The organism is Pseudoalteromonas nanhaiensis (assembly GCF_051235485.1).
GTDB lineage: Bacteria > Pseudomonadota > Gammaproteobacteria > Enterobacterales > Alteromonadaceae > Pseudoalteromonas > Pseudoalteromonas lipolytica_C.
The window spans coordinates 57,887-115,557 of the sequence record NZ_JBPNYQ010000013.1 but is presented as its reverse complement, the minus strand read 5'-3'; the positions used below and the strand labels follow the sequence as shown (position 1 = coordinate 115,557).

Genomic DNA, 57,671 nt, shown 5'->3' with positions numbered 1-57,671 from the left:
TTTCTTAACTATTTTTTACAGCCATCTATTGGTTTTTACAGTCATCTATTGGCACGCAATATAAAGCTAGAGATTAGAAGTTAAAACTCAGCTGTAAACCCGCAATGATGGCATTCTCTTCATCGCGATCACCATTTGGATGAATAATGAATTGAACACTTGGCATCAACTCAATCGCAGGCGTAATTGCATAATTGTAGTTAAGCTCAATCGGGTATTCATGACTACGCACATTAAAATCACTATTTATATGATTTACATTATATTTATGCTGTGCATCAGTTAACTCTTTACTGACGCTGTTTCGCCCAATAGCTAATCCAATACGGTCATTAGGGCGACTAGCATATGGCGCTGTAATAAACCCTCCTATCGCGATCACTTCACCCACTGCGCTAATACTACTATCTGCATGAATCATACTCGCAAATACCCGTAATCCACCACCTGATGGGTTGCGTGTTATTTGCTGTTCAAGGTTAAAATAAAATGCGTTATCCGTATCTTCAATCGCAACAGCATCAATAGTCGAACCGGCCGGAAAGCCTGCTTCATTTACAAGCTTGGCTTTATCTAAGCTGCTACGCACGACACCAACTCGGTAATCCCCTTGCAAGCCATGCCCATAGTTCACTTTATATTCTAACTCTCCCACCACGGTGGTGCCGTCAATACCACCTGATGTATACAGCTTCAACCCTTGGTTCAACGACATTACTTGTGGGTTTGCATCGTAGCTACCTATTTTAAATAATAAGTTATCCGATAACTTATACGTTAATTGCGCCCCTAAAGTACTCAATGGATCACCATACCAACTACTACTCAAATAATTAGATGAACCACCACTGCAAAATGTTAAATGTTGAAAAGCGCAGCTCATAGCAAAAAAATCAGAGCTTGGATAAATTCGACCAACTTTAATACTGAGCTGATCATCGAACAGCTGTTGAGTTAATGAAAATTGTGTGAGACGAGTTACATTTCCTCGACCATAAATTTGCTGTGATTGAAGTAATGATGGAATACCTGCCTTGTTGTTTATTAGCTCACCATTTCGATTTGTAATTTCAACTTTAAACTCAGCTCCAGACCAACCAAAAAGCTTTTCAAGATCAATATATCCACCAACAAAAAATTGGTCAGCATAAGCCACCTCATTATCAAGACCGCCTTTCAAATTATGAGCAACCTGATTGAAATAGCCTAAACGAAAATCCATACCTCGCTGCGACAATTCAGATCGCGCCCCGCTCCAGTCACCTGTTATATATTTTTGTGCATCAAACGTTTCAGCCCCATGACTTGTAAAGGAACTTAAAACCAAAATCGCTGACATTGAAGGAATTAAACGTCGCTTTTTCACTGAACAACGAAAAAACAACATTTTTGATTTCTGTGTTACTGCAATCGATTGATTGTTATCCATGTATGTGTTCTCCATTTTAATTACGCTCGAGTGCTCTAAACTCATCGCCAAATTTTTACTACCACCTTTTACTTTGAGCAAACAAACACTAATTGAGCATATTCCCAACACATATAATATTTGTCAATAAAAACAGCAAGAGCTTGCCAAACATCGAAATGACTAATAACAGTATAAAATCACTAAAAAACAACATTAAGTCAGTTAAATATCACTAGAGTTATGATGAATGATGAACCTCCCTCTTTATCCACTCATTAACTTATTATTGACAAAACAATACACCAGTAGGATTATGCCCAAAGGCAACAACAATGCCCAAACAAATTATTTACCATGGAGTAGGTAATTTATTACAGTTGAATTAGACGCGTTGATCCATAACACACACCTTGTTTGAGTCGAGGTTTTCATATTTTTAGGAAGTTTTAATAAAAAAGAATCCCTTTAAAGAACATTAAAGAGCAGCACGTCATATGACTAACAGGGACAAGTACTTATGAAAAGTAATCAGGTCGATTTAAAAGGATTAGAAGAGGAACAATTACCGATTGCACAACACAAACTCAAAGGATGGAAGCACTTTTTAGGTCTATATGCAGGTGAACACGTAGCTGCAACGGAGTTTGTATTTGGTGCAACATTTGTCGCACTTGGCGCAACCATGACAGATATCCTCCTTGGATTACTGATCGGTAATATTCTTGCTGTATTGAGTTGGACGCTCATAACAACCCCCATAGCTGTAGAAACACGTTTAAGTTTATATACCTACCTACAAAAAATTGCTGGTGACTCAATGACCCGGCTATACAACTGGGCGAATGTAATTATATTTACTGTTATTTCTGCAGCCATGATTACAGTTTCTGCGACCGCAGTCCGCTTTGCTTTAAATATTCCGGCTCAACTTAACTGGTATCCAACTAACTCTTTATTTGTCATGGTTGTACTGGCTGTAGGGATCATTGTTGTACTTGTTGCCATGTATGGTTTTAACGCCGTATCACGCTTTTCAGGTATTTGCGCTCCTTGGTTGTTCGTGATGTTTATAAGTGGTCCATTAGTGCTTATGCCAGAGCTTGCAAATGCTGTTATTGGCCAAACAGTCGTCTCTAGCTGGGGAGACTTTATGCATATTGGCAGCATCTCTGTTTGGACGGGTCTTGATGCAAATGGTGAGCCCGGAATTGGTTTACTCGAAGTTATAGGCTTTTCTTGGGCTGCAAATACAATTACCCATTTTGGCTTAATAGACATGGCTCTTCTGCGCTATGCAAAGAAAAAAAGTTATGGGCTATGTACCTCTGCAGGCATGTTATTTGGGCACTATATAGCTTGGATCTCTGCAGGTATTATGGGCGCGGGGACTGCAGTTTTAGTGAAGAAGTCTATTGTTGAATTGGATCCCGGCGATGTTGCTTTTCACGCACTAGGCTTATCTGGGTTAGTGATCGTTATTGTCGCAGGATGGACAACTGCAAATGCCAACTTATATCGTGCAGGCCTTGCTGCTCAAGCTATTTTTAGTAATCAATCTCGAACTAGAACCACATTTTTAGTAGGTATAGTTACAGTCATCATTGCATGTTTTCCGTTTGTATTTACCAAACTATTGCCATTATTAACCTATGCAGGTCTCTTAGTTGTACCTGTGGGCGCTATTGTATTTGCTGAGCACTTCTTATTTCCAAAACTTGGGTTAACTCGCTATTGGGTAACATACAAACAGCTTCAGCACAGCTCTGCGGCTGTTTTATCATGGGCTCTGGGACTCGTCTTTGGCTTTACGTTGAATGCGATAGACATTATGCCTTTTTACTACTTATTCATCCCAACATGGATATTTAGCATCATCGTTTATATCCAGTTAGCTAAAAGATACGGAGCTGCTGATTCATACCCAGAACAAGAAGCTGAACTTGCTGCGTTTGATACACGTGTAAAAGAATTTCATGCCGAGCAAGCAGCTAAAGAGCCTCATTTCGCCATTGATCAGCGTGGATTTACCAAACTATTGTCAACACTTGCGTGGTTAAGCTTAGGTGTAACGATAGCACTGGCTACCAATACCATGTTCTTTTCACCTGATATCAGTTCATACGAGGCTAACCGAACATTATTTTTTAACATTGGATTTGCCTGCACAATTATCTATTTTGCTACAGCTTACTGGGCGATGCATCGTAGAAACCATTTTCAGCCAGCAAGTTTAAGGAGCTAAGATATGGACGTAATTTCACTACAGCAATCTACGTTGAGCTCATTACCCACCACAGTGGCAGTCCCAGAATATGACCGCCAAGCATTGCAATCAGGTATCGTTCACGTAGGGGTGGGTGGATTTCATCGCTCACACCAAGCTTTCTACACTGATAACTATATTAACCTTAGTGATGATTTACGCTGGGGTATATGTGGTGTTGGTTTACGTGAAGCAGACCGCTTAGTAAAACAACATCTAGAATCACAAGACTACCTTTACTCAATTTTGACGAAGCACCCTGATGGACATACGCAAGTGCAAGTTATTGGCTGCATGACGGATTTTCTAATGGCCCCTGACGACCCTGAAGCAGTCATTAGTAAAATGGCTGCTGACGAAACGTATATTGTATCATTAACAATTACCGAGGGAGGATATAACTACGATCCATCTAGCGGTGAATTTGACTTTACTAATCCTGATATTCAGCATGATTTAGCTAACCCAGATAAACCTAAGCTTATCTTTGGTTATTTGGCTGCTGCATTAGCACGTCGACGAAAAACCGATAGGCCGCCATTTACCATTCAGTCATGCGACAATATCCAACACAACGGCGACATTACTCGAAAAATGCTTGTTACTTATATTCGAGCATTCGATCACGGACTTGCCGATTGGGTCGAAAGCCATGTTTGTTTCCCCAATGCCATGGTAGATAGAATAACTCCAGCAACGGATCAAAGCGACTTAGCACTTGCTAAGAATTTGGGCATTATTGATAAATGGCCTGTTACTTGTGAACCATTTCATCAATGGGTGATTGAAGACAAGTTTAGTCAACAACGCCCAGCATGGGAACTTGTTGGTGCCCAGATTGTAGATGATGTAACACCTTACGAAACGATGAAGATTCGTCTACTTAATGCTAGCCATTCAGTGCTTGGCATTTTAGGTTCTTTACGCGGCTATCAAACTATTGAACAAGCAATCTGCGATCCTTTGTTCACTAAGCTTATAACCGAGTTTATGGATAAAGAGGTCACACCTATTTTAGATGCCGTACCGGGTATTGACCTTAGTGACTATAAAAAAACACTAATTGCCCGTTTTGCAAATCCAAATATCAAAGATAGCCTTACAAGAATTTGCTCACAAAGCGCAGCCAAAGTATCTACTTTTTTGGTACCAACAATTATGGAAAACCTCAAAAGCAACGGTAATACTGCTATTGCGAGTTTAGTTATTGCTGGATGGTGTTTATACAGTGATACGCATTTAACCCAAAAAGGAGAGCCTTTAGAGATCATCGATGATATGGCTGAAACATTACAACAGGCAGCTCATGCATCGCGAATTTCCCCGCTCGCTTTTCTGGAGCAACCGAGCATTTTTGGCGCACTTGTTGAAAACACGTCATTTTGTAATGAATATAAATCTTACATTAGTAAGCTCTATGCAGGTGTGGCTATTGAGCACATTATAGTATCACTATTAGATCAGGCTCAGGCGAAGCAAGTTTATAATTAGACGATAAAACGTGATTAGTGACTAGTTTTGTCACTTGAATGATTAAATATCATTGCCAGTGTATATAAAAACAAAAAACCGCCCTAAATTTAGGGCGGTTTTACTTTTTAACACTCAGTTAAGGCATAGGATCGAGATCCGCACCTTCTTTTTCAATTACTTCTGGAATTAAGTCTTCTTTACTTACACCCATTGCAATTGCTACAGCTGAAGCAACATACACAGATGAATAAGTACCGATGAATACACCAAATAGTAATGCAGTTGCGAAACCGTGGATCGTTTGACCACCCCAGCCAAATAATGCAATCAATACTAAGATAGTTGTGATTGATGTTACTAAGGTACGGTTTAACGTTTGCGTTAATGAAATATCGATAATTTCAATGGTGTCATCAATACGCACTTTACGGAAGTTTTCACGGATACGGTCAGAAACAACGATGGTATCGTTAAGTGAGTAACCTATTACCGCCAAGATTGCCGCAAGAATCGTTAAGTCAAACTCAAGACCTAGTATTGAGAATAAGCCTAATGTAATGATAACGTCGTGTAATAGTGCTGATACCGCACCTACTGCAAAACGCCATTCAAAACGAAACGCAACGTAAATTAAGATACAGATAAGTGCAGTTAACATGGCAAGGCCACCCTGCTCTTTTAGATCTTCACCAACACTTGGGCCAACAAACTCGATACGACGCATTTCTACTGTCGGCTCAACTTTTTGTAATGCCGTAATGATTTGGTTACCAATCACTTCTGCTTTTACGCCAGCACCTTGTGGAGCAAGACGGACTAGAATCTCTTTACTTGAGCCAAACAGCTGCACCGAGAAATCTTCAAAGCCGCTTTCTGTGATTGCATCACGTACTTCCTTAAGATCAGGTGCTTGAGTAAAGCCCACTTCAACAGCAGTACCGCCTGTGAAGTCGAGGCCGAAATTTAAGCCTTTAGTAAAAAACGATACGAAAGAAGCCAAAATCAACAAAGTTGATAATGTCATGGCAAACTTTCTTAACTTCATAAACGGGAGTGTTTTACCACCGAGTTTTAAAATTTGCATGCTGACTCCTAAATCGACAACTTATCAATACGCTTACCGCCAATGAATAAGTTGATTACCGCACGGGTACCAACAATGGCTGTAAACATAGAGGTGATAATACCAATCGCAAGTGTTACTGCGAAACCAGCAATAGGACCAGTGCCCACTGCAAATAGGATCACTGCTGCGATAAGCGTTGTGATATTAGCATCGAAAATGGTGCTAAATGCGCTGTCGTAACCAAAATGAACCGCTTGTTGCGGACTACGACCATCTTCAAGCTCTTCACGGATACGTTCAAAGATAAGTACGTTAGCATCAACCGCCATACCTACAGTTAATACGATACCTGCGATACCTGGTAACGTTAACGCAGCTCCTGGAATAAGCGACATTACACCGACAATTAATACTAAGTTAGCACCCAGAGCGATGTTTGCCACCATGCCGAAACCTTTGTAATAAAAAAGCATAAATACAAGCACAAACACGAAACCTAGCACAACCGCAGTCATACCCGCTTCAATGTTTTCTTGACCTAAGCTTGGACCTACCGTGCGTTCTTCAACGATTTGAATCGGCGCAACAAGTGCACCGGCACGAAGTAATAAGCTCAGGTTATGTGCTTCAGCTGGATTATCGATACCAGTAATACGGAATGAACGGTCAAGACGGGCTTGAATCGTCGCCACGTTAATCACTTCTTCAACTTTAATAGGTGGAAGTGCTTTACCGTTTTCATCTGTTTTACCTGATGGCTTATATTCAATAAATACTGTGGCCATGCGTTTGCCGATAGCACGTTTAGTGAACGCATTCATTTTTGCGCCACCTTTGCTGTCTAGCGTAATACTAACCTGTGGGCGCTGATACTCATCCATACCAGATTGCGCACCAGTAATGTGGCTACCTTCAAGGATGATGCGTTGCTTAAGTACCACTGGGTATCCATCACGTGCCATGATCACTTCAGTACCTGGCGGTACACGACCTTGTAAAGCGGCACCTGCATCGGCATTTTCGTCAACTTCACGGAATTCAAGCGTTGCTGTTGCACCTAAGATTTCTTTAGCGCGTGCAGTATCTTGTACACCCGGAAGTTGCACAATAATACGCTCAGCACCTTGGCGCTGTACGTTAGGCTCTGCAACACCGATTTGGTTAATACGGTTACGAATAATAGTTTCGTTTTGTTTGATAGCATAATCGCGAATTTCTTTTAGCTTTTGCTCGCTCATGCTGGCAAAAAAAGCGTTATCACTGCTGCTATCATCAATGTATACGTTTAACGGGTAACGAGTAGATAAGAAGCGCTCTGCGGCATCTTTGTCTTCTTCGTTACGCATCTCAACACGTAGACGCTCACTACCTGCTACTCTACGAATAGTGCGATAACGTAGCTTTTCTTCACGTAAGTCACTTTTGAAATCTTGTTCCATTTGCTCAAGCTGAGTATCAACCGCCGTCGCCATGTCGATTTCCATAGTAAAGTGAACACCACCGCTTAAATCTAGGCCTAGCTTCATCGGGTTACCACCCAATGCTTTTAACCACTCAGGTTGAGCCGGAGCCATATTGATTGCAGAGATGTAATCTTCACTAAGGGAATCACGCAGTATATCTTGCGCTTTTAGTTGCTCTTCAACATTCTTAAAACGAACCAGGATTTGTCCGTCTTCAAGTTTGCTTGATTTAACAGTAACGTTATGTTCTTTGAGGGTCGCATTTACTTTATCGAGTACGCTGAGGTCAGCATCAGTACCTTTAGTGCCCGATACTTGTATGGCCGGGTCGCGGCCATACAAGTTAGGTGAGGCATACAGAATACCAACGACTAACACAACAAGAACAAGTAAATACTTCCATAATGGAAACTTGTTTAACACGTGTGAGTCCTTATTTTTATTGTTATAGCGACTTCATAGTGCCTTTTGGCAATACTGCAGAAACAGCTGATTTTTGTACTGTTACTTCTGCTTGGTCGTTTAATGAAATCACGATGAAGTCTTTGTCATCAGCGATTTTAGCGATCTTACCTACTAAACCACCTTGCGTTAGTACTTCGTCGCCTTTTGCCATTGCGCTCATCAGGGCTTTATGCTCTTTTACACGTTTGGCTTGAGGGCGGTAAATTAAGAAATAAAATACCAAACCGAAAATACCCAACATGATTAGCATTTCCATGCCACCACCTGCTGGTGCTGCACCTGCCGCACTTGCGTGGGCGTTTGAGATGAATAAACTCATTTCACTTCCTCTTTAATTTTTCTAAAAATTTAATCTGATGTATCTGCAAGCTCTGGCACTTCTTGGCCGCGGCGTGCATAAAAATCTGCAACAAATTCGTCTAGTTTGCCATTACTGATGGCATTACGTAAGCCTTCCATCACGCGTTGATAATAACGTAAGTTATGAATCGTGTTTAGACGTGCGCCTAAGATTTCATTACATTTATCAAGATGATGCAAGTATGCACGTGAATAGTTTTTACACGTATGACAATCACACTCAGGATCCAGTGGGCCCGTGTCTGTTTTATGTACTGCATTACGGATTTTAACAATGCCACCCGTTACAAATAAGTGACCATTACGGGCATTACGTGTAGGCATTACACAGTCAAACATATCGATACCACGGCGAACCGCTTCAACTAAGTCTTCTGGTTTACCAACCCCCATTAAGTAACGAGGCTTGTCTTCCGGCATTTTGTAAGCACAGTGATCAAGGATATTGATCATCTCGTTTTTCGGCTCACCCACCGATAAACCACCTAATGCATAACCATCAAAGCCAATTTCTTCTAGGCCTTTTTGTGATTGTGCACGAAGCTCAGGGTACATGCCACCTTGGATAATACCAAATAGCGCTGCAGGGTTATCGCCATGACCTTCTTTTGAGCGTTTAGCCCAACGAAGTGATAACTCCATAGAATCTTTTGCTTCTTTTTCAGTCGCTGGGTATGGCGTACATTCGTCAAAAATCATCACGATGTCAGAGCCTAAATCGCGCTGAACTTGCATCGCTTTTTCTGGTGAAAGCATGATCTTTTCACCATTAACTGGTGAGCTGAACATCACGCCTTCTTCAGTGATTTTACGCATTGCGCCTAAGCTGAATACTTGGAAACCGCCTGAGTCAGTAAGAATTGGGCGATCCCAATTCATAAAGTCGTGTAAGTCACCGTGTTGCTTAATGATTTCTGTACCAGGGCGCAGCATTAAGTGAAAAGTATTACCTAGGCAAATTTGCGCGCCAGTATCTTTCACTTCGTCCGGCGTCATACCTTTAACGGTGCCGTATGTGCCTACAGGCATAAATGCTGGCGTTTCTACAACACCACGTTCAAAAATCAAGCGGCCACGGCGCGCTTTACCGTCAGTGCGGTCTAATTCAAATTTCATATTATCCTCAGTGTCGGAAAAACAGTCCAACAAGCTATAATTTAACCGCTCGATTCTACCCTGTTTGCAGCTTTATTACTATTAATTGGGCTAAATTCGAAAATAAAAAGCCCAGTTAAAAAACTGGGCTTTTTAAAATCTAAACTGTCGTTATTTTCGTGTTAAGAACATGGCATCGCCATAACTAAAGAAACGATATTTTTGCTCTATTGCGGTATGGTAGGCACCCATGATGTTTTCTTGGCCAGCAAACGCACTGACTAACATGATCAAGGTTGATTCTGGTAAGTGGAAATTTGTCACCATAGCATCAACCACGTTGAACTGATAACCCGGGTAGATGAAGATATCGGTATCACCAAAGTAGGTATCAAGTTTGCCGCCGTGCACTTTAGCAGCAGATTCTAACGAGCGAACTGAGGTAGTCCCTACGGCTATTACGCGACCACCTTTTGCTTTCGTTTCGGCTACCGCTTTAACCACATCATCAGGTACTTCGATGTACTCTGAGTGCATGACATGCTCATCAACTGAGTCAACACGCACAGGCTGAAATGTCCCCGCACCTACATGCAAAGTCACAAACGCCATGTTTATACCTTTGTCTTTTAATGCCATCATTAACTTGTCATCAAAGTGCAGGCCTGCCGTTGGCGCTGCAACAGCACCTGGTTTTTCACCATAAACAGTTTGGTAGCGCTCGCGGTCTGCTTCGTTATCAGGACGGTCAATGTAAGGTGGCAAAGGCATGTGACCAATGTCATTTAAGATATCTAATACATTTTCGTCTTTGGCAAATTCAAGCTCAAAAAGCTCGCCATGACGTGCAACCATGATAGCTTCGGCTTTACCTTCAAGAATAATTTTTGAGCCAGGTTTTGGTGATTTACTTGCTCGAACATGGGCAAGTACCCGATGTTCGTCAAGCACACGCTCAACTAATACTTCAAGTTTGCCACCCGACTCTTTTTGCCCGAACATACGTGCAGGAATTACTTTAGTATTGTTGAAAACGAGTAAATCATTTTCATTAACAAGTGATAAAATATCACTAAACACTTTATGTTCCACTTTCCCTGATGGGCCATCAAGGGTCAGCAAACGGCTGCTAGTTCGATCTGCTTTAGGAAAACGAGCAATTAATTCATCTGGAAGGTCAAAGCTAAAATCAGCTACGCGCATGGAGCATATCTCTCATTAATAAAAACGCGCCAAGTTTACTCTGATACGCCCACTACCTCAAGCAAAGGCCAAATAACCGCTTTTAGGTAAAGTTTGCTTGTAGATTAGGCAAAATGTCATTATTCTAGCTTATTCACTAAACATGGGTTCGTTAAGAGGTAGTAGCGCCATGGCAAAGCAGTTAAAACTGCTAATTTTGAACGCTAGCGTTGCAGAACGTGAGACGGTAAAGTCTACGCTCAATAAACTAAATGTATTTCAGTTTATCGAAGCAAGCGACTCTCAGGACGCGTTAAAAATACTCAAAAGTCACCCGGTGGACATTATTATTACTGGCCTTGAGGTTGGTAAAATTGATGGCTGGCGCTTTTCACGTATGATCCGCTCTGGATTGTTAAAAACACCTAAAAACACGCCTATCTTATTAACACCTCCTATATACTGCGAACGCATTGCCGAAACCACTGCGCGAAGCTACGGTATTGATGCCGTATTGCCATTCGAACGCCAAGATATGTTACCGCAAGTACTTGCCAATGTACTTTCAACCCATTTAGAAAAAAGTAGTCGCCTAAATTTACTGCTACTCGAAACAGACAGCCGCAAAGCACAAGATATAAGCAAACAACTAAAACTTAGCTTTGCGGTAACGCATACCACCTCAACTAAAGCGACGCTTGCAACATACTTACAGCATAAGTTTGCGATTGTTTTGATTGATGCCACTGAGTCACATTCTGATACTGCAGCTGGACTCATCAGCGAAATTTTGCAACATAATCCAAAACAAGCAATCGTAACCATTATTGATAATAATGATGCTGACTACGCTGAACAGTTATTATTATCGGGTGTGACTGACTTTATCCGTGCACCTTATGATCAATCACTGTTAAGTAAGGTGTGCGATCATGCTGCCCGACGCGAAGATTTTATGGTTAGCTATGCTGAGTTTGCGCAAAAGGTCGAACAGCTAAGCCAAAGCCAAAGTCGCTACAAAGAACTGTTTTCAGCGCACCAACGAATTTTATTGCACCTTAATACGGTTGTTCTTGAATTTGATCAGCACGGAAATATTCGCTTCATTAATCCTGCTTGGGAAAGTCTTACTGGTTATGGCATAAAATCAAGCTTATCAAAGTCACTCACAGATTTCTGTCTTCCAGAGTGTCAAACCAAGTTACAAAGTACAATTCAAAGTATTTTGCATGGTGGCGAGCAACAACAACAAGTTGAAATACAACTTAAACACAAAAATGGCAATGCAATTTGGGTCGAGTGCCGCTTACAACTGATTAAAAATAGTCAAAACTCGGCTACGATCACTGCAACCATTGATAATATTCATGAACGAAAACAAGCTGAACTTCAGCTTCGCCATTTAGCTTTACACGATACACTCACAGAGCTGCACAATCGTTATTACTTTGACCAACAATTACAGCGTATTTGCCAAGAGAAATACACTAATGACGATATTGAGCACGCACTTATTTATATCGATTTAGACCACTTTAAGATTATTAACGACAGTAAAGGCCATCAACAAGGCGATATTGTCTTAAAAGAGGTTGCCCAGCTATTTACCGCTAACATAAGCGAAGAGCATTTGATTTGTCGTATTGGCGGTGATGAATTTGCTGTTATCTTAAAAAATACCAACTTACTTGATGCACACTTAGTTGCTGAGAGCATTTGCGTTGCTATTGAAAAACACCAATTTCACTCTGAAGGGCAAATATACTCAATTAGCTGCTCTATTGGTTTGACACAAATTACAGCACAGAATAATGATCCCAGCGAATGCTTAAAACAAGCAGATATCGCGCTTTATGTGGCAAAAAGTTTGGGCCGAAACTTAGTTCATTGTTATTCCAAAGAAGACAGTAACCACAATAGCCTACAAGTTGGTTTAGAGTGGGGACATAGTATTCGTCAGGCTCTTCAGCAAAATGCCATCGAGCTTCATTATCAGCCAATCTGGGATTTTAAACGTAATCATGTTGCTTACTTTGAAACATTACTGCGCTTGAAATTAAATGATGAGCTAATTTACCCGAACCAGTTTATCCCTGCATTAGAGTTATTAAATGACACATTTTTGATGGACCAATGTGTTATTCGAAATGCTATTCAAAGTGTTGCAAAGCATCCAGAGCTTAATCAAATTGCTATCAATTTATCGGCGCAATCATTCTTAGATGAGCGTTTGCTTCCGCATATTGAATCAAGCTTAGAAGAGTATGAAGTGGCACCGAGCCGCATAATTTTTGAAATAACTGAGTCGGCAAGCATCAAAAACCTGACAGCAACCCGTGCGATGATAGAGCGTTTAAACGGCTTGGGCTGTCACTTTTCGATTGATGATTTTGGCACTGGATTTAGCACGTTCAATTATCTAAAACAATTACCAGCACAACATGTGAAGATCGATGGTTCATTCGTTCGCGACATGCTAAATGATCCTATCGATCTTGCTTTAGTTAAAGCCATTAACGATATTAGTCGTTCGCTTGATAAGCGTTCTGTTGCTGAGTATGTTGAAAATAAAGAAATATTTTTAGCATTAAAAGAAATTGGAATTGATTACGGACAAGGCTTCTTTATCGCCCGCCCAGTACCGGTTGAAAAAATTTCTGCTGAACTAAAAAAAATATCTGAAAATAATTTATTTAACTAACAATTAGCTAGCATTATAAAGTGAAAAAAAACGGCATTTTTGCTACTTTTTACCTATTTTTAGTACTTCCAAAGTCACGATACTCATCTATACTTAAATCCACAGCAGGAACTAATGTCGTATTTTTATAGTGATTACTTAAAAAATACATGACATTACCAATTACATTATACATACTGAAAATAACTTAATATTAATAAGTTCATGTATTAACGGTATAAAGGAGAAAAGTGATGACACAACTAATCGTTTTGTTGCTGTTCGTAAATTTAGGGATAGCGTATCAATGTTACCGTAATGCAACCTTCAAGGGGTATCCGGTAAAGATATTTACAGGCTTAGGTCTCGTGCCGTATTTTAATTTAGTCGTATGGGTTTATTTATTGTTTTTACCCGACTTGAAACCTTTTTCAATGAATGAAAAGCAGCCTCTCTAGGCTGCTTTTTAGTTGGGGAGCTAGCCAAGCTAAAAATTATAGCTTGATGCCTTTTCAAGCAGTTGCGTGGCTTTTATATCACCTTGCACACACTTTTTAATATCTGACTTTTTAAACACCTTAACCTGTTCACTTTTATCTTCGCTAATACCACGAATGACAAAACTAACATGCTCATCGTTTGGTAAGTTTCTTAAGCCACTACCATAATCACATAAGGTAAGCGATAAGCTGTTATTTACCTTTTGTACAAGCTCAGCTAATTGTTGCTGCTGCTCTTTCACCCGTGCTTGTTTTTTTTCAGCTAACTCTTTACGCATTACTTGTTGTTTTTGCGATAATTTTTGCTGCTGCTTTTCAAGTTCTTTGATTGCTGCTTGTAGCTCTTTTTTACGTTGTTCGAGCTCTTGATCTTTGGCGTCTTTGTCGTGACGACGGTCAAACTCCAAATCACGTTTTTCACGTTCAAGATCACGAATTTCACGGCTTATATCTCGCTCTTGTTCAGCAACATCACGCACTCGCTCAGCACTTTCACGCATCACTTCCATTGCTTGCTGGTAGGCTTCTTGCGTTTTCACTACCACGGCATCGCTTATTACTTGCACATGATCACCTAACACCTCAATTTCAGCCAGTTCTTCAAAGTCGATATCTGGCAATGGTGGAAGAGGCGCATCAGGTACAGACGCAAACACCGAAGACCACCGTGAACTACCTCGTACATCAAAGCTAAATACCACGCCTTGGTGTTGTAGATAGCTTGAAGTTACATTTCTTACCTTGTTATCGGTATCTTGTTTTAAAGCTGCGGTGAGGATTTTTTCCATGATCCCGACTTCTCGCTGAATTTTATCTAATTCATCGTTTGCTTGTGCTTGCACGCTTACGGCTGAGCAAAGCAATAAGGCAGCTGAGGTTAATGTGTATTTTGACATCTTAATACTCCAAGTTGTTGGCAACGGTTGGCATAGATCGGCCGTCCACTTGCTCTGCTAAATCATTTAACTGCATACGTAAGTACGCTTGGTCTTGAGCGCGCTGCGTTTTGATATAGGCAAGCACGCTAGCAATATCTTCTTGACGCTCTACTCGCCCAGTTTTAATCGCTTCTTTAGCCAGCTGGTACATCTGCTGCTGTTGCACTTCATTTTGTGCTGTAAGAATGTTTTGCAGCTGATCAATTTGCTTTTGTTGTGACTCTAATAAGTTGGTTTGTTTAGCGACTTGCTCAAGTAATTGCTGGTTTTGTTGCTGCGGATTACTAACAAAAAGCCACGCACAAAACGCAATTGATGCCGCCATTGCCCACATACCAGAGCCAAAAAATACGTTAGCTTTTTGCACTTTCGGCATACTTGATTCTCTGTCCCAGTTTGGTACTGGCACCGTTTCATAGTCTTTACTTTGTTGTTGCCACTGCATCGCATTGTTCATCATTAATGCATACTCAGCATTAGCTTGCAGCAAGGCTATTTGCTCATCAGTTAAGCTCTCACCTTCTAACCATGCGGTAAATAATGAATCTAAATTAGCCATCTACGGCCTCCAAATGCACTTTTAATTTGCCAAGCGCACTGTATAGTCTTGATTTAGCTGTATTGGTCGAAATGCCTAATTGCTCAGCTATCTCTTCAAATGTACAGTGCTGAAAAAACTTTAACTCCACCACTAAACGCTGCTCCCAGGGTAAATTATTCATCATTTCTTTTAGTTCATGATGCTGCTCAGATTGCAGTTGATTCGTTTCTAACTCGCTACGCTCACAGCTTTCTTCTGGCGCAGAATCCAAACTTTGATGCAATTTACGGCGACGATAATATTCGACACTACGCCGATGCACTATTTGATAGAGCCAAGTATTAAAGCTCGATTCACCACGAAAGCTCGGTAAGCTTTTATACACAGAAATAAACACTTCTTGCATCAAATCCATTGCATCATCGGGATGGCTTAACATCCTTAGGCAATAGTTATATACCTGTGTTTCGTGCTGCTTGACTAATTTCAACCACGCCCGTTTATTGCCCTGTTGCGCTTTGGCAATTAATGTTTCAAGTGATTGAAAAAACACGCTAGCCTCGTCATCTGATCTGCCTTTAATGGTTTTGTTATTATGTTAGTCGAGGGAAGGAAAAAAATAGTTTGTTTAAATAACAAAAAACCCCAAATTTTTTATTTGGGGTTTTTTATTTGCGGTTTTTTATTATTCGTCACACTGACCATCTAAGCTACATTGCCTATTAAGAAACAGCTCTAACTGCTGACTAAACAGCCTAAAGTCTCTGATCCGGCCTGTGGTTTTACGCCATACAATACCAATATCACGGTACGCATCGCTCTGGGATGGCGTAGCAACCATTTCTTTCTTGTCTAAAATGCCGGCATTAATAGCCATTTGCGGTAAGAAAGTCACACCTAGCTGGTGCTCAACCATACTTAACAAAGTATGTAAGCTTGCCGCTTCAAATGGATTAATACAACTTGAACGATTCAAGTGGCAGGCACTTAGCGCATGGCCAGTCATACAATGCTCACGCTCTAGTAAAAACACGCTGGCATCCGGTAGTAGATTAAAATCTTCCACCCCAGCTGCAGGCGTATAGTCTTTGTGATGCACCAAACTAAAGTGATCTTTTGCAAGCACTTGAGTATGGAATTTGTCAGTATCATACGGCAATGCAAGCAATGCCATATCAATTTGGCCATGCTCTAATTTATCGAGTAGCTTATCACTGGTATCTTCAACCAAGACTAACTCTAACTCAGTAAAAGTTTGTTTGCAGAAATGATATAAAGGCGCGGCAATGAAGCTGGCAATCGTTGGGATCACGCCAAGGGTGAGCGTGCCGCTTAACGGTGTCAAAAAGCTTTTTGTTAGCTCTTTTAGGCTTAAGGTATCGTCTATAATTTTACGAGCTTTCTCTACGACTTCTTCACCGATAGCTGTAAACATTAAACTGCGATTTTCACGCTCAATAAGCTGACAACCTAACGTTTCTTCTAAGTTTTGAATTGCACTACTTAATGTAGATTGGCCAATAAAACAGGCGCTGGCTGCGCGGCCAAAGTGTTGATGCTGATGGACTGCTAATAAATACTGTAGCTGTTTTATACTTGGTAAGTTATTCATATTCTGTTTTTATACCAAATCGCTTAATTAAGTGATCTATTTTGAGGCAATAAAACCTCGTTAATAACAAGGCAAAAATTTCGCTATTAAGTTGCTCTTAATGAGAAATCTTTAACGCAGATAGCGACAGGTTTATCCTTCAAAATGATTAAATATTATTGCGGATTGATATTACTACCTGCAAATAAAAAGACCCCAATACCTAAGGCATTGAGATCTTTTCAAGCTAAAAGTCTGTTAGTACTTTTTTAAACCCCGAAGGCAGTTCTCAGTACGTAGAAAATAACAATAGCAAGGGCTGCGCCAACTGGCAATGTAATTACCCAAGAAACTACAATGTTTCTTACTACACCCATGTTAAGTGCCGCAATACCACGTGCCATACCTACACCTAATACTGCACCCACAAGTGTTTGTGTAGTAGAGATAGGTAAGCCAGTACCTGATGCGATAACAACAGTAGAAGCAGCTGCAAGCTCAGCAGCAAAACCGCGGCTAGGTGTTAAGTGTGTGATACCTTCACCGATTGTTTTGATTACTTTCTTACCTAAAATAGCAAGACCAGCAACAATACCGAAACCACCCAGTGGTAAAATCCACCATGCGATAGCCGCTTTCTTAGCGATTTCACCGTTGTGCTCAACAATGTTTACAACAGCAGCTAGTGGACCAATTGCGTTAGCAACGTCGTTTGAACCATGTGCGAATGCCATACAACATGCTGTTAGTACCATTAGTACTGCGAACACTTTCTCAACGTTGTTGAATTGCATTTTTTTGTCAGCTTTAGGGTCAATTTTAAGGCGTGAAATTGCGAATTTACCAATGATTGCAACAACCACTGCAATTGCGATAGAAAGCGCATAACCTTCAACAGCACCTAAGTTAATACCAATGTGCTTCAAGCCTTTCTTGATGGTTACAAGCGACATGATGAAGCCAGCTAGACCCATGTATACAGGTACGAAACGCTTAGCATTTTTAAGTGGTGCATCAGTGTCAAAAATTAGCTTTTGCGCACTCATGAAAATCAAATAAGCAATAAAACCTGAAATAGCAGGGGTAACAATCCAGCTACCTACAATGCCCATTACCTTGTTCCATTGAATTGCTTCGCTACCTACTGCAACCAATGCGAAACCAATGATGGCACCGATGATTGAGTGAGTCGTAGATACTGGCCAGCCCAAGAAAGAGGCAATTAATAACCAGCTACCAGCAGCGAATAGTGCGGCAATCATACCAAGTATCATAAGTTCTGGTATGTCCGTAAATGGCGCGGCATCTATAATCCCTTTACGAATTGTAGATGTAACCTCACCACCGGCAAGGTATGCACCAGCGAATTCAAACACCATCGCAATGATGATTGCTTGTTTAATTGTAAGTGCTTTTGAGCCTACAGATGTACCCATCGCATTGGCAACGTCATTTGCACCAATACCATAAGCCATGAAGAAACCGACTGCGGCGGCAGTTAAAACGAGTAACGTGCCGTAATTTGCAATGATATCCATTGTGTGAACCTTTAATTTTTCGAATTTGAACTGATTTTTAATTAACGAGCTAACATCAGCTCAAGACGAGAACCTACGCGCTCAGCAATATCAGCCAGCTCGCCAACCCATTCAATGATCTTGTATAAGAACATTACGTCGATTGGGTTAAGTTCATTTTCTATAGCGCGCAATTGACGGCGTATTTTGATTTGCATGTCATCCGTGTCTTGCTCAATTGCGTCCAATTCAACGAGCATCTTTTCAACTAAAGTCACTTCGCGACCTTTGAAGCCCGTTTCAAGAAGCTCATCTAGCTCGTTGATTGCTTTTGATGCTTGTTTAGTTGCATCAACACAACGAGTTACATAAGCAAGGAAATCTTCTTGAATTTCTGCAGGAATAGTCATCTCACGACCAACTACACGACCTGCAATATCTTTTGCTTTGTTAGCAATCTTGTCTTGTTGAGTAACAAGTTCAAGCAAATCGGTACGCTCAACAGGCATGAATAAGCCACGAGGTAGTTGAAGGCGGATGTTACGTTTCATTTCATCAGCTTCACGCTCTAAATTACGAATGTTTAGGCGGATTTCTTCCGCTTCTTGCCATTCTTCTTTAAACACGTGATTAAAGAAAGGGATCAACGCTTTACTTGCTTGATGTGCTTTCTTGATGTGATCTTCCATAGGCTTAATAGGTGATTTAGCAAAAACCCCTAAAAATGCATTTGTAGGCATAACTGACCCTTTATAAATTAGTATGCTTTGGCAGCTGCGAATTTTACAGCATTGTGTTCGATTGTGAACGCTTTTTCTGCCTTACATCACCAATAATAGACAAAGCGGCCAAAGGCCGCTCGGTTTAATAATGAAAAGTAGCGGTTAAAATTACAGCGACTTTTCTATATCTGCTTGAGATGTATGACGAATATCTTTACCGTTTACAAAGTAGATAATGTATTCAGCAATATTTTGGCAACGGTCGCCAATACGCTCTAATGAGCGTACTGACCACACTAAATCCATAATTTTCGGGATTGAGCGTGGATCTTCCATCATATAAGTCATGATTTGACGTGTAATTGCTTCGTATTCACGATCAACTTTGGCATCTTCTTTGTGCACTTCAAACGCACATTGCACGTCCATACGTGCAAAAGCGTCGAGTACATCATGAAGCATTTTCGATACTTGACGACCCATATTTTCAATATTCACCAAAAGATCTTGCTGATCTTTTGTGAACGAATCCAATGCTACTTTAGCAATGCGCTCAGCTTCATCACCAATACGCTCTAAATCAGCAATTGTTTTAGCGATTGCAATCACAAGGCGTAAGTCACTGGCAGCAGGCTGACGACGAGCAATAATGCGTGTGCACTCTTCGTCGATATTTACTTCCATTGCATTTACTTTATAGTCGTTTTCACGAACTTTTTGTGCAAGATCCGCATCACCATTGCTAACAGCATCCAGTGCACTGTTTAGCTGTTGCTCAACTAAGCCACCCATGTTTAATACATGGTTACGCACATTTTCAAGCTCTTCATTAAAGCGGCCCGAAATGTGTTTATTGATATTATGTTCCATTGTCTACCTCTATAAATTTCGTTTACGGTACCAAGTGACTTTATTGACTAACCGTAACGGCCTGTAATGTAGTCTTCTGTTTTCTTCTTGCTTGGTGTTGTAAATAACGTATTGGTATCTGAATACTCAATCAACTCACCCATGTACATGAACGCAGTTTGGTCTGATACACGAGCAGCTTGTTGCATGTTGTGAGTAACGATTACCACGGTAAACTTGTTCTTTAAGTCGTTAATTAGCTCTTCGATAACTAAAGTAGAAATTGGATCAAGTGCCGATGTTGGCTCATCCAGAAGCAATACTTCAGGCTCGATAGCAATTGAGCGAGCAATAACAAGACGCTGTTGCTGACCACCCGATAGGCCAAATGCACTATCGTGTAAACGGTCTTTAACCTCATCCCATAACGCTGCGCCACGTAAAGATTGTTCAACCACTTCGTCTAGTTTACGCTTTTCTTTAATACCTTGTAAGCGTAGGCCATAAACGACATTTTCGTAGATTGATTTTGGAAATGGATTAGGACGCTGAAACACCATCCCAACATTTCTTCGTAATGCTGCAACATCTACGCTCTTATCATAGATGTTGTGACCATGAAGTAAGATCTCACCATCGATACGACAGCTATCAACTAGGTCATTCATACGGTTGATACAACGTAAAAGTGTTGATTTACCACAACCAGATGGACCGATAAACGCCGTTACCTGTCCTTTCGGGATGTTCATATTTACGCCGCTAAGCGCTTGTTTATCACCGTAGTATAGATCTAAGTTTTTAATCTCTAACGCTGTTTGTTCTGCTGTTAGATTTTCTAAATCTAGCTTTGCCGCGCTTTTCGCTTGGTTTACTTGTGGTGCAACTGTAATCATCTCTGTCTACCTATAAAAATTCTGTATTAATGCTCAAGAGCTCTAAACTTTTCGCGTAAGTGGTTACGAATACCAATCGCGGTGATATTCAGGGCGATAATTACTGATACCAGTAAGAATGCCGTGGCATATACCAGCGGACGCGCCGCTTCTACGTTAGGGCTTTGGAAACCAACATCATAAATGTGGAAACCTAAGTGCATAAATTTTCTATCTAAATGTACGTATGGGAAGTTACCGTCAAGTGGCAGTGTTGGTGCCATCTTAACAACACCAACAAGCATTAGTGGTGCTACTTCACCGGCTGCACGCGCAACCGCTAAGATTAAACCAGTCATAATCGCAGGGCTTGCCATCGGAATGATGATGCGCCATAGCGTTTCTGCTTTTGTTGCACCAAGCGCCAGTGAACCATGACGAACAGTACTTGGAATACGTGACAAACCTTCTTCCGTTGAAACAATTACAACCGGTAAGGTTAAAATTGCCAAGGTTAATGCTGACCAAATCACACCAGGTGTACCAAATACTGGGCTTGGCGACGACTCTGGGTAGAACAATTGGTCGATACTGCCACCTAGCATGTATACAAAGAAGCCTAAACCAAATACACCGTATACAATTGAAGGTACACCCGCAAGGTTGATTACCGCGATACGGATCATCTTCGTAATCGCATTTTTCGCTGCGTATTCATGTAAGTAAATCGCTGCAACAACACCAAACGGAGTCACAATCACTGCCATCAGTAATACCATGAATACAGTACCAAAAATTGCAGGGAATACACCCCCTTCAGTATTTGCTTCACGCGGGTCGTCCGCTACGAACTTACCTAGCTGTACAAAGTAATGACCAAGCTTTGCAAAGAAGCCCATGTCATTTGGGAACCATACATCAAGAACTTGATACAGAGGTAAAGTAACCACTTCACCACGCATGTCTTTAACCGTTACTTGGTCACGCTTTGCTTCTTTACGAAGTGCAAATAACTGTTTTTCTAGCACGGCATATTCAGCACGTAGCTCAGCGCGTGTTTGTGCTAGCTCAGCAACACGCTCATCCGTTAACTCGTTATCAAGCTGATACGCTTTTTCTTTTAAGCGCAAGCGCTCAAGTTCATAGTTGATATGACCAATATCACCATTTTGTAAATCGAGTGCTTGGTCGTTTAGGTCAACGGCACGGTCAACAAGATCATAAAGTACCTCGATTTTGTTATCTGTAATAACTTCACCGTCTTTAATAACCTGTTCTACATAACCGTAAAAGTTACCGTTTTTGCTACGCTCGAATACTGCAAGTTCAGCGGGTGCAGTACGCGATGTGATGTCTGTCTCTAATACCCAACGGAAATCGAGATCTACGTACTCACGGTTACCTGTTTTGATTAGTAAGCGCTCTAGTTGCTCTTTGTCGTAGTGAGATAAATCAACGCCCGTCGCCTCAATACGTGATTTTGCAACTAGCTCACGGTCATAAACTTCACCGATCACTGTTTGTTTAGCAACTGAGCCTTGCAGCTCAAGTTGCACGACTTCTGATGGCCAGAAAAAGCTTAAACCTTTCCAAGCAATCATGGCTAATAAGCCAAGAACCGAGATTAAACTGATGCTTACCGCACCGCCGGTCATCCAAATCCAAGGAGAACCAGACTTAAACCACTGCTTTACCATGTCGTGTCTCTCCACCTACATTGAACTGTATTTTTCACGCAGTTGCTGACGAACAAACTCAGCCACTGTGTTGAAAACGAATGTGAATATGAATAGTACAAATGCTGCTAAGAATAGAATGCGATAATGCGAGCTGCCTACCTCAGACTCTGGCATTTCTACCGCGATATTCGCTGCAAGCGTTCTCATACCCTGGAAGATACTCCAGTCCATAATAGGTGTATTACCTGTTGCCATTAGTACAATCATTGTTTCACCCACAGCACGGCCTAGACCCATCATCACAGCTGAGAAGATACCTGGGCTTGCTGTTAGTAATACTACACGCACCAATGTTTGCCACTGCGTAGCACCGAGTGCTAATGAACCATTTGATAAGTGCTTAGGAACACTAAATACCGCATCTTCCGCAATTGAGAAGATAGTTGGAATAACTGCAAAGCCCATTGCAATACCAACAACTAACGAGTTACGTTGGTCGAATGTCATTCCTAATTCATTAGTTAGGTACTGACGAACGTTACCATCGAACATCCAAAGCTCAATTGAGTTACTCATCGCAAATGATAACCAACCAATAAAGATAACCACTGGAATAAGTAAAATTGAATGCGAACCTTCAGGAACACGGTGACGAATTGACGCCGGTAGCTTGTTCCAACCAAATGCGGTTAATAGAATACCAATTGGCAGCAACACCAGTAATCCGACGATGGCTGGTAAATGCTCTTCAATCAGTGGCGCTAACCAAAGACCTGCCAAGAAACCTAGGATTACCGTTGGTAATGCTTCCATGATTTCAACCGTCGGCTTAACCACTTTACGTAGTTCACTCGACATAAAGTAAGCTGTGTAAATAGCCGCAGAAAGTGCAATCGGTACTGCAAATAACATCGCATACATAGCAGCTTTAATCGTACCGAATGAAATTGGTACTAGTGAGAATTTAGATTCAAAGTCATCACTTGCAGACGTTGACTGCCAGATATAAGCCGGCTCTGGGTAGCCCTCGTACCATACTTCTTGCCATAACGCAGACCAGGTTACTTCAGGGTGCTCGTTATGAATTTCGATTACTTTTAATGCATCATCAGCAAGAATAAGTGCCGCATTAGAACGTGGTGCAATTGCAAAATTTTGAATTGGACCTTCGCTTACTTTGCCTTGCCATAGTTTTGCTTCACTGGTTGTGTAATAAATACCTAGCTCACCATTTGCACCCGCGGTAAAGAAAGTTCGACGATAAAACTCTGTAAAGATATTTAATTTAGATTGTTTAGTCGTTTCGAATGCACGGATTTTTTGAAACTCGCGACCATCTTCCGTGTTTACTTCGAACCACTGCGATACTTCGCCGTTATCGTTAGCAAGCATTAGTGAGTTAGCACCGGCTAACAGCTGCGTTGAAACAAGATTTGCGTTTTCTTCGTTTGCTGCAAGCAATTGAATTAGCTCAACCTCAGAAGGATAACGCGTATCGTAAACATAAATCTGATTTGCAGAACGAATAAAAGTACGCGTTGTGTCAGGTGAGATTAATAGCTCATCAACGCGGCCTTCAATATCAAGCTCAGTGCGCTCAACAACCCATTCAACTTCGCCGGTGAACATATTTTCTTCACCCACAAAGCTACTAAATAAAACACGCTTATCAGCGGTTAAAGCAACAACGGCTGTTTTATCTTCGTAGTGGCTAAATGCGAACTTAGTAATCGCCGCACCTTGATCGTCTACTTCAAGCGCCAAATCACCTAACGGATAATCTAAGCGAGGGGTTAGCTTGCGTTCATTATTAGGGAAAGTAACTAAAAACTTTGGTGACACGATAACCACAGAGCCATTTTCTAGGCCATAGCCATATTGGTTCTGAAATGGTGCAGAGCGTGCAAAGCTGCTCACGTCACTTGGTAATTCAGTATTAAGAGTGGTGATCTTTTTACCAAACTGCGCTTTCTCGACATTATAAAAGTCGACATTGCCTTTTTCACCTAGTAAAAAAGCCACTTCAGTTTGCTCTTCAATACCTAGACCAACAATTTCTGAGGCATTATCTAGTTTTACACTGTTACGTGTTTCAACTTTTGCTGACTCAAAAATAGGTTGAACAACATATAGAAGGTAAAAGAATATCAGTAGCAGTGCGATAAGCACCATTACACCGCCTGCGGAAATACCCCACTCGGCAAACCGGTCTTTAAATAGACGGCTTCTATCCGTATGAAAGGTCGGTTTATTCGGATTGGAAGTCATCAAAACACCCTTAAATCTTAACGTTGCGCGGATTATATTTCACGAAGATGACAGTAATGTTACAACCGTCATATTTCAGTGTAATAAACTGCATGCTTGGGTGTTGTTTTTAGCCTGTAAATATAAGCGAAATGAATATTGTTTTAGAGTTATGAGTCACTAACATACAATGGGCTAACGATTTGTTATAACTAATTTTTTATTACTATATGGAAAATATTGGACAAACAATAAATCTGCAACAATACTGAATAAGTGTTATTTTTCCCAAAATAAAAATTATCATCAACCAACGCCTCCTCTTTTCATTGCATTTTACAGAGGCTTTTTTAAGAGACTTAAGTATGAAGCAGTTAGTAATTACTATTTTAGGGCCAGATAAGCCTGGCCTAGTTGAAGATCTATCAGCAACAATTTTAAACCATAATGGCAATTGGTTAGGGAGTAACTTAAGCCACCTAGCCGGTCATTTTGCGGGCATTATAGAAGCTGCTGTTCCTGAAGAACACTTACAAGAATTGCAAGATGCTCTACATAGCCTTCCTCATCTAGAGGTGAGAATTGAGCGTGGTTCAGAAACACTCGAAGAGGTTAAATCTGAACAAATTAACTTTGTGATCACCGGTAATGATAGACCCGGCATTGTCCAAGAGCTTGCCAGTGTTATTCGTCACAAAGGAGCAAATATCACTCACCTTAATTCAAAACAACAAAGTGCACCTAACTGGGGAGTACCTATATTCAGTGCCGTTGCAACCGTTGCCCTGCCCGTTGGTATGAGCAAAGACGAAGTGATCAGTGCGCTTGAATCTATTACCACAGACTTAATTGTTGATATTGAGGACGCATAACAAGCAAGTTTATAGGGATATTTAAACTTAAACTAAGCTTTAAAATTAACGGCATACATGTCACATAACTGACATGTATGTCATAAAAGTGATAAATACGTCATATAAACGTCATCTGCATCCTCTATATTCTAACTAGCTATAAACGTTGGAAAACCAGATGAACGCATCACATTCTTCTTCTCAAGCCGTTAATTACTTTGCCAAAGAGCTAAGTTGGCTGTCTTTTAATGAACGCGTGCTGCAAGAAGCTAAAGATAAATCTAACCCGATTATTGAGCGCATGCGCTTTTTAGGTATTTACTCAAACAACATGGATGAGTTTTTCCGTGTCCGTGTTGCCGATGTTAAACGCCGAATATTACTTAATAAAATTCCTGATGCGAACTTTGAAGAAGACGAAATACTACTTCATCAGATCCAAAGTAAGGTGCTGCAGCTTGGTAAAAAGTTTAACCAAATTCATAAAGACATTTTAAATGACTTAAACGAGCACAATATTCACGTTGAGTTACCTGAGGAGCTATCTGAATTTCACTTGAGTTGGCTGAAAAAATTCTTCCACGACAATGTGCTGCAACACATATTGCCGATTTTACTCTCTGAAAAGAAAGACTACTCAGATCAAATCAACGACACCATGACCTATTTGTTTGTCGAGATGACCAACCAAAAAAGTCATTATGCCATGATGGAAGTACCAACCGACCGCGTATCTCGTTTTGTTATTTTACCACCAGAGAAAACGCGCCGTCACAAAACCATTGTGATGCTTGATGACATTATCGCCTACTTTATTCGCGATGTGTTTAGCAGCTTTTTTAGCTTTGATGATATTCAATGTTATGCCATCAAATTGACCCGTGATGCCGAATACAACTTAGATGACGAGCTTGAAGAAGGCTTGCTCGATAAAATGTCAAAAGGTCTAAAACAACGTATTTCTGCAGAGCCTGTGCGCCTTGTTTATGACGAGAGCATGCCTGCTGAAATGCTTAAAGTGATGAAAAAGCGCCTTAATATAAGCCAACATGATGCGTTGATCCCCGGCGGCCGTTACCGTAATTTCCGCGATTTCATTGCGTTTCCGAATGTTGGCCGTCAGTATTTAGAAAACAAACCACTGCCTGCATTACAAAGCGCAGCCTTTAACAATCACTCAAGTGTGTTTGATGCCATTTCAGAGCAAGATATTTTACTGTATTACCCCTACCACACCTTTAACCACTTACTTGAGTTTGTACGCCAAGCGGCGTTTGACCCAGATGTAACCCAAATTAAGGTCAATATTTATCGCGTTGCGAGTCAGTCTCGCCTGGTTTCTACGCTTATTAATGCCGCCAAAAATGGCAAACACGTAACTGTAATGGTTGAGCTGAAAGCGCGCTTTGATGAACAAAACAATATTGAATGGGCAAAAACCCTGAGTAATGCGGGTGTTAAAGTTATTTTTGGTATTCCTGCACTAAAAGTGCACAGCAAACTATGCGTTATTCACCGTAAAGAAAAAAACAACATAGTGAAGTACGCCCATATTGGCACGGGTAACTTCCATGAAAAAACCGCCAAAATCTACACTGACTTTAGTTTATTTACTAGGCATGAAGGTATTAGTGAAGAGTGCGATAGTGTGTTTAAGTTTATCGAAAGCAGCTATAAGCCATTTCAATTTGATCACTTAATGATTTCACCAGTCAACGCAAGACAAACTATTACCTCCTTGATAGATAATGAGATTACCAACGTAGAACACGGAAAAGCTGGTCGAATTACGCTAAAAATAAATAATCTTGTTGATAAAGAGCTGGTTGACCATCTCTATTTTGCAGCAAGACGCGGTGTAAAAATTCGTATTATTGTGCGTGGCATGTGTTCGTTAGTGCCCTCTGTCGTTAACGATAATATTCGTATTATTAGTATTGTTGACCGCTTTTTAGAGCACCCTCGGGTTATGGTGTTTCACAATAATGGTGACGAAAAAGTGTATATTTCATCAGCAGACTGGATGACCCGGAATCTAGATCACCGTGTAGAAGTAGCTACACCCATTTATGATGAAAAATTAAAGCAGCTCATAATTGATATTCTTGAGCTACAGTTTAAAGATAGAACAAAAGCGCGCATAATCGATAGCGAACAAAAAAACAGCTATGTACGCCGTGGCAATCGCAAGAAAATTCGTTCGCAAATTGCCATTTATGACCACCTTAAAAAATGGGAAAGTAACTATAATAATGAATGATTATCCCTCAATTGCTGCAGTTGATTTAGGCTCAAACAGTTTTCATTTAGTGGTGGCAAGAGAGGTCGATGGCTCTTTGCAAATCTTACACAAAGAAAAGCAGCGCGTTTATTTAGCTGATGGTTTAGATGATAAAAATCACTTAAGCCAAGAAGCTATCGAGCGCGCACTGGCTATTCTCAAACAATTTGCCACTACATTGCAAGACTTCCCTTTAGAGAATGTCAAAGTGGCTGCCACTTACACATTACGCCGCGCGAAAAACATACATTCATTCTTAACTCAAGCAAGTAAGGTGTTTCCTTACCCGATTGAAGTGATTTCAGGGCAAGAAGAAGCCCGTTTAATTTACCAAGGCGTTGCCCATTACATTCATCACGATGAGAACCGCTTAGTTATTGATATCGGTGGCGGCAGTACCGAGCTCATCATTGGTAAACACTTTAAACACAAACTCCTTGCTAGTCGCAACATGGGCTGTGTTAGCTATACCAAGCAGTTTTTTGCAGATGGACAAATCACAGCTAAGCGCTTTGCCAAAGCGGAGGTTCGCGCTGAACAAGAACTCGAAGTGATCTTTGCCAATTACTTATCGGCTGGCTGGCAATCTGTAGTGGGAACATCAGGCACAATAAAATCTATCCTTGCCATGATTAATGCCAATGATGCCGAGCAAGAGCTGATCACATTAGAGCGATTATTAGAACTTAAAACCCAGTTTATTGCTGCTAAACAAATAGCTGCTCTGCAAATTGAAGGTCTTACACCTGAGCGACAAGTGAGTATTTGTGGTGGTTTGGCTATTTTAATCGCGGTATTTAGACTATTTAAAATCGAAGCGATGCAATATAGCGATTACTCGTTGCGTGAAGGTTTACTTCATGAAATGCAGCAAAAGCTCGCCCATAAAGATATTCGCACTAATACTATAGCGAACCTATCTGAGCGTAATGCCATAGATAAAGAGCATGCTAATCGTGTATCGACAACTGCAAAGTGGCTATTTGAACAGGTAAAAGGGGCATGGCAACTTACCGACCCTGACTATATCAACTTACTGGATTGGGCCGCGCAGCTGCATGAAATTGGCTTAGGGGTTAATTCATCAGGAATACATAAACACAGTGCGTATATCGTAGCAAACAGTCAATTACCGGGCTTCACACAGCAACAACAAACTCTACTTAGCTGTATGATCCGCTTTTATCGTAAAAAGATCCGTTTAGAAGATTTTCCAGCTCTGCATACCATGCAGCATTACGAAATATTGCAGTTAATTGTTATTTTGCGCTTAGCAGTATTGCTAAATCAAAAGCGCATTACTGACCAAGGTTTTGATCTTGAGGTCACAGCCAAGCAAAATAGTATGTTCTTAAAGTTTCACAATAAGTGGCTTAAAGAACATACCTTGCTTTTGGCGGATTTACAGCAAGAGCAAAAATACCTTAAAAAGGTCGGCTTCTTACTCGATTTTCATTAAGCGGATTAATAGATTAATCGATTACATATCCATATGACGGTTTGAGCTTTGCATCATTTGCTTAAGACCTTGATGTTCAAGCTCTAGTAAACGCTCGAGCTTTTCAATCGTTGCAGCAGTTTCGGCACGCGATACAAGGTATTCATATAAATCAATAACCTTTTGATGCTGTGTCGTTAAATATACTTGAATGGCCTTTTCATCAATTTTTTGATCAGTACTAATATCATCAAACGTGATCAAATCTGGGTTGTCTGAAAAGTACTCGTAGCAATAAGTATCCAGTGTGTTCAGTTCTGTAATGGCTTTAAAGCCAACCAGATCTTCTGCCAATTTTTTCTCGTATTGCAGATAATACTCCACCAGCATTTGATTGTGCTCGTCCAGTAAGTCTTTAACATTATGGAAGTTGGCCGCCATTTGGGTATGAAATAACACGGTCCAATCATAAACTTGCTGTATTGTTTTAACTTGCATGTGCATTCCTTATCAAAATCAATTTAATAAGACACTGCATAAATCACACCAGTAAAAAACGCTTTAATTATCATAACTTTAAAAACAAAATGTGTAACTTGTAGCAAGTAAAAGCGTACAAGTTACACACTGACTGTAAAATTTATAGATCTCGTTTACGCCAAATAAAATAAAGCGCAGGTAACACAAGTAGCGTTAAAACAATGGCACTGAGCATTCCGCCAACCATAGGTGCTGCTATTCGGCTCATCACTTCACTACCCGTTCCAGTGCCATAAAGCACCGGCAGTAAACCGATAATAATGGTGGCAACTGTCATCATTACAGGTCTCACCCGAAGGCCCGCACCATTGATGATTGCTTGGCGCAGCTCTGTAACCGTAAATTGTGCTGATTGCGCTTTAGCATCTTGATAAGCTTGGTTAAGATAAACCAGCATGATCACGCCAATTTCTACTGCGACCCCAGCTAAGGCTATAAAGCCGACTCCAACGGCTACCGAGAAGTTAAAACCTTCAAGGTACATCAACCAAATACCCCCAATCATTGCAAGCGGTAAAGTCAACATGATCATTGCTACCTCAGTAAAGCTTCTAAAATTGAGGTATAACAGCACCACAATAATTGCCAAGGTTAATGGCAATACGTAGCTAAGCTTAGCTTTAGCACGCTCCATATACTCATATTGCCCCGCCCAAGTAATTGAGTAACCAGCTGGTAGCTCGAGTTGCTCATGCAGCGCTTGTTGCGCACGCTCAACATAACTGCCGATATCACTGCCTTCAATGTCGATTAAGCTCCAGCCATTAATGCGGGCATTTTCACTTTTAATACCCGGCGGGCCATCTTCGATAAAGACATGGGCTACATCAGCCAATGCGATACGCTGTCCGTTTGGTGTCACTATCGGTAACAACTTAAGCTCTTCTGGCGAGTCACGATAATCTTGCGGGTAACGCAAGTTAACAGGGTAACGCTCTTGCCCTTCAACGGTTTCGGTCACATTCATACCGCCGATAGCAGTAGCAACAACCTGTTGTACATCAGCAATATTCAAACCATAACGCGCTGCTTTTTCACGGTTGATATCGACTTTGATGTAGCGACCGCCGGCAACACGCTCAGAGTAAACCGAAGCCGTGCCCGGTAAGTCTTTTAAGATGACTTCAATTTGCTCACCGATTTTTTGAATTTCACTCAGCTTTGGACCAGCAACTTTGATCCCCACAGGCGTTTTAATACCAGTGGCAAGCATGTCGATTCGCGTTTTGATTGGCATAACCCACGCATTGGTAAGCCCTGGGAACTTAACCAGATTATCGAGCTCTTTTTTCAGTTTCTCGGTTGTCATGCCCTCGCGCCACTGTGACTTTGGCTTTAACTGAATAAAGGTTTCGATCATGGTGAGTGGCGCCGGATCTGTTGCAGTATCTGCACGACCTACCTTACCGAATACCGACTCGACCTCTGGCACACTGGCAATTAACTTATCGGTCTGCTGTAAGATTTCACGGGCCTTACCTATTGAAATACCCGGGTAAGTAGTTGGCATGTACATTAAGTCGCCCTCATCAAGGGGAGGAATAAACTCACTACCAATTTTATTAACTGGGTAAAAACCAATAGCAGCCAAAACCACAGCGAGTAACAGAGTTGTTTTCGGCGCTTTTAATACTGCATTTAATAAGGGTTTATACGCTGCCACCAATAACCGGTTAACAGGGTTTTTCTGCTCCGATATAACCTTACCGCGAATAAAGTAGCCCATTAGCACCGGCACCAATGTAATGGCTAAACCAGCCGAGGCCGCCATGGCATAGGTTTTTGTATAAGCCAGTGGCGAGAACATACGGCCTTCTTGTGCTTCTAGAATAAACACTGGCATAAAGCTGACGGTGATAATTAATAAACTAAAGAATAACGCGGGCCCGACTTCTGCGGCTGAGTCCATCACCACTTGCCAACGGTTTTCATCGGTCAGTGGGGTTTTCTCCATATGCTTATGCATATTTTCTATCATCACGATAGCACCATCTGTCATTGCACCAATAGCAATCGCTATCCCACCAAGCGACATGATATTAGCGTTTATACCTTGCCAATACATCACCAAAAAAGCCGTTAAAATACCCATTGGCAACGTAATAATGGCTACGATCGATGAACGTATATGGAATAAAAACACCACACACACTAAGGCCACGACGATTAATTCTTCAATTAACTTTGAGCTTAAGTTATCAAGCGCTTGGGTAATAAGGTTTGAGCGGTCGTACACTGGGATGATTTCAACCCCCTCAGGCAAGCCTTTTTTGAGCGACTCTAGCTTCTCTTTTACAAGTTTGATGGTTGCTTCGGCGTTTTCTCCAAAGCGCATCACCACCACACCACCAGTTACTTCGCCCTCGCCGTTAAGCTCGGCAATACCACGGCGCATTTGCGGCCCAAGTTTTATATCAGCCACATCGCGTAATTGCAGTGGCGTGCCATTGGCATTAGTACCCAGCGGAATAGCCTCTAAATCGGCGACACTTTTGACGTAACCTGTGCTCGATACCATGTATTCTGCTTCTGCCATTTCGACCACAGAAGCACCACGCTCTTGGTTACCTTGCTTAATTGCTGTTTGAATTAAACTTAGCGGAATACCATAAGCACGCAATTTATCGGGGTCGACATTCACCTGATACTGCTTAACCATACCGCCAACAGACGCTACTTCTGATACGCCCGGCACCGTTTGCAGCTCAAACTTTAAAAACCAATCTTGCAGGCTTCGTAGCTGGCTAATATCATGCTTACCGGTTTTATCCACCAGCGCATACAAGTAAATCCAGCCTACCCCTGTTGCATCAGGGCCAAGTTCAGGCCTCGCTGAATCCGGTAAGCGAGCACTTACTTGACTCAAATATTCTTGTACTCGACTACGGGCCCAGTAAAGATCGGTGTCTTCATTAAAAATAACGTATACATAAGAGTCACCAAAAAACGAAAAGCCCCTTACCGTTTCAGCACCCGGCACCGACAACATGGCTGTGGTGATCGGAAACGTTACTTGATCTTGCACCACTTGTGGCGCTTGTCCTGGGTAGGACGTTTTTACAATAACCTGTATATCAGATAAGTCAGGCAAGGCATCAACTGGGGTATTCTTTAAAGAAAAAATCCCAAAGCCCGCCAACATTAAAGACAGCAGTAATACAAAGAAGCGATTACCGACTGACCAACGGATCACGGCTGCTATCATTGCATTTCTCCTTGCATAGGGTGGCTCATGGTCATAATGTCAAAAATCACAAACTCACCATCAACCAGCTTAAAGGTAAAATGCACTTCATCATCGCTTTGCAAACTAGACATATCGATGCGTGGCGAAAAATGAAACTCCATGGTTGCTGCATCTCGCCCCCATTTAGGGATGGCTTCGCGACTGATCACGGCAGTTCGGGCTTCGCGGTCAATGCTGTTGATCACGCCATTGACCATTGCACTATCAGTATCCGGCTCTTGCATACGCATAAAGTCAGAGCTTTTGCTTGATTCGGAATCTATTAAGAACTGCGCTGAAACCACTACGTTATCGTCTTTCAATAAGCCTGATAAAATTTCGACATCGTGATTATCACTACGACCTAGCGTCACGGCGACTGATTTAAAGCGCCCTTCACCTAAATCAATGACGACACGGTCTTGGCTACCGGTGCGGATCACCGCTTCTTTTGCGATGACTAATTGCGGCTCAGTCGGCTTGGTAGTAATGCTCACTTCAGCAAACATATTTGGTTTTAGTAAGCCATCTTGGTTGGCAAAACGTAAGCGCACGCGAAGAGTACGGTTTTTCTCATCAAGGGTTGGGTAAATATAATCGACCTCGCCCTGCCATCGTTTACCCGGTACGTAATCTAATGTCATAGTAACTGGCAAGCCTTTATGGATAAGCCCTGCTTGGCGCTCGAAAACTTCCGCCTCAACCCACACTTCTTCTAGGTGAGCAATACTCATCATGGTTGTGCCAGGTTTTACGAAGAAGCCTTCGCGGATATTTAGCTCATCCAATACGCCACTTTGCTTGGCATAAAAGGTAATGTTTTGTCTGACCTTTTGGCTTTGCTCTAATCGCGCAATAAAATCGTCAGAAACATTCAGTGAGGCTAAGCGTGCTTTGGCCGCACGTATAAGCACTGCGTTGTTACGTTTAAGGGCAAGCAGTAGCTCTTCTTGTGCGTTCACTAACTGTGGAGAATACAAGGTATAAAGTGGCTCGCCTTGCTTAACTTGGTCACCTGCAGCTTTTACATATAAGGTTTCTATCCAACCTTCGACACGAGGGTGAATATGCACGAGTTGGTCTTGGTCGTATTGCACATAACCAACCGTATCAACGGTCGTTTGTAATGATTTAAAGCGTACGGGCGCTGTTCTTACCCCTAAGTTATTAACGACCGCGGATGAGATCCTCACAGTACCTGGGCTGTCTTCAGCGCTACTTTGCTCCTCATAAACGGGGACTAATTCCATACCCATTGGCGATAAACCCGGTTCATCACGGCGATAATTGCTGTCCATAGGCGCCACCCAATATAGCGGCTTTTTCTCAGCGCTTGGCATAGCTTCATGATCTGGCTCAGCTAGTTTATTTACAGCCGTTGCCAATGCCGCACCTACCGCCAAGGCGATAACTAATTTCACTGTATTATTCATTGCTAGCTCCTTGGCTTTGTGCTGCATTTATTTGGTTATCTTTTGCTGCTGCGTAATAGTTAAGGCGAGCGAGGGTGATTTGTTTGTCTATTTCGATGTTTAACGCATCAATTTTTGCGTTAAGTTCGCTGATACGTGCGCGCATCACTTCTGAAAAGTCACCATCATCGTTGGTGTAAGCATTTAAAGTCGCTTCGGCTTGCTCTGCCATTTGCGGTAATAGCTGCTGTTGATACAGTGCTTTGCGCTGGGCTAGTCGGCTCAACTGGCTAAGCTCTTTAAAATACTGACCTTGCAATTTTTGTAGGGTAATAAGTTTGTTGGTTTTTACTGCCTCTGCACTAGCTATTGCGGCATTGACTTGTTGATCTTGACGGTTATCAGTGAACAGCGGTAAATCAACACTAACCCCTATAGAGAACAAGTCAGCGCGAGAGTCACCCATAAGTGTATCGTCACGATAGCCATAGCCTAGGTTCATACCAAATTGCGGCTTATACGCTTCTTTAGCCACTTGCACTTGGGTGTTTTTAGCACGCATTGCATGATCAATAGCAATAATTGCCGGGTGACTCATCAACACTTCAGTCACCCCAGACGGTTCAAGCTCTTGATAAGGCATTAGTGCAGCCACCTTAGTATTGTCATCGCTCACTGCACCGTTTAGCATTTCAATAGGTAGCCATTGTGCTAGTCGCTTTTAGGCACTATCAAACTGTTGCTCTAACATCACCAGCTTATCTTCAAGCCGAGTCAGCTCTAGCTGAGCGCGAATAATATCCTGCTGGCGAGTTGCGCCAAGTGTATTGGCATAGCTTGCTTCTGTAATATCAATAAGTTGATTAAATAAGGCTTTATCTTGGTTGATCAGTTGAATGCTTTTTTGCGCGCGATAGGCATTTAGCCATGCTTCGCTAACAATGGCTTTAACCTGCGCTTGGCGGTCTGCACGCAGCCAAGGGTATTGCTCAGCTGATTGTTTCAATGCTTGCTGCTGTAGGGCAAGGCTATCACCTCGGCTAAATTGTTGTGACAAGCCCACTTTGAATTGCGTCATACCTTCTTGATCAAAGGCAAAACCATCGGTTGGTAAATTCATTAGCCCAACGGTTAATACTGGATCTGGCAAGGTACCGGCCGCAATGCTTTGCGCTTCTATCGCCTGTTGCTGGTATTTATTTGCCTGTAACCAAGGCTCGTGAGTCAATGCATAATCAATCACCTGATTGAGTGCCAACGGCTCTGCTTTCACTAAACTTGAGGTTACCAATACTGCGCCAAGAGAAAGCGCCTTAATCAATTTGCTGTGAATCATCACATGCTCCAAAAATCTTAAAAATGGTTAAAAAACAATAGATTTTGGTTGCAGGATGAGGTGTATTTCAGCGTTTTGCTAAATTTTAGACAGACCTATCCTGCTTAAGCAGTAATAGGTGGACGATATAAAGAACTTACACGGAAACTAAGCTGGCTGGCGCCTAACACTGTGACTTTTTCTGATTGCTTAATTGATTTAACAACTAAATCATTTAGCGGCAGGAGTGAGTGAGCTGTACAGGCATTGAACGGACACGCACAATCGCTGGTATCCATTACGTCTTCATGGCAACAGTCCATATCACTCATGTCGCTGTCAGCGCTCATAGTAGCATGATGGTCCATTTGCATGCTGGCATGTGGCATATCACATACCATAGCAACAGACGCAACTGACTGACCCACAAAAGTGAGCAGCATCATAGCTATCAATAAGTAGCTTGAAAGTCGCGTCATCATCATACCTTAAAAATTAGTTGCCCAAATTGTAGCCCGAAATTTACGCGCTCGACAAGGGTTTATCTGTTTTAATGCTACTGCTGGCAGCAATAGCAAACAGGCAATAACCAGTAAAATACCAAAATCCATCGCCTAATTCGGCATGCATTTTTATCAGTTCGCCCATTTGTCCATCGGCGTTACCAGCCAAATAAGACACGATTAATGCAATCACAAACACATCAACCATGCTCCATTTACTTAAGCCTTGTATGAGTTGACCGAGTAAATGCTTAAATCTATTCATCGGTAAAAAACAATAAAGCAATTGCATCAGGAGTTTTAAAGTGGGAATAACAATCGAGAACACCGCAACCAGCGCGGCAACAAGGTAGTTTTTGTTATTGGCAAGCTCATTTACTGTGCCCCAAATGCTGCGCGTTTTTTTGTAGGCATCGATTTCGCCTTCAAGCTTATCAAGCCCCAACATGCTTGATGCCATCATTAGTACACTACGCGTATTGCGATCGCCTTCATCGGCAATCATTTCAATACCTGTTTTAGCAAGCTTCGATTTATCTATTTTACCTTCTAAGGTTAAAACTGGTCTCGTCACGCCCGGTATAAGTAAAGCTAACGCCGCAATAATCATTACAATGGGGAAAAAAACACGCATATTGATAACCCTTACCTGTAAACATTGCGGGCATCATAGCTAACTTAACGAGATTAGTCTGCAACCGATGCTAAAGTGTCAAACACATTGTCAGCATAGGCACGAGCGTCATACATTGCACGATACACAATATCCATATTCGCTGCTGGACGAATTATCTTTAGTAACTTGGTTGCTGTTTGCCACTGTTCTTTTTCCATGGCTATAACAAGCTGCAAACTGGCTCCTTGCATTCCATCAAACTTAACCAGTGCACTTGTAAGTTCTGCTCCAAGCGAGAACTCTTTAACAACCGCATCAAGCTTTACATCTAAAATAGCGTCCAATACAGACAAAAGACCCACTAAATAGCCTTGCTCCGAAAGCTCTTTACCCGCAGGTTCAAGCATCAGTGATATAAATTTAGCACGAGTTAAACCAAGCTTAGTTAACTCTTGCGGTTTATCGTTCCCTAACTCGCTTAGTGCTAATACACGAACAAATTGCCTAATTGCATCTTCACCTAAATAAATAACCGCCTGCGAAATTGAGCGAATTGTCTGTTGTGTACTGCTGGTTCGTGCGTTTACCAGCCTTAAGATTCTAGCTGTTAAGGCAATATCTTTGGCTACACGTTGCTGGATTTGGTCAAAATTTAGAGCAGTTTGAGCAGTGCAGCTGAGTAACTCTAGAACAGCCACTTTTGAAGGCTCCACATTACCAAACCTTAGCAATTCTGGCTTCGCAAAAAAATACCCTTGAAATAAATCACAACCAGCCGCTTTTAATTGTTGAAAATCTTCGTAGCTTTCTACTCTCTCAACAATAACTTTTGCTTTTGGGTAGCTGCGTTTAAGCTTTTTAACCGTCATATTGGTTTTAATGATTGGGTCAGCAGCCTCTATTTTTATGAAGTCCATTAATGGCAATACATCTTGCCACTTATCATCACCGTCGTAGTCGTCTAAAGCAAAAAGGTAACCATCTTGCTTTAATTGTTTAACTCGACCAATAATTTGCGGGATACTTGTCGCACGCTCGACAATTTCTATCACAGCACTGGTTGGCTGCAACAACTTTGGAAAGTCATCTAAAATAGCGTCAGTTGATAAGTTGATAAATGCTGGTTGAAAACCTGTAAGCTTCTCTAACCCCATCAACATCAAGGCATTGAAAAACAATCGACCTGTAGCTTGACCATCACTGGTCCCCACCGGAAAGACATTATCATTTGATTCCCTGTACAATAACTCATAGGCATACAGGCTTCTGTCAGCATTAAATATTGGCTGCCGGGCTATATACTGCGTCATGCTCTGACTTTTGTTACCTTCCATACTTAATTCTGACATTATACATCTCGCTCAGATACTGTCCCCCCACTTTACTCCTGTTCTTAGTATAGTGAAAGCTGAACACCTTGCTAAAAAATAAAAACCCGACCACACTAGGCACATGAAAACGATGTCAAATAATCCATTGCCCCTAATTTACTCGGCTTTCTTAGTTTTATTACTTCTTTCACGGTCTGTACAAGCGGAACAACCACCCGTACTTAAATACAATGTCACGGGATCTGGAAACTATTTCCCATATTACACAAACGATAAACGTGAACCGGGGATATTGCCTGAAATTATCATGCGAGTTATGCAGCTCGCTGACATACAAGCAAAACATGTAGAGCTGCCAGCCAAACGTACCGTTAAATATCTTCATCTTGGGCACATCGACTTTGATGTAATTAGCCTTGAATGGTTAAGCCAAACCGAAAAGCAAAACCCACAATTTATTTATTCAGATAGCTTATTTACCATTGAAGAATACCTAGTAAGTTTGAAAAATAATGTGACCAATTGGCAACAGCTTGAGGCCATAAAAAACAAACCTGTTGGTACTATACTTGGCTATTATTACTACGACGACAACCACTTTAAACGGGTCGATTTTAGTTCTGAAAAGCAACTTATTGAGGCTCTAAAACTAAAACGTATTGAGGTAGTCATTCTAGATAAACTGCCTGCGCTGTATTGGGCTCAGCAATTTAATGCTGATATCGACTTTGGCGCGCTACACTCGCTTGGTAACCTAAAAATTCGCCTACGTGCTGAACACCAAGCATTGCTACCAAAGATAAATATGGCTATCGATGAGTTAAAACAATCCGGCCGCCTTGATGCCATCATCAACAAATATACGAAAAACATACCCCCACAATAACTAAGGATATTCCGCTTTGGACCTACTTTTGCTATACTGCGCGCTGTTTTTCTTACCTTGTTAACTTAAAAGAGCCTCCTATGAGCATTGAACAAGCCCTTATCGAACGCAGTAATAACCAATGTGAACTTTGTACTAATACAGCTAACCTATCTGTTTACGAAGTCCCCCCTGTTACAGAGGCTCATTCAGACAAGTGCATTTATGTGTGCCAAACCTGTAAAGACCAAATTGACAATAGCGCAGAGCTAACAGCAAACCATTGGCACTGCCTAAACGATAGCATGTGGAGTCAAACACCCGCTGTGCAAGTTGTGGCTTATCGCATGTTAAAACGCTTAGCTGCGGATAATGGTTGGGCACAAGACGCGCTAGACATGATTTACCTTGAAGAAGATACCCTTAAATGGGCGCAAATGGCCCTTGCCGAAGAAGATGACATTAAACATATCGATAGCAATGGTGTGGTTCTTCAAGCTGGTGACACCGTTACACTGATTAAAGATCTTGACGTAAAAGGCAGTAGCCTAGTTGCAAAACGAGGCACAGCTGTTAGAAATATCGGCCTGACTAGCAACCCTGAACACATCGAAGGGCGCGTAGAAGGTCAGCGTATTGTTATTCTCACTAAGTACGTGAAAAAATAATACATGAAATAAATGGGCCTTGTGCCCATTTTCAATTAATTAAGCTATGATTAAGTCAGCGAACTTTATGCTTTTCTAATTATTTACATAGTGTAACGCAAGGAAAATAATCATGGCTTCGGATACCTTCTCATCTTTAAAAAACGCCTCTATTTGTAGTCTTATGCTGTTAGGTAGCAGCGTTGTATTAACGGGTTGTGGGGACAATTCTAGTACCCAAAAAGCAGAGCAATCTACAATGAAAACTCTTACTACTGAGGTTACTTACTTAGATCGCAGCATGTTACCACCAGGCTCAGTACTAAAGGTGCAACTTGCTGATGTTTCAAAAATGGACGCAAAAGCTGATGTAATCAGCGAGCAAGAGATTGAACTAAATGGTGCACCACCTTACACTGTGGCTCTTGAATATGATGATAGTAAAATCGTTGATCGTCACCGTTACAGCGTAAGTGCTCGCATCGAAAACCAAGGTAAATTGCTTTATATCAGCACTACTCATAACAATCCATTTGTCGAAGATGAAACTGCTGAGGTTTATAAAGTAACCGTTTCTAAAGTATCTGCTAAAAAGCCAGATGTTACTTTGGTAAACACTTACTGGAAAGCTATCACCATTAATGATGAAGCAGTGACGGTCGAAACCAAAGAGCCTTTTATTCAATTCAAAGAAGATGGCTCAACCAATGGTTTCTTGGGCTGCAATAATTTCTCTGGTAGCTATGAAGTCAGTGGCCAAACTCTGACCTTTAACCCATTAGCAAGCACCGAAAAAATGTGTATTTCGCAAATGGATATCGAAGCAGCTATGTCTGCAGCTTTAGCTGCGACTGCTCAATTTACAATAAATGGTGAAAAGCTCATATTGCTTGATGATAGTAGCGAACCTGTTGCTACCTTTGCAGCCACTTATATGAACTAAATAAAGCAACCTAAACTTTATATAAACAACTATAAAGATAAATTTAGGCAACGCATAAAAAGCCCAACAGTGATTGTTGGGCTTTTTATATGGAAAACAATTTACTCTTCAACTAACTGTTCACTGCGATAAAAACCACTGCTATCACTCAGTAATGAAACAAGTTCTGGTAATACCGCATCCATTGTTTGCTTTAATTTCCATGGCGGGTTGATCACTATCATACCCGATGCTGTCATGCCATGAACGTCGGTATCGGCCTCAGTTGCTAATTCAAAAAGTTGAATATTGCGCATACCCGACGCAATTAATCCAGCTTCCATTCTATCGATTCGTTCACGGTCGACTACCGGATACCAAATCATATATGTGCCTGTTGCGAAACGTTTATGTGCTTTGACAAGCGTTTTTACAACAGTGTCATAGTCATCTTTAATTTCATATGGAGGGTCAATCAATACACACGCACGCCGAGAGGCTGGTGGTAACAAGCCTACCAAGCCTTGAAAACCATTTTCGCCACGCACGCGAATTGAACGCTTTCCTTTCATGTTGTCTTGCAAAAGCTGTAAGTCGCGCGGATGTAATTCAAAAAACCAGCCATTATCTTGGCGGCGTAGGAAGTGCTCTGCAATTTTCGGTGAGCCTGGGTAAAAATCTAAATTACCATTTTCATTAAACAACTTAATAAGCTCAATATAGTCATTTAGTTCCGCATGTTCACTACGGTGATGCCAAAGCTTGGCGATGCCATCTAAATATTCTTGTGTTTTTTGTGCATCACTACCAGCAAGTTCAAAAAAACCTGCACCAGAATGCGTATCCACATAATCGAGTGGCTTATCTTTGATAGTTTGGTATTTAAGTACTTCAGCTAAAACAAGGTGTTTTAAAACATCGGCAGGATTGCCCGCATGGAAAGAATGTCGATAACTAAGCATATTTATAAGTCGCCAGATGCAAAAGCTGCATTAAAAATGAATAGTCATATTGTACATGATAAACAGAAAATGTGGCGCTTCAGTGAACCATAAATGAATAAAAAAGCCATTACACTGAATTACGCCTTAATAATAAATAAAAATCTGCTAAAACAGCCGTAAATGCTGGCATATCAAGGCACTTTCCTTTACATTTGCATGACAATAATCACAGTTTTATGAGCGCATTTATGAATAACGAAACTCTTTCCCAACTCGAACAACTGATCGACAAATTAATCCTTCGCAACAGTGAACTTGAAAGCGAAGTTAAAAGCTTACAAGAACAAACAGCAAAACTGTTAGATGAAAACGAAACTCTGCAACTTGAAGTTCTCGAAAACGAAGAGAAACAAAAAGATGCTAGCAGTACACTTACCGGTCTGCTTGAGAAATTACAAAGCGTTCAACAGGCTAGCTAATGAGCTCCCCACAAAGTCAGCGAGTCACTGTCGAGCTACTGGGTAAGGAACATGAATTCTCTTGCCCACAAGGGCAAGAGAATTCCCTTATAGCCGCAGCTCAAAATTTAAATGACTTGGTGGAGCAAATGAAACAACGCTCAACAGTTCGTAATGAACAAAACGCTTTGCTAATGGCTGCATTACATTTAAGTCATGAATTGCTTGAAGTGAAATCGCAACAAGCAAAACAAGAACAGCAACATGACAGTTTAATTGATAAACTCAGCCAACATCTCGATCCCTAAAAAGCGCACACAGCGCTTTTTTGTTTACAATCGATCATATTCACTCATATTCGAGCAAATAAATATGCGAATTGCTGCTGCATTACTTTTTTTATTTACTGGGTTAAACGCACAAGCAAATGTTAGCTGGCATACAATCACGCCTGAAATTCAATTTTTAAAACAACAAAGTAAGTTACGCTTTTATGATTCAAACCAAGTACTCATTGAAGGAAAAAAGTGTGCTTTGATGGTAGATGCAAGCGGTAACTTTGCAGAAGTTGAAAGCCTTGCCAAGCAATTAAAACAACGTTTAAAAACCCCCTTATGTTATCTAGTGGCGAGTCATTTTCACGATGACCACTTGTTAGGGTTAGCCGTATTACAAGCTGAATTTCCTGATGCCAAACTAATTGTACATCAGCAAGTGGCTAGTGAATTTGCAGCAATGCAACAAGCATTAAAAGATAAACTAGATGGTTATGAAAAAAGTATTGAGCTTAGCTACCAACGCTTGGCGAATCAGCCTGAAGATCAGCAAACTATTTGGCGAGACAAATTAACCCTTGCTAAACAACGTTTATTTCGCTGGCGAGAGCTTAGTTTAAACCCACCAGCCATAAGCGTATCAAAGCAGACTAGTCTTGAATTAGGTCACTACCCTATTACATTAACGCCTTATCGGGCTCACACTCAAGGTGACTTAACCATTACCGCTGATCATGGCAGAGTGTTAGTTGGTGCAGATATCGTTGATAGCTTACCCTACCCTGGTCATGGCGAATTAGAAAACTGGCTAGCAGCGCTCAAAAAAATTCACAATAACACTGAGCTCGTGACTATTTTACCCGGCCATGGCGAACAGCTAAATACAGCAGAACTAGCTAAACCAATCGCATTTTTAAACGCAATTATTACCCTTACAAAAGCGCAGCCAGATAAATCGGTTGAGGAGTTAATTGAGCTTTTTCCTGAACAGATCAAACAGCAATATCAGCTTGATGAAATTGGTAATCGGGCATTCACTATGTTTCTAGAAGCTGGACTTAAGAAGGCCAAATTGTCAAAATAGCGCTAAAATAATAAAAGGATTTTATTATATGGCTCGTATAAAATTGAAAGACATACTTTTGCTGAGCTTTATTATTGGCTTACAAGGATGCCAACTTACTCAGCAAGACACTGCTCAGGAACACTCAGAGCGGCCAGCTATCTTCAGCCACTATGAACCTGACTTAGCCCCCCAACTCGAAGTAAACGAGTTTATCGTGGCGACGCCCCAAATAAAGGTGTCACCAAAAGAGCCTGTGCCAGTAAATAATACTCCATTACCAACTGCACGTGCCGAAGAGTTATGGCAACACATTGCGAATAATTTAAGCCTTGTTTTCCAAACCAATGCACATACTACCGCTCGTCTTAAATGGTATTTAGCACAACCTAATTACTTACTGAAAGTTAACAAACGTGCTGCGCCTTACCTGTATCATATTGTCCGCCGTGTAGAGCAACAAAAGTTACCAATGGAGTTGGCATTATTACCTTTTGTAGAAAGTGACTTCAGGCCTACAATTCGCTCATCAGAACATGCCGTAGGGGTGTGGCAATTAGTTGGAGCAACCGCCTATCACTTTGGCATACAAAGCGATCAATGGTATGACGGTCGTCAAGATGTATTAGCCTCAACTGATGCTGCTTTGGCCTATCTACGTTACTTACATAAACGGTTTGATGGTAACTGGCTGCATGCTTTAGCAGCTTACAATAGTGGCGAAGGCAGAGTAAAAAAAGCCATAGCAAAAAACAAACGCTTGGGTAAAAAAACAGATTATTGGTCTCTTTCATTACCTCAAGAAACTGCCGACTATATCCCAAAGTTAATGGCACTGAGTTATTTACTAAAACATCCTGAACTCGGCCTTAAGCGCCCAAGGCTAGCAAATAAAGCACTGACTACTGAGTTTAATATCGGCCAGCAGTTCGATTTTTCAGTTATTGCTAGTTTGTCAGGGGTGGGGCGTAAACAGCTACACAAATTGAACCCTGGTTATTTAAAAAACCAAAGCTCTCCAAACGGCCCCCATACCTTACTCCTGCCTGTCGAGCAACAAACCTTGTTGCAAAGTAAGCTATTTAGAAATAATTTTGCTGGAGAGTACACGGTACAAAAAGGTGATACGTTATACAGCATCGCCACCCGCTTTGGTATGCAAGTAGCTGATTTAAAAAAGATGAATAACAAGTCTTCGAACTTAATTAAAATTGGCGAGCAGTTGAGTTTAACAAAGCCTCACACCATGCCAAAATCACTCATCGTGGATTACGATATTAGTCCTTACTTAGAGCAACAAGAAGATGTGGTATCAACTATTGCAGTTAATTACCAAGTAAAACCTGGGGACTCTATTTGGAGTATCAGTCAGCTTTACGATGTTCCTCACAAAGATGTTGCAAAGTGGAATAAACTAACCGCCACCAGCATAATTAAACCTGGCACCATACTCACTTTGCACTTGCCACAAATAATGCAGCCCGAGCCGCAAGCATCAGCCAGCGAAGTAATGTTATCTGGTATTGAAAGCTCATTGAAAAAGCCTTGATTGCTCAGCCAAAGCGCTTAGCGTAAAATCAACGCTTATATTTTAAATTCTAAAGAGTAATAACATGCAAATCAGTAAAGACGCAGTGGTTGAGTTTCACTACACTTTGAGTGAAGCGGGCGAGCAAATTGAATCTAGCAAAGATGGCGAGCCACTTTCATATATCCATGGCACTGAAGGCATGCTTCCGGGTCTTGAAAAAGCGCTTGAAGGAAAAACTACTGGCGATAACTTCAGCGTAACACTTGAGCCTAGCGAATCTTACGGCGAACGCGTTGACGATCTGATCCAACGTATTCCACTTAAGCACTTACAAGGCAACACAAAAGTGTGGAAGCCAGGTATGACTGCTATTGTTCATTCAAACCAAGGTCGTCATCAAGTAACGATCGTTAAAGTAGGTCGTTTCAATGCAGATTGTGACTTAAACCACCCATTTGCTGGTAAAACACTGACTTTTGACGTTGAAGTGCTTAATGTTCGCCAAGCAACAGCCGAAGAGTTATCACACGGTCATGTGCACGGTGAAGGCGGCTGTGGCCACAGCCACTAAGGGTAAATGATGACAAACGTTGCAATTGTCACAGGCGGCAGTAAAGGTATTGGCAAAGCGATTGTTGAGCGTTTAGAGCGTGAAGCTTACACCGTTTATAATTTAGATATCACCCCATCTGAGGGCAATTATCGCCACTGTGACGTTAGTGATATTCAGCAGGTGAAGTCGGTTATCGCCGATATCATTGCCGAGACGGGTCGCGTTGATGCCTTAGTATCCAATGCAGGTCGTCATTTGAGTGCCAACATTGAAAACACTGATGAAGCAACGTTTGATGCCCTGTTTGCGCTCAATGTAAAAGGTGCTTATGCTGCAATTCAAGCCGTATTACCTAGCATGAAAAGCCAGCAAGGTGGCAGCATTGTATTGGTTGCTTCTGATCAGGCAATTATTGGCAAACCAAATTCGTTTGCTTATAACCTAACCAAGCATGCACTGGCTTCAATGGCAAAAACCACAGCACTGGATTATGCCGCGTTTAACATTCGTGCTAACGCGGTTTGTCCGGGCACGATAGAAACGCCGCTTTTCCATAATGCGATTGATGCATATTGTCAGCAAAGTGGTGCCAACAAAGCTGAGGTTGTTGCTGAAGAAGCTGCGCTGCAACCTTTAGGTCGCTTAGGGCAACCAGAAGAAATTGCCGCTTTGGTGAACTTTTTAATCAGTCCTGAAGCGAGCTTTATCACTGGTAGCTTGCAAAGCATTGATGGTGGATACACCACACAATGAGCGACAAGATTATTGACCCCCATGTGCACTTTTTTAACCTCACTGAGGGTCAATATACTTGGCTTCAAGGCAACACTCCTCCTGCTTGGCCAAACCTCGATAAAATTAAAGCGCAAACAACCGCTGCAGAGCTTAAAGCAGCGTGTCCATTTCAACTAGAAGCACTGGTGCATATTGAAGCAGGCTTCGACAACCAAGCGCCGGTCAATGAGCTTAACTGGCTTAGCAAACACTTGAAAAGTATGCCCTATAAAGCAATTAGCTTTAGCGCCATTAATGCTCCTAGCAATCAGTTTATCGCTGCAATGTCAGCCTTAGAGCAACCTCAACTTGCTGGCATTCGTGATATAACCGAAGGGAGTGACTCAATGCGTTTATTAGACCCGCATTGCCAAGAGAACCTTGCTTATCTTGCTAGTAAACACTTAATATTTGAAGCTCAGTTCGAGATTGAAAATCAACAGGTAACCGAACAGTTACTGCATTACTGTCGTGCTATTCCTAAATTACAGGTGGTTATAAATCATTTAGGCTTTATTAATAATGAGCAAAACTGGCTACGTGCGATTATAAAATTAAGTCGCTGCGATAATATCGTGATTAAGTTTTCTGGTTTAGAATTTACAACGCTCGCGGCCAATAAGCACCGCTGGTTACTGGATCAACTGTTAAACTATTTTGGTGAACATCGAATCATGTTTGCCAGTAACTTCCCTGTTTGCCAAATCAATACCAGCTATGAGCAATGTTGGCAGCATTATTTTTCATTGTGTAAACAGTACAATGTATGGCAACAACTCAGTTTTAAAAATGCCCGTGCAATCTATCTAATTGATTAGAAGCTGACTATATTCAATATAATAACCTTTATTAGGCACTGTAAACTTAATGGAGCTATGATGAGAGCCCATCTAACCTGTATCTTGCTACTTAGTGTTTTGTTTGGCTGTAGTTCACATACCCAACAACCAACCCCTAAACTTCAACACGCACGCGTTACTGAGCCACAAAGCACCTTAATAGCACAAGGCATTTCAAGGTTAATGCACAGTAAGCCTATTCAGGTATCCGACGAGGCATTTATCAATAGCAGCATACTTGTCATCGAAAGCTTGAATGGCGTTGATATACAAGGGAATCCACTCAGCGGTTCACATCCAAATATACCAGAACGCTTTGAGCTGTTGATTAAAAACCAAATCTGCTTTGTTCGCCATTTAGATAGTAAAGCAACCGAGCCACTGCCTTTGGTAAAATGCAAACCAATCAATTGATATTAAAACAAAATACCATCATGTAATAATCTGTAATAACAAGCTGTAATAGAACTACCTATCCTTTTCCTTGCACAAACAGGCAAACAGCAAATTACCTATTTAGAGATTTGTTTGTTGCCACTTCAAAATTATGCAAGGAGAATTTGACTATGTGTGACAGCGATAAAAATACCAACTTAGTACCCGATCTAACCAAAGATCATTCTATTAGTTTAGCGACCAGCGAGACGGCAGCTAATCAACCTCTTGAGTTTCATCCATCCACGTTAGCCGCACAGATTTCAGCGTGCGTTGGCGCCAGTTATGAAAATGGCAAAATTTGCGTTAATTTTCCAGTAGTCGGCAATATCTGTTTTTCAGTAAGTTTACCAATTCCAAGCGGTACATCGGTTAAAGTATGTATGCAAACGTGTGGATTTCGCTTTGGTGTTCCTCCATTTAATGGAATTAAAGCAACGGTATACGCAAATAATAGTCCGCTATGGAGCGGCACAATTTGGGGTTCTTGTTAAACAACCTATAGTTATAGCTGCTTATGAATTAAATAAGCAGCTCCTCAATTAGAAAACAGGATTTTATATCATGAACGATCTTAGCTTTTTTGTTATTCCCAATGACAACGGCCCATGGGAAATCACTTCTCAGTCTGGCGCGAGTGCCGAAGAAATTAAAATTAACTACAAAGATCTACTTGCAGGTGACAGCCTGAACATCTATTACGAACTTGCTAAAGAATCCGATTGGAGTTTCGCCGAAAATGGCAGTTACTTCTCTGATGCTAAAGACAATTTCAACTATCAACTCAACAGTATTGTCGCAAATAATGGCAAAGCATTGGTTGTCACTATTTCGAACATTTTACCTCATCAAGCATTATCAAAAGAGCTAGCAAAATTATTAGCTAACAGTCCAAATAAGGCTATTGCAGGACAATTAGATCAAAAAGCAAATTATGAGATCAATTTTCGACTAATTGCCAAAAGAGATGGAGATATTAACTCGCTTATGCGTTACTTCTCTCAAGATCCTCGTGTCATCATTGAGGACATGGAACCAACCTAATTTATAAATGCGCAGAGTCTATCTCTGCGCTTTTATTATGATTACATAAAAATAAATAATGAGACTGACCAATTAAAGTGGCGAGTTTACGCTCGGAACATAACGGTTTAAACCAACCTAAGCGATAAAAAACTGGGCTCCAGCCCAGCTTAATGCTTTGCTCTATTGACGCTAGCGCTGAGTATTTTTCATTTAGTACACTTTGAAGTATTGCTTTAACAAAATATGCTTCTGCCAGATCAGGTTGCGCAATTAATACCTGTTCAATTTGATTCATAGCATATTGATTTTGCTCTAGATGAATCAATACCTGCGCTTTTTCTAATTGTTCAGCAATATTCTTTGGCGAAGCATCAAGGCGCTTATTAATTCTTGCATATAAGGAGAGTGCCTCAGCAGTCTGGCCCTTTAAATAAAGTAAGTCAGCGTAATTTAGCTGCAAGGTAGATGTTTCTGACGCTAATAGCATAGCTCGATTCGCAAATATTAATGCCTCATCTAACTCGCCTTGCAAGGAGAGAACGATAGAGTAATTACTAAGTATAGAAGGGCTCTGCTGCCCTGAATCAATTAATTTTTGATAATGTTGTTGCGCCTCTTTTAATTCTCCAGATAACAATGAAATATCAGCCAATGTTTTTAGCGTCACAATATCCGAAGGGTTGTAGCGTAAAACCTCTTTTAAATAAGTGGCAGCTTCAGCACGCTGTCCTTGAGTGAGGTAAGCAATCGCTAGATTTCTTGTTGCGAGCAAAGTTGGTCTAAGTGTGTATGCATTGCGAGCATGCGTTAATGCGCTTTCTAGATCGCCAATTCGATTATAGTAAACAGCTAAAATACTCTGCTTTTGATATGCCTCTAATGATGAGTTTTGAATTTGCTTAATAACCTTATAAGCTTTACTTTGCTCACCTGCGTGTTGATATATTTCCAACAAATCAATTAAGTAAGCAGGGCTTTCACGATAAGACTCGGGTGAATTATCTAGCTGAGTTTGTAGCTCTTTTATAAGCGCAATATTTTGCGTCATCTTATAAAGTCGCAACATAATTTTTCGATAAAGCGGGTAAAGAGGTTTAAAATCAGCACGCTGAAAAAGCAACGACTCTGCTATTGATTTCTCTACTTTAGAGCTTTCCAAGTTATTGGCAACGAGTGCCACAAGTGACACATATTTATCAACAAATTCATCAGACAAGGATAACTGACTGTGCTCAGCAATCTTTACATCAAGCAAGCTCTGCACCGAAGAAAGTGCCGAATTGTATATATTTAGATAGTTTTCTTTATCTGTCGCGGTACGATATTTACTCACTACTGTGGCATTTTGATCAAGCTGACTCAAACTAAAATCACACGACAAAGGATTGCAGTCTAGTTTTGGTACTAATAACTTTGATGCACCGAGTGCACTTGCCAACCCGCTCAAACTAGCTTCTTTACCCAATACGTTTTGTGTTTGTTTAATTTCTTGTTCTGAAATCAAAGCATAATGCCGACTCTCTAACAATAACTCAGTTACTGCGTCAGTGACTCCCAAGTTAAGTAACCTCTTTTGTGTTTCTGTCACTTCGCTTGTCGATGTAAAATCAATTGGTAAAAGCGCAATATACTCCTTCGTTTGCACCGCCAAATAAGCCCAAATCAGCAAACCAAAACACACTGTAAAGCCGATTAAGTACATAAGCCTTTTATCAACTAGGGGGACGCTTTGCTGCTTTTCGATATCTTTCACTTCAACAGTAGGGCAATCAAAACTGAGCGTTGCTAAAATACTTTTAAACTGTGCAGCTACCAAGCCCGCACTTGTTGGTCTATTTTCTGGTTTAAAGGCCAATAGCTTTTTAATTAGTACTGCCAAATCGGGTGATATAGTATAAATAGATTCGTAATTTGCACGGCAAGGGGATGATTTTATTGCTGCAGCAATATCTTGATCTGCTGTACTTTTAGCTTGATTTATATAAGCATGAACATCACTAAATAGTTGATATGCCATTAACCCCAATGAAAATAGGTCGCTGCGAAAATCTAATGTCTCGTTATTAAGTTGTTCTGGTGACATTGCTTTCAAACTACCAAAACTTGTAGTCTGTGTGTTTATGTCTTTGTGCTTTATTTTTGAAATACCAAAGTCTGCAATTTTCACTGCACCATTTTCACTTATCAATACATTGGCGGGCTTTAAATCGAGATGCAGAATCTCTTTTTCATGAATACCTGCTAAGCCATCACAAATATGCGAAAGTATATCTATTTTCTCAGTTATACTGAGCTGCCGCTCTTTTATTAGATGTGCAAGTGTGGTCCCTTTAACGTATTCCATTTCTAATAAAACCTGTTCATCCTCATGAAGGATTCTATAGAGCTGCACGATATTTGGGTGATTAAAGCTTGCAATGAGCTGTGCTTCGTTTATGGCACGTTGAACATTGTCACTCTTTAGCTTCATGACTTTAAGTACAACTTGCCTGTTCAGTTGCACGTCTGTCGCAAGGTATATTGTGCTCATCCCTCCTTGCGCCAGTACTTGTACCTGTTTATAGTAATCCTTTAATAAAAACACAAACAACTCGGTCAGTTAAGTGCATATTTATTAGTTTAGCCCCCAATGTTAATTAAAAGCAAAATAAATGATAATAAAATGCTAATACAAAATAATTTCTCCATATATAAGGATGTATTTATGGCAGTACTTACCTGTAAAGACTCTGGTAAAAGCATTTATTTACGCGACTTCCATCGCTTTGGCCGTTTAGCTCATTCTGTAGATACACTATTAAATTATCCAGAAATCACTCGGATACATGCTGTGATTGAGTGGGTTGAGCCACATTGGTACATTCGTGATTTGAGTAAAAATGGCGTGTGGCTTAATGGTAGAAAGCTTGAAAAACACAGCAAATCTCAATTAGCTTTAAATGATAAAATCAGCTTTTCTGAACTTAATAAGGTAACTTATCAATTAACCTCAATTGAGCCACCGAAGGATCTTTTATTACCCGTTGCTAATGATTCGCTTGATGCTATTGTACTGGAACGATATCACTTTCTGCCTAACAACCACGACCCCGTAATAATCGTCTACTTTGATCCTCACAATTACATGTGGTGCTTCGAAAGTACCGATGATCACCAGGTCTCTCCCCTCGAAGAAGGTCAAACCATAGCTATCGACGGTCAACAGTGGCAGTTGTTTAAAGCTGAAATGACCTCACAAGAAAACACGATTGACCTAAGCCCTATCTCCACCAATGATTTAGAATTTATCTTCAGCTTAAGCTTAGACGAAGAACAAACTGAGTTAAAAGTGAAGCACAATGATGGACTACAAGACTTTGATGTACGCTCGCATCATTACCTCACCGTGTTATTAGCGCGCTATAAACTAGCAGATATTAAAAATAAATTTGCACCCGAGGTGCAAGGCTGGGTGCAAGTAAAAAAACTAGCCCGCGATTTAGGTATTAATGAATGCCATGTCAATATTCAAATCCACCGTGCTCGTAAGCAATTTATTGAATCATTTAATAATATGTCAGCAGATACACTTATTGAACGTAAGCGAGGAAAAGTTCGCTTTGGTGGTGAGCATTATGTGATTTACAAAGGACAGGCATGTGAATCAACAGAATAGCCTGATAAATCGGCTGTTGTATCACAGTTGCAAGGCGATGACAGCAGTAAAAGTAGATATAAAAAAAGCCCTTACGGGCTTTTTTAGTCAGGGGACAATCAAATTGATTGTTCTTATATTAGAAGCGAGCTTCAAAACCTAAACGCACATAGCGAGGTGCTTGCCATGTATACGCTGAACCATAATAAGAGTTAACTTCACCCTCATTTTGTTCATAGTGCTCATTAGCTGATGTGATTTCTTGGCTATTAAGAACGTTGAATACATTAATAGTCGCACGCATATCAATATCAGATACTGTGAAGTTATATGCAGCTGATAAATCTAAGTTAAATGTCCATGGAGTACGGCCTGCTGTACCACGGCTATGTTTTTCATAGATTTTTTCGTCTTGTTGACATTCACCATCACCATTCGTGTCTGGGCACTCATTCGTATAGATGTAGAAAGTATCACCCCAGCCACCATTTAGGTTTGGATCTTTTGATGGGTAACCTTGACCAAATAGGCTTTGTGGACGACCACTTTGAAGTGTTGCATTCCAACCAACAGTTAAGTTTTCAACTGGCTCCCAACTACCGAAGAACTTAAAGGTATGACGACGATCGTTAGGTTGATAACCTTGTGAACCATCCATTACTGCTGGGAAGTCGAAGTCTTGCGTAATACCTGCATCAGCTTGACCGATGTCTGATTTAACAGCACCTTCGAAGTTACCTACACTACGTGCCCAAGTATAACCAAATTGATAACGGATAGTTTCTGCGCGGTAATCTAAGCTGAATTCAACTGATGTATACTCATTATTTGCTTTCGGTAAGCCGATTGTTTCAGCTGAGTAAGTTGTCAGTGAACCTTCGTCAGGAACACCATCATTATCAAAGCTTGAGTCACCCCAATCAGTACCATTCCAGTAGTAACCATCGCTGTACCAGCTTGATGTTGAACCTGGATTAATCATGACGCAATATGGGTATGCATAACGGCCACAGTAATCATCAAGTGCAGTTGCAACTTCACGATAGGTACCTTTCAGACCCACTGTATATTCATCGTTAAGCGCTTGTTGTACACCAAGGATGTACTCATCTTTAGAGAACGGATCGGCTTCTTTTGCTTGGAAAATATCTTTTTCAGGGATAACTGGTACACCACTTACTTGTTGTGAATTAGTTAAACCACCACTTCCGATAGCGTCAGCCAAAGGAGCAAGTCCTGTTGGTGCACCTGTTGTTGGATCAACCCCAGTATATGTGTATGCAGTTGTAATATCACTTACACCTGATGCTGCGCGGAAAATCGTGTTATTTGCAACAGGTAGGTAGTAACGGCCGTAAGTACCATAAACTTTCGTATCACCTGTACCTGTTGGATCCCAGGTAAAACCTAAGCGCGGTGCAATATCAGTTTTGAAGCTCGTTAATAACTTACCTGTAGTACCCCAACTATCGAACTCATCGATACGTAAACCAACTTTCACAGCAAAGTCATCAGTTACCTGCCAGTTATCTTCAAGATAGTAAGCTGTTAATTCTGATTCAAAGCTACCACCACCGTCAAAGATACGATCTTCAACATAATCAAGTGCAGCACCTGTGTTATTGGTAAGCGCTCCATTATCTGCTTGCCAGCTACCATTTGCAGCAAGTGTACGATAGTCATAGCTATGACCACCAATTGGTTGGCTGATTCGCTCTGATTTACGCTCTTGATAATCGATACCAAAGCTAATTTCGTGTGCATCCCACACATACTCAACATCTAAGCGATATTGTGTATTGTCATCGTTATTTGCACCAAAACTACCCCCAGCACCACAGCCGGTGATTGGGTTTGAAGTACCACGTGAGTCAGTTACACTTGGACAAACCAGATTTTCAGACTGAGTTTCATATTCAGTTTTGATGTTACCTGCCATTGCAGTAACTACTAAGTCTTCTGTTAAGATACCGGTATAGCTTAAGCTTTGTGCTTTACCACCACGCTTTAGAAGTGCTCCATCAATACGATCGCCAATTGCACCATTATCATACTCATAAACAGAGCGCTCAATATCACGACGGTTTGAGTAAGCAAAATAACTCAATCGATGGTTATCTGTAATATCCCAATCAAGCTTACCACCCCAGAAAAGGTTATCACCACCTGATGCTGACTCTTTACGGTATTGATCGTTTGGTGAGAATTCGTCACCACCCCAAGTGTATGTAGACTCTGTATCACGAGGGTTCACTAAGCCGTAGAAGAATAAAGTATCTTCTATTAATGGACCCCCAACTGCCAAGGTGATATCAGCGCTATTATCAGAGGCTAAGCTTTCATCTCGGAAAATTTGCCCCGCACCTTGATTACCACGTGAAATTGAGCCTTCTTCTTGAAGCGAGTCAGGAGCATATTGCACAACTGCAGAGAATTCCCACTCATTGGTACCACTTTTAGTTGTGGTGTTAATCGTACCACCAGTCGCTCGGCCAAACTTCGCTGAGTAACCACCCGTTTTTACTTGGAATTGGTCGTAAAACTCAAATGGAACTTCACCACAACCCAAACCTTGGCGCGTATTCGTTACTTCAAGACCATTGATATAACACGCATTTTCAGCAACAGATGAACCACCAAATGACGCTGTGTTACCAAATGCACTATCACCTTTAACCGCACCAGGAGCAAGTAACGCAACTGACGTAAGATCCCGGCTGATAGGCATACGGTCAATTTCAGCATCAGTAATAACTAAACCTGAGTCAGCTGTAGATAAGTCGATAGATGAAATACGCGCACCGACAACTTGAATAACTTCAGGACCCGAATTTGAAACGCTTGCTAAATCAAAGTTTGCCTTTGAGTTAGCACCTAAAGAAACACGAACCTTGTCTTCAGCAACAACATTACCGTCTTTTAGAATCTGAATGTCATAGTTACCTGAAGGTAGTGATGCAAAGCGGAACGTTCCATTTTCTGAAATATTTAAAGTACGCTCTAAACCTGTTGCTGGGTTTTTTACTTTTACAGTGTATGAAGAGGTATTTGCCACATTCTGAACAGAACCAATAACGTCTGATGCTGATGCGGGAAGGGCTAGACCTAGCGATGCAGTAACTGCTATCGCGGTTATGCTTTTCCGAAACATTGATTTCATTTTTGTATCCCTGTTTAAATTATAATTATTCACGCCTTTTAAAAGGCACAATTACATTAGTAAAGTGAAACAAAAATGTAAATTAAAAAATATAAATATATTACAAAAAATCCATATTTATTAGAATTACGGGTTAAATGTAACTATATGTAATCAATGAATTTTACATATATAATCTTAGAAACATAAACAATGAACATATGAAAAGTATTAAAACAACAAAATAGACCAAAATATTTAACATTTTAAAGAGTGAAAATAAGGTATCAACATTGAGCTACACACCTATTATTTAATAAAAAAGCTTAATAAATAAATGTTAACAATTACACTTTCTTACAAAAAAAGCCCTAACGGGCTTTTTTATTGTTTAAAGATAAATTTCAACTCTGATAATGGGAACTAGTGTTATTTAATCTCAACACGTTGTGAGCGGATAACCACTTCGTCATTTAACTCAATACCAATACCTGGCTCTTCTGATACTTGGAAGAAACCATTTTTAGGTTGTGGATCTTGAATACATAGCTCACGGTTCCACTTTTTAATTGCATAAGTGTGATGCTCGTGAATTAAGAAGTTAGGAATTGCGGTTTCTAAGTGTAACGAAGCTGCTGTTGCTACTGGGCCACCACACACGTGAGCTTGAATACGCACATCAAAAATATCGGCATAATCACACACTTTTTTAGTTTCAGTGAAACCACCACACAAGCCTAAGTCTGGCTGTAGCACATCAATACTTTGATCTTCTAAGTATGGACGCACACCCCAGCGGTTATACAAACGCTCACCACCAGCAATTGGCACCGCTACTTTGTCGGCAACTTTTGCATGTAATGAGTGATTTAAGTAGTTCACTGGCTCTTCGTAATACATACAATCGAACTCTTCAGCAATTTCACCAATTTGAATTGCAGATGTCGCACCTGGCAAACTGTGACATTCAAAAATAATATCAACTTCGTCACCTACCGCTTCACGAATGGCTTGCATACGTGCACGATACAATTTCATTTCTGCGCGAGAAATGATGTTAGTACGATCGTAATAAGTGTTACCGTTTTTATCGTACTGGATTGGGTCAACTTTAACCGCATCATACCCTTCAGCCATCGCCTTAAGCGCTGCTTCTGCGTATTCCTGTGGGTGAACAAGTGCTTTAAATTCGCTGTCCCAGTCAAACTGTAATTGTGATGCGTATGTACGTAGCTTATCGTTAACTTTACCACCTAATAGCTGGTAAACAGGCAAGCCTAATGCTTTACCTTTAATATCCCAAAGTGCGGTATCAATAGCGCTCATTGCGGCATACACAACAGGACCACCGCCTAAACCCCAAAAGCTTTCGCGTAGCATTCGTGACCACAGTTTTTCTGTTTGAAATGGGTCATGACCAATTAAAAATGCATCAGCCATTTCTTTGATCATTGCCGCTGCAGCACTGTGACCTAAATCATAAGCAAGGCCTGCCTCTCCCACACCGCTAATACCTTCATCAGTGTGAATACGCACAAAAACAGGTGTCCAAGCAGGTCTGTCTGGACAATGAATATCGAACACTTCGACGCGATTAACTTTCATGGTTACTCCTTACTGAGCAAAACTAGGATCAAGACGATAAGCTTTACGCAACATCGCCGGCCAAGCTAACTGGCCACCGGTGCTGCCGCTATGCACGACATTCGCTTGATTATAAATATTATCGATAATAGGTTGTGGTACTGGGATTGCTGTTTGACCACTGGCTTGGATAGCTAATTGAATTTCACAGGCACGCTGTAAATCATAAAAACGCATAAACGCATCACCCACTGTTGGGCCAACGGTTAAACCACCGTGGTTAACCAATAACATGTGGTTGGTGGTGCCTAAGTCATCTTGCAAGCGCTTTTTCTCATCACTGTTTACCGCTAACCCTTCGTAGCCATGATAAGACAATGATGGCAATGAGAACATTGAGTATTGGCTAAGTGGCAACAGGCCTTTTTCTTGCGTTGCAACGGCGATGGTTTCTTTTGTGTGTAAATGAATAACACAGTGTGCGTCATCACGTACTTCGTGAATGGCACTGTGAATCGTAAAGCCCGCCGGGTTAATTTTAAACGGCGT

General features: G+C 41.1%; 48 protein-coding genes and 1 pseudogene (1 of these 49 cut by a window edge). 21 read left to right on the top strand and 28 right to left on the bottom strand.

The genetic code is table 11. The features are described from left to right. Positions 1–73 precede the first annotated feature (73 nt). The gene (locus ACSFVZ_RS12745; RefSeq protein WP_435558991.1) at positions 74–1,429 is read right to left on the bottom strand and encodes a carbohydrate porin; all 1,356 of its coding nucleotides are present in this window, start codon (positions 1,427–1,429) and stop codon (positions 74–76) included. 499 nt (positions 1,430–1,928) lie between these two features. Between ACSFVZ_RS12745 and ACSFVZ_RS12740 the strand changes: the two genes are divergently transcribed. Then, positions 1,929–3,653, top strand: coding sequence for a purine-cytosine permease family protein (locus ACSFVZ_RS12740; RefSeq protein WP_435558990.1), 1,725 nt, complete (start codon positions 1,929–1,931; stop codon positions 3,651–3,653). A 3-nt stretch (positions 3,654–3,656) separates the two neighbouring features. Next, positions 3,657–5,165 (top strand): mannitol dehydrogenase family protein, encoded by a 1,509-nt coding sequence (locus ACSFVZ_RS12735; RefSeq protein ID WP_435558989.1) that lies wholly within the window; start codon positions 3,657–3,659, stop codon positions 5,163–5,165. 118 nt (positions 5,166–5,283) lie between these two features. Here ACSFVZ_RS12735 and secF read toward each other — a convergent pair whose 3' ends face one another. The 5 genes from secF to queA form a co-directional block, all read right to left on the bottom strand. Then, positions 5,284–6,231 carry a protein translocase subunit SecF gene (secF, locus tag ACSFVZ_RS12730; protein WP_135923319.1) on the bottom strand — a complete coding sequence of 316 codons (948 nt, stop codon included), beginning with the start codon at positions 6,229–6,231 and terminating at the stop codon, positions 5,284–5,286. An 8-nt stretch (positions 6,232–6,239) separates the two neighbouring features. Next, the gene (secD, locus tag ACSFVZ_RS12725) at positions 6,240–8,099 is read right to left on the bottom strand and encodes a protein translocase subunit SecD (protein WP_135923318.1); all 1,860 of its coding nucleotides are present in this window, start codon (positions 8,097–8,099) and stop codon (positions 6,240–6,242) included. Between the two features lie 22 nt (positions 8,100–8,121). Further along, positions 8,122–8,460, bottom strand: coding sequence for a preprotein translocase subunit YajC (yajC, locus tag ACSFVZ_RS12720; protein WP_036973302.1), 339 nt, complete (start codon positions 8,458–8,460; stop codon positions 8,122–8,124). 29 nt (positions 8,461–8,489) lie between these two features. Beyond that, positions 8,490–9,617, bottom strand: coding sequence for a tRNA guanosine(34) transglycosylase Tgt (tgt, locus tag ACSFVZ_RS12715; protein WP_058583935.1), 1,128 nt, complete (start codon positions 9,615–9,617; stop codon positions 8,490–8,492). Positions 9,618–9,767: 150 nt separating this feature from the next. After that, complete coding sequence (gene queA / locus ACSFVZ_RS12710) at positions 9,768–10,799, bottom strand: tRNA preQ1(34) S-adenosylmethionine ribosyltransferase-isomerase QueA (protein WP_235403756.1); 1,032 nt, start codon at positions 10,797–10,799, stop codon at positions 9,768–9,770. 169 nt (positions 10,800–10,968) lie between these two features. On the opposite strand from queA, the gene ACSFVZ_RS12705 reads away from it, so the two are divergent. Beyond that, positions 10,969–13,479 carry a two-component system response regulator gene (locus tag ACSFVZ_RS12705; protein ID WP_435558987.1) on the top strand — a complete coding sequence of 837 codons (2,511 nt, stop codon included), beginning with the start codon at positions 10,969–10,971 and terminating at the stop codon, positions 13,477–13,479. 233 nt (positions 13,480–13,712) lie between these two features. After that, on the top strand, positions 13,713–13,916 hold the full coding sequence (locus tag ACSFVZ_RS12700) for a hypothetical protein (protein WP_135923315.1): 204 nt from the start codon (positions 13,713–13,715) through the stop codon (positions 13,914–13,916). 29 nt (positions 13,917–13,945) lie between these two features. On the opposite strand, the gene ACSFVZ_RS12695 is transcribed toward ACSFVZ_RS12700, so the two are convergent. The 10 genes from ACSFVZ_RS12695 to ACSFVZ_RS12650 form a co-directional block, all read right to left on the bottom strand. Beyond that, positions 13,946–14,854, bottom strand: a complete 909-nt coding sequence (locus tag ACSFVZ_RS12695) for a hypothetical protein (protein WP_235383118.1) — start codon at positions 14,852–14,854, stop codon at positions 13,946–13,948. 1 nt (position 14,855) lies between these two features. After that, on the bottom strand, positions 14,856–15,455 hold the full coding sequence (locus ACSFVZ_RS12690) for a hypothetical protein (protein WP_138556703.1): 600 nt from the start codon (positions 15,453–15,455) through the stop codon (positions 14,856–14,858). Continuing rightward, a complete protein-coding gene (locus tag ACSFVZ_RS12685) occupies positions 15,448–15,990 on the bottom strand; it encodes an RNA polymerase sigma factor (protein ID WP_135923312.1) in 543 nt (180 codons plus the stop codon). The genes ACSFVZ_RS12690 and ACSFVZ_RS12685 overlap by 8 nt, the downstream gene beginning before the upstream one ends. A 132-nt stretch (positions 15,991–16,122) precedes the next feature. Beyond that, on the bottom strand, positions 16,123–17,049 hold the full coding sequence (locus ACSFVZ_RS12680) for a hydrogen peroxide-inducible genes activator (protein ID WP_235383119.1): 927 nt from the start codon (positions 17,047–17,049) through the stop codon (positions 16,123–16,125). 248 nt (positions 17,050–17,297) lie between these two features. Then, positions 17,298–18,566 (bottom strand): inorganic phosphate transporter, encoded by a 1,269-nt coding sequence (locus tag ACSFVZ_RS12675; protein WP_135923310.1) that lies wholly within the window; start codon positions 18,564–18,566, stop codon positions 17,298–17,300. 41 nt (positions 18,567–18,607) lie between these two features. Further along, positions 18,608–19,285 (bottom strand): TIGR00153 family protein, encoded by a 678-nt coding sequence (locus ACSFVZ_RS12670; protein WP_135923309.1) that lies wholly within the window; start codon positions 19,283–19,285, stop codon positions 18,608–18,610. A 150-nt stretch (positions 19,286–19,435) separates the two neighbouring features. Continuing rightward, entirely contained in the window at positions 19,436–20,137 is a 702-nt protein-coding gene (gene phoU, locus ACSFVZ_RS12665; protein ID WP_054552476.1) for a phosphate signaling complex protein PhoU, read from the bottom strand. A 47-nt stretch (positions 20,138–20,184) separates the two neighbouring features. Next, positions 20,185–21,012, bottom strand: a complete 828-nt coding sequence (gene pstB / locus ACSFVZ_RS12660; RefSeq protein ID WP_135923308.1) for a phosphate ABC transporter ATP-binding protein PstB — start codon at positions 21,010–21,012, stop codon at positions 20,185–20,187. 26 nt (positions 21,013–21,038) lie between these two features. Continuing rightward, complete coding sequence (pstA, locus tag ACSFVZ_RS12655) at positions 21,039–22,688, bottom strand: phosphate ABC transporter permease PstA (RefSeq protein WP_135923307.1); 1,650 nt, start codon at positions 22,686–22,688, stop codon at positions 21,039–21,041. 15 nt (positions 22,689–22,703) lie between these two features. Then, positions 22,704–24,938 carry an ABC transporter permease subunit gene (locus tag ACSFVZ_RS12650; protein ID WP_135923306.1) on the bottom strand — a complete coding sequence of 745 codons (2,235 nt, stop codon included), beginning with the start codon at positions 24,936–24,938 and terminating at the stop codon, positions 22,704–22,706. A 344-nt stretch (positions 24,939–25,282) separates the two neighbouring features. Here ACSFVZ_RS12650 and ACSFVZ_RS12645 point away from each other — a divergent pair, with 344 nt between their 5' ends. The 3 genes from ACSFVZ_RS12645 (at position 25,283) to ppx (ending at position 29,511) form a co-directional block, all read left to right on the top strand. After that, the gene (locus ACSFVZ_RS12645; RefSeq protein ID WP_135923305.1) at positions 25,283–25,789 is read left to right on the top strand and encodes a glycine cleavage system transcriptional repressor; all 507 of its coding nucleotides are present in this window, start codon (positions 25,283–25,285) and stop codon (positions 25,787–25,789) included. Between the two features lie 160 nt (positions 25,790–25,949). After that, positions 25,950–28,031 carry a polyphosphate kinase 1 gene (gene ppk1 / locus ACSFVZ_RS12640; RefSeq protein WP_435558985.1) on the top strand — a complete coding sequence of 694 codons (2,082 nt, stop codon included), beginning with the start codon at positions 25,950–25,952 and terminating at the stop codon, positions 28,029–28,031. Further along, complete coding sequence (gene ppx / locus ACSFVZ_RS12635; protein ID WP_235383122.1) at positions 28,024–29,511, top strand: exopolyphosphatase; 1,488 nt, start codon at positions 28,024–28,026, stop codon at positions 29,509–29,511. The genes ppk1 and ppx overlap by 8 nt, the downstream gene beginning before the upstream one ends. Before the next feature lie 21 nt (positions 29,512–29,532). On the opposite strand, the gene ACSFVZ_RS12630 is transcribed toward ppx, so the two are convergent. The 7 genes and pseudogenes from ACSFVZ_RS12630 to ACSFVZ_RS12600 form a co-directional block, all read right to left on the bottom strand. Continuing rightward, entirely contained in the window at positions 29,533–29,988 is a 456-nt protein-coding gene (locus ACSFVZ_RS12630) for a hypothetical protein (protein WP_135923302.1), read from the bottom strand. Positions 29,989–30,130: 142 nt separating this feature from the next. Continuing rightward, positions 30,131–33,235 carry an efflux RND transporter permease subunit gene (locus ACSFVZ_RS12625; protein ID WP_435558984.1) on the bottom strand — a complete coding sequence of 1,035 codons (3,105 nt, stop codon included), beginning with the start codon at positions 33,233–33,235 and terminating at the stop codon, positions 30,131–30,133. Beyond that, positions 33,232–34,689: an efflux RND transporter periplasmic adaptor subunit gene (locus ACSFVZ_RS12620; protein WP_235383124.1), complete on the bottom strand. Its 1,458-nt coding sequence runs from the start codon at positions 34,687–34,689 to the stop codon at positions 33,232–33,234. The genes ACSFVZ_RS12625 and ACSFVZ_RS12620 overlap by 4 nt, the downstream gene beginning before the upstream one ends. Continuing rightward, a pseudogene (locus ACSFVZ_RS12615) lies at positions 34,682–36,004 on the bottom strand (TolC family protein). The gene ACSFVZ_RS12620 and the pseudogene ACSFVZ_RS12615 overlap by 8 nt, the downstream one beginning before the upstream one ends. Before the next feature lie 104 nt (positions 36,005–36,108). Further along, positions 36,109–36,462, bottom strand: coding sequence for a hypothetical protein (locus ACSFVZ_RS12610; protein WP_138556696.1), 354 nt, complete (start codon positions 36,460–36,462; stop codon positions 36,109–36,111). Between the two features lie 43 nt (positions 36,463–36,505). Then, positions 36,506–37,120 carry a paraquat-inducible protein A gene (locus ACSFVZ_RS12605; protein WP_135923297.1) on the bottom strand — a complete coding sequence of 205 codons (615 nt, stop codon included), beginning with the start codon at positions 37,118–37,120 and terminating at the stop codon, positions 36,506–36,508. 53 nt (positions 37,121–37,173) lie between these two features. Continuing rightward, positions 37,174–38,451, bottom strand: coding sequence for an EAL and HDOD domain-containing protein (locus ACSFVZ_RS12600; RefSeq protein ID WP_235383126.1), 1,278 nt, complete (start codon positions 38,449–38,451; stop codon positions 37,174–37,176). Between the two features lie 112 nt (positions 38,452–38,563). Between ACSFVZ_RS12600 and ACSFVZ_RS12595 the strand changes: the two genes are divergently transcribed. The 3 genes from ACSFVZ_RS12595 (at position 38,564) to ACSFVZ_RS12585 (ending at position 40,888) form a co-directional block, all read left to right on the top strand. Continuing rightward, positions 38,564–39,319, top strand: a complete 756-nt coding sequence (locus ACSFVZ_RS12595; RefSeq protein ID WP_235383127.1) for a substrate-binding periplasmic protein — start codon at positions 38,564–38,566, stop codon at positions 39,317–39,319. An 80-nt stretch (positions 39,320–39,399) separates the two neighbouring features. Continuing rightward, positions 39,400–39,966 carry a PhnA domain-containing protein gene (locus tag ACSFVZ_RS12590; protein ID WP_235383128.1) on the top strand — a complete coding sequence of 189 codons (567 nt, stop codon included), beginning with the start codon at positions 39,400–39,402 and terminating at the stop codon, positions 39,964–39,966. A 112-nt stretch (positions 39,967–40,078) separates the two neighbouring features. Continuing rightward, the gene (locus ACSFVZ_RS12585; protein WP_235383129.1) at positions 40,079–40,888 is read left to right on the top strand and encodes an META domain-containing protein; all 810 of its coding nucleotides are present in this window, start codon (positions 40,079–40,081) and stop codon (positions 40,886–40,888) included. A 101-nt stretch (positions 40,889–40,989) separates the two neighbouring features. Here ACSFVZ_RS12585 and ACSFVZ_RS12580 read toward each other — a convergent pair whose 3' ends face one another. Then, positions 40,990–41,829 (bottom strand): 23S rRNA (adenine(2030)-N(6))-methyltransferase RlmJ, encoded by an 840-nt coding sequence (locus ACSFVZ_RS12580; protein WP_235383130.1) that lies wholly within the window; start codon positions 41,827–41,829, stop codon positions 40,990–40,992. 230 nt (positions 41,830–42,059) lie between these two features. Between ACSFVZ_RS12580 and ACSFVZ_RS12575 the strand changes: the two genes are divergently transcribed. From ACSFVZ_RS12575 to ACSFVZ_RS12530, 10 genes are all read left to right on the top strand, one after another. Continuing rightward, positions 42,060–42,290 carry a DUF904 domain-containing protein gene (locus tag ACSFVZ_RS12575; RefSeq protein WP_130050403.1) on the top strand — a complete coding sequence of 77 codons (231 nt, stop codon included), beginning with the start codon at positions 42,060–42,062 and terminating at the stop codon, positions 42,288–42,290. Beyond that, positions 42,290–42,577, top strand: a complete 288-nt coding sequence (locus ACSFVZ_RS12570) for a cell division protein ZapA (protein ID WP_435558982.1) — start codon at positions 42,290–42,292, stop codon at positions 42,575–42,577. The genes ACSFVZ_RS12575 and ACSFVZ_RS12570 overlap by 1 nt, the downstream gene beginning before the upstream one ends. 64 nt (positions 42,578–42,641) lie before the next feature. Further along, on the top strand, positions 42,642–43,628 hold the full coding sequence (locus tag ACSFVZ_RS12565) for an MBL fold metallo-hydrolase (RefSeq protein ID WP_235383131.1): 987 nt from the start codon (positions 42,642–42,644) through the stop codon (positions 43,626–43,628). Positions 43,629–43,671: 43 nt separating this feature from the next. After that, positions 43,672–45,156 carry a LysM peptidoglycan-binding domain-containing protein gene (locus ACSFVZ_RS12560; RefSeq protein ID WP_425343218.1) on the top strand — a complete coding sequence of 495 codons (1,485 nt, stop codon included), beginning with the start codon at positions 43,672–43,674 and terminating at the stop codon, positions 45,154–45,156. Positions 45,157–45,220: 64 nt separating this feature from the next. After that, complete coding sequence (locus tag ACSFVZ_RS12555) at positions 45,221–45,709, top strand: FKBP-type peptidyl-prolyl cis-trans isomerase (RefSeq protein WP_135923289.1); 489 nt, start codon at positions 45,221–45,223, stop codon at positions 45,707–45,709. A 9-nt stretch (positions 45,710–45,718) separates the two neighbouring features. After that, positions 45,719–46,444, top strand: a complete 726-nt coding sequence (locus ACSFVZ_RS12550) for an SDR family NAD(P)-dependent oxidoreductase (RefSeq protein WP_135923288.1) — start codon at positions 45,719–45,721, stop codon at positions 46,442–46,444. Next, a complete protein-coding gene (locus ACSFVZ_RS12545; RefSeq protein WP_235383132.1) occupies positions 46,441–47,283 on the top strand; it encodes an amidohydrolase family protein in 843 nt (280 codons plus the stop codon). Before ACSFVZ_RS12550 ends, ACSFVZ_RS12545 begins: the two co-directional genes overlap by 4 nt. Positions 47,284–47,340: 57 nt before the next feature. Further along, positions 47,341–47,718 carry a hypothetical protein gene (locus ACSFVZ_RS12540; RefSeq protein ID WP_235383133.1) on the top strand — a complete coding sequence of 126 codons (378 nt, stop codon included), beginning with the start codon at positions 47,341–47,343 and terminating at the stop codon, positions 47,716–47,718. Positions 47,719–47,870: 152 nt separating this feature from the next. Then, on the top strand, positions 47,871–48,233 hold the full coding sequence (locus tag ACSFVZ_RS12535) for a hypothetical protein (protein ID WP_135923286.1): 363 nt from the start codon (positions 47,871–47,873) through the stop codon (positions 48,231–48,233). 70 nt (positions 48,234–48,303) lie between these two features. Beyond that, the gene (locus tag ACSFVZ_RS12530) at positions 48,304–48,783 is read left to right on the top strand and encodes a hypothetical protein (RefSeq protein ID WP_435558981.1); all 480 of its coding nucleotides are present in this window, start codon (positions 48,304–48,306) and stop codon (positions 48,781–48,783) included. Position 48,784: 1 nt separating this feature from the next. Here ACSFVZ_RS12530 and ACSFVZ_RS12525 read toward each other — a convergent pair whose 3' ends face one another. After that, positions 48,785–51,349: a protein kinase domain-containing protein gene (locus ACSFVZ_RS12525; protein WP_435558980.1), complete on the bottom strand. Its 2,565-nt coding sequence runs from the start codon at positions 51,347–51,349 to the stop codon at positions 48,785–48,787. Positions 51,350–51,469: 120 nt separating this feature from the next. Between ACSFVZ_RS12525 and ACSFVZ_RS12520 the strand changes: the two genes are divergently transcribed. Continuing rightward, positions 51,470–52,420 carry an FHA domain-containing protein gene (locus tag ACSFVZ_RS12520; protein ID WP_235383135.1) on the top strand — a complete coding sequence of 317 codons (951 nt, stop codon included), beginning with the start codon at positions 51,470–51,472 and terminating at the stop codon, positions 52,418–52,420. A 118-nt stretch (positions 52,421–52,538) separates the two neighbouring features. Here the strand turns inward: ACSFVZ_RS12520 and ACSFVZ_RS12515 are convergent, their stop codons facing one another. The 3 genes from ACSFVZ_RS12515 to ACSFVZ_RS12505 all read right to left on the bottom strand — a co-directional run. Then, positions 52,539–55,559, bottom strand: coding sequence for a TonB-dependent receptor (locus ACSFVZ_RS12515; protein WP_199527642.1), 3,021 nt, complete (start codon positions 55,557–55,559; stop codon positions 52,539–52,541). A gap of 408 nt (positions 55,560–55,967) precedes the next feature. After that, on the bottom strand, positions 55,968–57,143 hold the full coding sequence (locus ACSFVZ_RS12510) for a mandelate racemase/muconate lactonizing enzyme family protein (protein WP_435558979.1): 1,176 nt from the start codon (positions 57,141–57,143) through the stop codon (positions 55,968–55,970). Positions 57,144–57,152: 9 nt separating this feature from the next. Further along, on the bottom strand, positions 57,153–57,671 hold the 3' portion of the coding sequence (locus ACSFVZ_RS12505; protein ID WP_054552449.1) for a class II aldolase/adducin family protein. It continues 249 nt past the right edge of the window; 519 of the gene's 768 nt are visible here — the last part of the coding sequence; its start codon lies beyond the right edge, outside the window — the gene reads right to left on this strand; the stop codon is at positions 57,153–57,155.

Coding starts and splice junctions, on each gene's coding strand:
- pstB (WP_135923308.1), bottom strand. CDS start 21,012: ATGATTACAGTTGCACCACAAGTAAACCAAGCGAAAAGCGCGGCAAAG.
- ACSFVZ_RS12695 (WP_235383118.1), bottom strand. CDS start 14,854: ATGTCAAAATACACATTAACCTCAGCTGCCTTATTGCTTTGCTCAGCC.
- ACSFVZ_RS12510 (WP_435558979.1), bottom strand. CDS start 57,143: ATGAAAGTTAATCGCGTCGAAGTGTTCGATATTCATTGTCCAGACAGA.
- ACSFVZ_RS12550 (WP_135923288.1), top strand. CDS start 45,719: ATGACAAACGTTGCAATTGTCACAGGCGGCAGTAAAGGTATTGGCAAA.
- yajC (WP_036973302.1), bottom strand. CDS start 8,460: ATGAGTTTATTCATCTCAAACGCCCACGCAAGTGCGGCAGGTGCAGCA.
- ACSFVZ_RS12745 (WP_435558991.1), bottom strand. CDS start 1,429: ATGGATAACAATCAATCGATTGCAGTAACACAGAAATCAAAAATGTTG.
- ACSFVZ_RS12675 (WP_135923310.1), bottom strand. CDS start 18,566: ATGGATATCATTGCAAATTACGGCACGTTACTCGTTTTAACTGCCGCC.
- ACSFVZ_RS12585 (WP_235383129.1), top strand. CDS start 40,079: ATGGCTTCGGATACCTTCTCATCTTTAAAAAACGCCTCTATTTGTAGT.
- ACSFVZ_RS12610 (WP_138556696.1), bottom strand. CDS start 36,462: ATGACGCGACTTTCAAGCTACTTATTGATAGCTATGATGCTGCTCACT.
- ACSFVZ_RS12625 (WP_435558984.1), bottom strand. CDS start 33,235: ATGATAGCAGCCGTGATCCGTTGGTCAGTCGGTAATCGCTTCTTTGTA.
- pstA (WP_135923307.1), bottom strand. CDS start 22,688: ATGGTAAAGCAGTGGTTTAAGTCTGGTTCTCCTTGGATTTGGATGACC.
- secF (WP_135923319.1), bottom strand. CDS start 6,231: ATGCAAATTTTAAAACTCGGTGGTAAAACACTCCCGTTTATGAAGTTA.
- ACSFVZ_RS12680 (WP_235383119.1), bottom strand. CDS start 17,049: ATGAATAACTTACCAAGTATAAAACAGCTACAGTATTTATTAGCAGTC.
- ACSFVZ_RS12570 (WP_435558982.1), top strand. CDS start 42,290: ATGAGCTCCCCACAAAGTCAGCGAGTCACTGTCGAGCTACTGGGTAAG.
- ACSFVZ_RS12565 (WP_235383131.1), top strand. CDS start 42,642: ATGCGAATTGCTGCTGCATTACTTTTTTTATTTACTGGGTTAAACGCA.
- ACSFVZ_RS12595 (WP_235383127.1), top strand. CDS start 38,564: ATGTCAAATAATCCATTGCCCCTAATTTACTCGGCTTTCTTAGTTTTA.
- ACSFVZ_RS12530 (WP_435558981.1), top strand. CDS start 48,304: ATGAACGATCTTAGCTTTTTTGTTATTCCCAATGACAACGGCCCATGG.
- ACSFVZ_RS12580 (WP_235383130.1), bottom strand. CDS start 41,829: ATGCTTAGTTATCGACATTCTTTCCATGCGGGCAATCCTGCCGATGTT.
- ACSFVZ_RS12600 (WP_235383126.1), bottom strand. CDS start 38,451: ATGTCAGAATTAAGTATGGAAGGTAACAAAAGTCAGAGCATGACGCAG.
- ACSFVZ_RS12670 (WP_135923309.1), bottom strand. CDS start 19,285: ATGCCTACAAATGCATTTTTAGGGGTTTTTGCTAAATCACCTATTAAG.
- ACSFVZ_RS12700 (WP_135923315.1), top strand. CDS start 13,713: ATGACACAACTAATCGTTTTGTTGCTGTTCGTAAATTTAGGGATAGCG.
- ACSFVZ_RS12690 (WP_138556703.1), bottom strand. CDS start 15,455: ATGGCTAATTTAGATTCATTATTTACCGCATGGTTAGAAGGTGAGAGC.
- ACSFVZ_RS12535 (WP_135923286.1), top strand. CDS start 47,871: ATGTGTGACAGCGATAAAAATACCAACTTAGTACCCGATCTAACCAAA.
- tgt (WP_058583935.1), bottom strand. CDS start 9,617: ATGAAATTTGAATTAGACCGCACTGACGGTAAAGCGCGCCGTGGCCGC.
- ppx (WP_235383122.1), top strand. CDS start 28,024: ATGAATGATTATCCCTCAATTGCTGCAGTTGATTTAGGCTCAAACAGT.
- phoU (WP_054552476.1), bottom strand. CDS start 20,137: ATGGAACATAATATCAATAAACACATTTCGGGCCGCTTTAATGAAGAG.
- ACSFVZ_RS12735 (WP_435558989.1), top strand. CDS start 3,657: ATGGACGTAATTTCACTACAGCAATCTACGTTGAGCTCATTACCCACC.
- ACSFVZ_RS12705 (WP_435558987.1), top strand. CDS start 10,969: ATGGCAAAGCAGTTAAAACTGCTAATTTTGAACGCTAGCGTTGCAGAA.
- ACSFVZ_RS12520 (WP_235383135.1), top strand. CDS start 51,470: ATGGCAGTACTTACCTGTAAAGACTCTGGTAAAAGCATTTATTTACGC.
- ACSFVZ_RS12590 (WP_235383128.1), top strand. CDS start 39,400: ATGAGCATTGAACAAGCCCTTATCGAACGCAGTAATAACCAATGTGAA.
- ACSFVZ_RS12630 (WP_135923302.1), bottom strand. CDS start 29,988: ATGCAAGTTAAAACAATACAGCAAGTTTATGATTGGACCGTGTTATTT.
- ACSFVZ_RS12620 (WP_235383124.1), bottom strand. CDS start 34,689: ATGAATAATACAGTGAAATTAGTTATCGCCTTGGCGGTAGGTGCGGCA.
- ACSFVZ_RS12540 (WP_235383133.1), top strand. CDS start 47,341: ATGATGAGAGCCCATCTAACCTGTATCTTGCTACTTAGTGTTTTGTTT.
- ACSFVZ_RS12645 (WP_135923305.1), top strand. CDS start 25,283: ATGAAGCAGTTAGTAATTACTATTTTAGGGCCAGATAAGCCTGGCCTA.
- queA (WP_235403756.1), bottom strand. CDS start 10,799: ATGCGCGTAGCTGATTTTAGCTTTGACCTTCCAGATGAATTAATTGCT.
- ACSFVZ_RS12740 (WP_435558990.1), top strand. CDS start 1,929: ATGAAAAGTAATCAGGTCGATTTAAAAGGATTAGAAGAGGAACAATTA.
- ACSFVZ_RS12545 (WP_235383132.1), top strand. CDS start 46,441: ATGAGCGACAAGATTATTGACCCCCATGTGCACTTTTTTAACCTCACT.
- ACSFVZ_RS12605 (WP_135923297.1), bottom strand. CDS start 37,120: ATGCGTGTTTTTTTCCCCATTGTAATGATTATTGCGGCGTTAGCTTTA.
- ACSFVZ_RS12575 (WP_130050403.1), top strand. CDS start 42,060: ATGAATAACGAAACTCTTTCCCAACTCGAACAACTGATCGACAAATTA.
- ACSFVZ_RS12515 (WP_199527642.1), bottom strand. CDS start 55,559: ATGAAATCAATGTTTCGGAAAAGCATAACCGCGATAGCAGTTACTGCA.
- ACSFVZ_RS12555 (WP_135923289.1), top strand. CDS start 45,221: ATGCAAATCAGTAAAGACGCAGTGGTTGAGTTTCACTACACTTTGAGT.
- ppk1 (WP_435558985.1), top strand. CDS start 25,950: ATGAACGCATCACATTCTTCTTCTCAAGCCGTTAATTACTTTGCCAAA.
- ACSFVZ_RS12650 (WP_135923306.1), bottom strand. CDS start 24,938: ATGACTTCCAATCCGAATAAACCGACCTTTCATACGGATAGAAGCCGT.